Raw genomic sequence first — 57,671 nt, 5'->3', positions numbered from 1 at the left:
AGACACTCATTTTTTCAGGTGATGTAGGTCAAGATGATGATGTTTTAATGCATCCACCACAAAAACCGAAATTGGGCGATTACATTTTTTTAGAATCTACCTATGGAAATCGACTTCATCCTCAAAATGACGTTTTTTTAGATTTGGAAATGATTATCAACAAAACCATTCAACGCGGTGGAAATGTAATCATCCCTAGTTTTGCAGTAGAGCGAGTGCAAACAGTAATGTATTTGATTTGGCAGTTACGTTTGCAAAATCGCATTCCAAACGTGGCTTATATCATTGATACACCTATGGGAATTAAAGTGTTGGATGTTTTTAATGACAATCCGAAATGGCATAAATTGAATCCGCATGAATGTGAAGAAATGTGTAAAATGTTTACCATGATTTCTGATTATGAAGATACTATCAATGCCATTTATGACAAAAGACCTAAAGTGGTGATTGCCGCTAGTGGAATGATTACCGGCGGAAGAGTTTTATCATACTTAGAACGCTACATTGATAAACTGGAAAACACGGTGATGTTGGTCGGTTATCAAGCTGAAGGAACTCGGGGACGAAAAATATTGGAAGGTGCCAAAGAAATCAAATTTTTTGGAAAATATTATCCCGTTGAAGCCGAAGTAGTGTTAGTTGAAGGTCTTTCGGCTCACGGCGACCAAAATGATTTGCTCAATTGGTTAAATGAACTCACTCAAAAACCAAAGAGAATATTTTTAGTACACGGCGAAAATGAAGCAGCCGACACCTTGCGATCTAAGATTTTTGAACAATATGGTTACGATGCTATGGTACCTCTTTTAGGTCAAATGGTTGAGGTTTAATTCAATTAACAGATTTTTTTGAAGTTAGTTACAAAAAGAAGTAACTTTGTAGCATGAGTTTCAAAAAATGCATAAGTTTATTAATGGCTTTTTATCTGCTGATTTCTTCCGGCGGATTGGCTTTTAATGTGCATTATTGTGGAGATACAATTGCTTCCGTTTCTTCTGTTTTTAATACGGAAGAACCTTGTGAGATGAATGTTCATCCGGAAGAAAAATCGTGTTGTACAGTTTCTTCAGACAGCCACGACGGTTGTTGTTCAGACGAAACGATTCAAGCCGAATTGGATGATGTAGTGATTAAACAATTGCATTTTGATTTGGATGATGTTTCGGTTTTACCCGTTTTAGCATTTACTTTTAAAATACAAATCGAGGAGTCAATCGATAATCAAGTTTTGGATTATTATTGCGATGCCAATGCTCCACCACTTTACCAATTGTACTCTCAATACGTTTTTTACGCCTGATTTTAGATTAAACTGAATTTCACTTGGGTGAAAAATTACGTTTAATTTTAAATCATTTTTTAATGAAAAAACAACTTACCGGATTTGTGTTTTTGATGATTTCATCTTTGCTTTTTGCTCAAGAAAAAGTAACCGGAAAAATCACATATGACAACAATCAACCATTACAAGGAGCCAATATTTATTGGCAAAACACTCAAATTGGGACTGTTTCCGATGAAAATGGTAATTTCTCTATTCCATTTTCTAATGAAAATAACATTCTAGTCATCAGTTATGTAGGTTTTAAAACCGTTATGATAACTGTTGACAAACCCCGTTTTATCACTCAAAACCTTGAGTTTGATACCACATTGGATGAGGTTACCTTAACAAAAGTTAGAAACTCTCTTCAAAAAAATTATTTGACACCGGCCAATGTGCAAACTATGACCAGTAAAGAGTTGCTCAAAGCAGCATGTTGTAATTTGTCGGAGAGTTTTGAAACCAATCCGTCTATCGATGTCAATTTTTCGGATGCCGTTTCAGGAAGTCGTCAAATTAGAATGTTGGGTTTAACCAGTCCGTATATTTTAATGACAGAGGAAAATATTCCGGCAATTCGTGGTGCTTCTCAAGCGTACGGACTCTCCTTTGTGCCCGGAACATGGGTAGAAAGTATTCAAATTACCAAAGGAGCCGGTTCTGTAACCAACGGTTTTGAAAGCATTTCAGGTCAGATTAATTATGAAATGATAAAACCGCACAACGATATTCCGTTTTTTTTGAACGCTTATGGTTCAACGGATTCGCGTTTTGAGTTGAATACCCATTTTAATAAAAAAGTTACCGATAAATGGGCAACCAGTTTGTTCCTTCACGGGAATGCCAGAGTGGCTAAAAATGATATGAACGATGATGGGTTTTTGGATAATCCAATCGGTAAACAAATCAACGCCATCAACCGTTGGCAATATACTGATGCGGAAAAAGGGTGGGTGAGTTTTATTAATTTGCGTTACATGAACGATGAAAAACAAACCGGTCAAGTTGATTTTAACCCGGAAAGAGACAGAGGGACAACGAATTTTTGGGGTTCCGAAATCAATACAGAAAAACTCGATATTTCATCAAAAATAGGCCGTGTTTCCACTGAGGTTCCATGGCGAAGTTTTGGGTTTCAAAATGCATTCAATTACCATAAACAAAATTCGTATTTTGGCTTAAATCAATATGATATTACACAAAAGAGTTTTTATTCTAATTTGATTTATAATTCGATTTTAAGCAATACATTACACAAATTTGCAACGGGTTTAAATTTTACTTACGATCAATTTGATGAAGTAGTAAATGTTTCGGACTTTAGTAGAATCGACAATTCAATCGGGGCATTTTTTGAATATACCTATTGTAATGATGATGATTTAAGTTATGTTTTAGGCGGTCGAATTGATTACCACAATCGATTAGGTGTTTTTGTAACACCAAGAGCACATTTGCGTTACAAACCTTTTGAAAAAACCACCTTTCGCATTTCTGCCGGAAGAGGAAAAAGAAGTGCTAATATTTTTGCCGAAAACCAACAACTTTTTGCTTCTTCACGCCAATTTCAAATTTTGGATACACGAGGAGAAATTTACGGTTTAAATCCAGAAATTGCATGGAATTACGGAATTAGTTTCTTGCAGGGATTTAAACTTTTTGGCAAGGAAGCCGAATTTTCAGTCGATTTTTACCGAACCGATTTTCAAAATCAAGTGGTGGTTGATGTCGATAACAGTCCGCAACAAGCACTTTTTTATAATTTGGATGGAAAATCATTTGCCAATAGCTTGCAAGTGGATTTGAATTATGAACTTTCACATCATTTCAAAATACGAACAGCTTATAAATTTTACGATGTTCAAACAACCTATACTATCGGTCAAGTAGAAAGACCTTTACAAGCAAAACATCGATTTTTTACCAACATTGCCTATGAAACCCATGTCAAAGAAAAAGGACAGCAATGGAAATTTGATTTCACTTATAATTGGATAGGAAAACAACGTTTGGCAAGAACACAATCAAATCCTGAAGAATATCGTTTGCAAGAATTTGCTAATCCATTTTCGGTAATGAATGCTCAAATAACCAAAACTTTTTCCAAAACATTTGAAATCTATCTTGGTGCAGAAAACCTTGGGAATTATCAACAAAAAAACCCAATTTTAGGGAGTAATGATCCATTTGGTGCGTATTTTGATAGTTCCATGGTCTATGCTCCGGTTTTTGGGGCAATGTTTTATACAGGATTGCGTTTTAAAATTGAATAGTAACAATATCAAAAATCAATATCAATATCAAAAATCAATTATACAATGAAAAAATTAATTTTAATTCTAATGGTTTCCTTAGTGGGAATTTCAATTCAGGCTCAAGAAAAGAAAAACAAAAATGCAAAACGCGATATAGAAGTTAATGGCAATTGTGAGATGTGTAAAAAACGTATCGAAAAAGCGGCTTTATCGGTAAAAGGAGTTAAGTCTGCTGTTTGGCATGCCGATCATCAAGATTTACATTTAATTATTGATGAATCAAAATGTTCGTTAGAACAAGTTCATGAAGCAGTAGCAAAAGTGGGTCATGATACTAACAAAGTGAAAGCAAAAGACGAAGATTATGAACGTCTTCATCATTGTTGTCAGTTTGAACGAAAACAATAAAAAAAAAAATTCCGATAACGTTATCGGAATTTTTTTTTGGTTTCAATTTTTGTTAACATATTTTAATTTACATTTGACGCATAATTTCACGCATTTGAAAACAATTAAGGACTTATTTACGAAACACAAAGGATTTTTTTCCTTTATGTTGCTTTTTGTCTTTTTGTATTCCGGTACAGTTAGAAGTTATGTGGTTACCGATTTTTCTGCTCTTCCGGTAAAGAAATCAATCCAAGCTCATAAAAATACTCAAGTTGCTCAAAAGCAAGATCACCTGATTGTTTTCAATGCGTTCAATCAATTTGAAAATAACGATTCTGAATCGGATGATTTATATCATGATTTTATTTCTTTTGAAACAGTAACTACTAGCACATCTTATGTTGCTAATGTTACTATTTCTCCCAAATTAAAATTTGCCAAGGCAATTAATCTTCCGCTTTACGATTTGTATTGTAAGTGGAAGTTCCACTTGTCTTAATACACATTTTATTTTATTGTAAGGAGTCTCCTTACCACTTTCACTGTGTATTAATCTATTTCATTTTCAATGAAAACACATTCAATTGGTTTTGATGAACATGCCGTTCTTCATAAACTAGCTCATTATTTACCGGCTCAAAATCCGTTGAAAGATTTTGTGCATCACAATACCTTGCATGCTTTTCAAAAGTTACCTTTTCATAAAGCGTTGCACAAAGCCACTACTATTTTTGGTTACAAAACCTATTTGCCTTTGTCCGATTTTAGAATTCGATTTGCCAAAGGTGAAATAAAAGAAGCTGTTTTAGACCGAATTATTTCCCAACAAAAAGGAGATGAAAAAATGGCTTACTGGAAAGACAAAATGTTGCATCATTCCTATGACGAATCGGTTTCACCCAGAATTGGTAGTTTGCGTTCCAATTGGAAAAAGTACTATGCCATCAATTTGGAAAAATCGACGCATAGCTTATTGTTCCGCATTTTATGCAGTTACCTCGATCAAGGTATTGCTATTTGGAATTTTCCGGTGCATGACAAAGGTTTTTTGTCTTCTATCCGAGAATTGGAAAAGAATACGTTTAAAGGTATTTTATCCTCACCACGAGCCAAAAAGCTATTGCAAGAAAAAGCTTCTATTAGCCAACTTTTAGAAATTGTGGTTGGAAAAGAAGCACTTTTTGAAACCTATTTATTTGACCAACAATTTGGTCATCCAGGTTGGAGTGGGATGGTGGCAACTTTAGAGAGTAACCCTAATTCTTTACTGGATACCAAAAAAATTACGTTAGAAGAACTCATTCAATTAGAACTTTTATTAGAGATTGATACACTCGACACCAAGTTCCATGACATTTGGGCACCATTAGGTTTTAAAGTAGAAAATCAATCTTATTTATTGTTTGAACCTGTAAAGGATAATGAATTATTTGAAGTTTTATCTTTATGGCAACAAGCATTAGAATGGAGTTTTTATGATACTGTTTTGGCTAACCTCAAAAATGTAGAAGAGCATGTTGAAGCAGATGTTCCAAGTTTTCAAGGCCTGTTTTGTATGGATGATAGAGAATGTTCGTTCAGAAGACACATTGAACATTTAGACGATAAAGCTTCAACTTATGGAACAGCCGCTTTTTTTAATTTTGAGTTTTTCTACCAACCGGTAAACGGAAAGTTTTATACCAAATTATGTCCAGCTCCAGTCACACCAAAATTTTTAATAAAAGAAGAACATAGAAAGAAGAAAAATGCAAAAGACTTGCATTATCATAAGCAATCACATTCACTATTTTTAGGATGGATTATCAGTCAAACCCTAGGGTTTTCTTCAGCTTGGAAATTATTTTTGAATATATTCAAACCTTCTTTGTCGCCCGCCACAACTGCTTCTTTTAAACATTTGCATAAAAAATCGAAGTTAGTGATAGAAAATACGGATGCTTCTCAAAAAGAAGGCGATTTACAAGTTGGTTTTACCATAGAAGAAATGACCAATAGAGTAGAAGGACTATTGAAAAGTATCGGTTTGGTATCTAATTTTTCCTCTTTGGTTTATGTAGTGGGGCACGGAGCAACCAGTGTAAACAACACGCATTATGCGGGTTACGATTGTGGAGCATGTTCGGGAAGACCCAGTTCAGTAAATGCTAAAGTGGCGAGTTTTGCTGCCAACCATCCCAAAGTAAGGGAATTGTTGATAGAACGTGGAATTGAAATTCCGGTTGCTACTCAGTTTTTACCGGCTTTGCATGATACAACGCGTGATGAAATTGCTTTTTATGATGAAGATTTGTTAACTGAAACCAACAAAACACTACATGAGCAAAATAAAATCACGTTTGCTAAAGCGTTACAAAACAACGCCAAAGAGCGTTCCAGACGTTTTGATACGATTGACACGAATGCATCACTTGAAAAAGTACATGAAAAAGTTAAGTTACGCTCAGTTTCACTTTTTGAACCTCGTCCGGAGCTAAATCATGCTACGAATGCCATGTGTATCGTTGGAAGAAGAAATTTATCTAAACAATTGTTTCTTGATAGAAGGTCGTTTCTTAACTCTTATGATTATCAAGTAGATCCTTCAGGCGATTATTTAGCCGTGATATTAGGTGCCGTTGCTCCGGTTGGCGGCGGAATCAATTTAGAATATTATTTTTCCAGAGTTGATAATCAAAAGCTAGGTGCCGGCTCTAAATTACCACACAATGTCATGGGATTAATTGGCGTTGCCAACGGAATTGATGGCGATTTACGTCCCGGTTTGCCCAGTCAGATGATAGAAGTGCATGACCCGCTTCGGTTATTAGTAATTGCTGAACATTTCCCTGATAAAGTGTTGTATGCCATCACCAAAAACCCGGCTACATATGAATGGTTTCAAAACGATTGGGTAAAACTGGTAGCGGTGCATCCCGAAACCAAAAAATCCTATGTGTTTAAAAATGAAAAATTTGAGTGGTATGAACCCATTCAAGAACCCCATTTCATTGCTGACGAATTGAAACTGGCAGAATCGACTAAAGAAAATCTTCCGGTGAGTATCCTAACTAATGTTTTATAACCATGAATGAGTTTTTGCAATTTTTTATTTTGTTTCCGTTTTTGGGTTTTATCATCAGTTTGTTTTTACCCGAAGCCAAAGAAAAAACCATTTCTAGGATAGCCTTTGGTACTGTTTTTTTACAGCTAATCGGAATTTCTGCCTTTAGTATTTGGTGGTTGTTTGAGGGAGCTCCCGATTTAAATTTGGTGGAACTTTCCGTTTTGAAAACCGCTCACTATGAGTTTTTTATTGATTTCTATTTTGATAGAGTTTCCGCTGTTTATTTGTTTATCGGAGCATTACTAACGTCAATGATTACCACCTATAGTCGCTATTATTTACATCGTGAAAAAGGATATAAACGATTTTTTAATACCGTTTTATTTTTCTTTTTCGGCTATAATTTGGCTATTCTATCCGGAAACTTTGAAACGTTATTTATAGGTTGGGAAATCATCGGGATTTCTTCCTTTTTATTAATTGCTTTTTACAGAGAACGTTATCTTCCCGTAAAAAATGCGTTTAAAGTGTTCTCGATTTATCGAATTGGCGATGTAGGTTTGTTACTAGCCATGTGGGCCAGTCATCATTTGTTTCATGAAAATATCACTTTTATGAAATTAAATAATTACGAATTGGTGAATGAGCATTTACAAAATCATTCAATTATCGGAATATTTATAGCGTTATGCTTGGCATGTGCTGCTGCTGCAAAATCAGCTCAAATTCCATTCTCGTCATGGTTACCCAGAGCAATGGAAGGACCTACGCCTTCCAGTGCAATCTTTTACGGGTCTTTATCCGTTCATTTGGGGGTTTTTCTGATGTTGCGAACGTTTCCGTTTTGGGAACATCAAACCGCAATTCGAATTGCCATTGGTTTAATGGGATTGACTACCAGTTTAATGGCATCTTTAATGGCTAGAGTTCAGTCTTCTGTAAAAAGTCAAGTGGCGTATAGTTCTATTGGACAAATCGGAATAATTTTTATTGAAATAGCTTTAGGTTTTGAAACATTAGCCTTACTTCACTTTGCCGGAAATGCTTTTTTACGTACGTATCAATTATTAGTTTCTCCCTCTGTAGTTAGTTATTTGATTCGTGATCAGTTTTATCATTTTAAACCTAAAGAAAAAGCCATTGAAGATTCGTATCCCAAAAAGATAGAATACACCTTGTATATCTTAGCTTTAAAAGAATTCAATTTAGAAGGATTTTTGAATTTTGTATTGTGGAGGCCTTTGAAAATTATAGGTAAATCGTTGGATTTTTTAAACATCAAGCGAATTTATTTTTTCTTTATACCACTCTATTTGATTGGATTTTTAACTTATAAATTTAGAGTGGAATTGCCTGGTCAAATAGCCAACGTGCTCCCGGAAATATTCGCGTTTATTGGATTGGTCTTTGTTTTTAAATCGTTTTCTGAACGAAGAAGTCCTTTTTTAGCATGGATTTTAATCGTGATGAATCACTTTTGGATTGCATTAGCGATTGTGTTTAATGATAAAGTGAGTGTGAGCGAAATTATTTATTATTTGGCAGGTGTAGTAATTGCGGGAATTATTGGGTATATAGCTCTTATTCAGTTGAGTAAGCTGGAAAAGAGAATCCTTATAAATCAGTATTTGGGTCATGTGTATGAACATCCAAAATTTGCTTTTTTCTTTTTAGTAGCCACACTTGGCATCACCGGATTTCCCATTACATCAACCTTTATAGGCGAAGATTTGATTTTTAGTCATATCGATAGCCAACAACTTTTTTTGGCCTTTTTTGCGGCATCGAGTTTTGTAGTATCCGGTATAGCCGGCATCCGAATCTATGCTCGATTATTTTTAGGGCCACACGTGAAAACGTATCATGAATTACCTTATCGTTCCTCTTAATTTTTAAAATAAATATGAAATCAACTATAAATAAATATGTTCCTGCTGATGGATTAGCAGGCTTAAAAGAGAATTTTAAAACGGATGCAATATCCGGTTTTATTGTGTTTTTATTAGCATTACCATTAAGTTTGGGTATTGCAAAAGCTTCTGATTTTCCACCCATAATGGGTTTAATTACGGCTATTATTGGTGGGATTATTGTGTCTTTTTTTATGGGTTCTCGTTTGACCATCAAAGGCCCTGCCGCAGGTTTAATTGTAATTGTCGCCGGTGCTGTAGCCGAATTTGGTCAAGGTGACAACCAATTGGGTTGGAAATTAGCTTTGGGTGCCATGGTGGTGGCCGGAATTATTCAGATTTTATTTGGAATATTGAAATTGGGTAAACTAGCCGATTTCTTTCCACTTTCAGCCATTCATGGAATGTTAGCAGCCATAGGAATTATTATCATCGCCAAACAAATTCCGGTTTTATTGAATGATAATCCGGCATTAGCCAAAGGTTTGGGGCCAATTGAATTATTGATGAATATTCCAAAATTTATTTTGAATCTGGATGCAAAAGCTTCTATTATTGGAGTAGTAAGTTTGGCTATTATGATGGGTTGGCCTTATCTCAAAAACAAAACCATCAAAATGATTCCGGCTCCTTTGGTGGTGCTTTTGTTTGCTATTCCCTGTGAGTTATTTATGGATTTTGCTCATACCGAACCACCTTATGCTTTGGTAAAAATTGGTAGTTTGGTTGATAGTTTAAACATTAATGCCAGTTTTGACGGGATTTCACAAACCGGACTGTTTGTAAAATATGTGATTATGTTTGCTTTGGTTGGAACATTAGAATCTTTGCTAACAGTTAAAGCGATAGATTTATTGGATCCATTTAAACGAAAATCAAATATGAATAAAGATTTGATAGCTGTTGGAATTGGAAATACAATTGCTGCTTTTTTAGGTGGTTTACCTATGATTTCAGAGGTAGCACGTTCTTCATCCAATGTAAATAATGGGGCTAAAACCCGATGGGCCAACTTTTTTCATGGTTTTTTTATTTTACTTTTTGTGTTGTTAGCCACACCGATACTAGAAATGATTCCAAACGCAGCATTAGCTGCAATGTTGATTACGGTTGGTATAAAATTGGCTCATCCGAAAGAATTTATTCATACGTTTAAAATTGGGAAAGAGCAATTGGCTATTTTCTTAGTGACCATTTTCTTTACTTTGTTTGAAGATTTATTGATAGGAATTGCTGCCGGTATGGTTTTGAAAATTATTATTCATTTAGTCAATGGAACTCCTGTTTCATCGTTGTTTAAAGCTCCTACTTTAGTTTCTTTTGAAGGCAATAATTATCTAGTAGAAATAAATAAAGCAGCGATTTTTACCAATTTTTTAGGAGTGAAAAGCAAATTAGAAGCTATTCCATACGGATTTAATGTGACCATTGACCTTAAAAAGACAAAACTAGTGGATCATTCTGTGATGGAAAATTTGGAACATTTCAAACATGATTATGAAGCCAATGGGGGTTCAGTTATTATTAAAGGATTAGAAAATCACCAACCACTTTCCAATCATCCATTGTCTTCCAGAAAAAACAAAATCACAGCATAGTATGAAAAATAATAGTTTTTATTGCAAAAGAATTTTGTTTGTTTTTGGTTTATTTATATCAACAAGTTATGCTCAAATTAAAACAAATAATGAAAATATCTGGTTGCATTATGTTGGGAAAAATAAGTTGACTGAAAAACTGTCATTTACATTGGAAGCTACCATGCGTTACGCCAACGGATTTTCTGAAAAACAACAATATTTTGTTCGCCCTTCAATCGACTATCAACTTACCAAAAGTTTTATAGGTAGTATTGGTTACACACATTATACCACTTATGTATATGGAAATCCGTCGTTGAATAGAATAAATACTCCCGAAGACCATTTTTGGGTGCAAGGAACCTATATGCACCAAAAGGGGAAGTTAAAATTCACGCATCGATTGCGAGATGAATTTCGATTTGTGGGTATTGCAACTCAACAAACAAACGGTGCATTCGAAATCACTGACTATGAATACAGAAATCGATTAAGGTATATGGTTTTAGTGAATTTTCCTTTACTAAAAAAAGAGGATACAACAAAGTTATTCAGTATTTTAGGGGATGAAGTATTTATGAATATTGGTTCTAATGCGGGTAAAACATTTCTAAATCAAAACCGAATCATTGGTGGAATAGGCTATAATTTGAATAAAAATCATCAATTACAGCTGTGCTATATTCAGCAGCACATTTGGAATTTTTCGAACACACTCCAAGAAGATAATCCGACTGTTCGATTAAGTTATATTACCAATTTTGATTGGCGAAAATAATTTCTTTAACCTTTTTAAAACAAAAATCCGTCAAGAATTACTTCAAGACGGATTTATTATTTGTTTTTAGTCTTAATACTTAATACTAAAATCTTAATTCTAAATTACATCATCCCCGGCATTCCGCCACCCATTGGCATTCCACCACCGGCGTTTTCTTCTTTAATTTCTACTAAAGCACACTCGGTAGTCAGAATCATTCCGGCAACTGAAGCAGCATTTTCTAATGCTACACGCGTTACTTTTTTCGGGTCGATGATTCCTGCTTTTAGCATATCCACATATTCGTCGGTTTTCGCATTATAACCAAAATCACCTTTACCTTCGGCTACTTTTGCAACCACGACAGAACCTTCTAATCCAGCATTTTCAACGATGGTTCTTAAAGGTGCTTCTACTGCACGAGAAACAATTTGAATTCCGGTTGCTTCATCAGCATTGTCTGCTTTTAAGTTAGCTAAAACAGTTTTTGCTCTTAATAAAGCTACACCGCCACCGGCAACAATACCTTCTTCAACAGCGGCTCTGGTTGCATGTAAAGCATCATCAACACGGTCTTTTTTCTCTTTCATTTCCACTTCAGAAGCAGCACCTACATAAAGAACGGCAACACCTCCGGCTAACTTAGCCAAACGTTCTTGCAATTTCTCACGGTCATAATCCGAAGTTGTGGTTTCCATTTGAGCTTTAATTTGGTTGATACGATTTTTAATCATGTCGCCATTTCCGGCTCCGTTTACAATGGTTGTATTGTCTTTATCAATGGAAACTTTTTCAGCTGTTCCTAACATTTCTAAAGTTGCATTTTCTAACGTATAACCACTTTCTTCAGCAATTACAGTTCCTCCGGTTAAGATGGCAATATCTTCCAACATCGCTTTTCTTCTATCCCCAAAACCTGGAGCTTTGACAGCTGCAATTTTTAAGGCTCCACGTAATTTGTTTACAACTAAAGTAGAAAGAGCTTCTCCATCTACATCTTCAGCAATAATCAATAAGGGTTTTCCGGATTGAGCTACGGGTTCCAAAACTGGTAATAACTCTTTTAAAGAAGAAACTTTTTTATCGTATAATAAAATGAATGGATTTTCTAATTCCACATTCATTTTTTCAGGATTGGTTACAAAGTAAGGTGATAAATAACCTCTGTCAAATTGCATTCCTTCTACTACATCCACATACGTATCGGTACCTTTTGCTTCTTCAACCGTAATTACACCTTCTTTGCCTACTTTTCCAAAAGCGGTGGCAATTAACTCACCAATAACTTCGTCATTATTGGCAGAAATCGAAGCTACTTGTTTGATTTTTTCAGTAGAACTGCCTACTTCTTTGGCTTGCTTGCCTAAATCGGTAACAATTGCTTCAACAGATTTGTCTATACCTCTTTTTAAATCCATCGGATTAGCTCCGGCAGCAACGTTTTTCAAACCTTCTTTCACGATAGCTTGTGCTAAAACAGTTGCGGTAGTGGTTCCGTCTCCGGCTAAATCATTGGTTTTTGAAGCCACTTCTTTGACCATTTGAGCCCCCATGTTTTCTAATGGATCTTTTAATTCAACTTCTTTGGCAACCGTTACACCATCTTTGGTTACGGTTGGTCCACCAAATGATTTGCTGATCGTTACATTGCGTCCTTTTGGACCTAAAGTTACTTTTACTGCGTTTGCTAATGCGTCAACGCCACGTTTTAAACCATCGCGTGCTTCGATGTCGAATTTAATATCTTTTGCCATTTTGTTTAAAGTTTAAATAATTTTAATTTTCAGTTAATCATTATACGATAGCTAAAATATCGTCTTCTCTCATGATGAGGTAATCTTTGCCGTCTAATTTTAATTCGGTTCCGGCATATTTTCCATATAAAACCGTGTCACCTACTTTAACGGTCATGGTGTGGTCTTTTTTTCCGTTTCCAACGGCAACAACAGTACCTCTCTGTGGTTTTTCTTTTGCAGTGTCCGGAATAATAATTCCTGAAGCTGTTGTAGTTTCAGCAGCTGCCGGTTCTACTAAAACGCGGTCTGAAAGGGGTTTAATGTTTACTGACATAATTATTTTGTTTTATTAAATTAAGTTTGACGGTTTTGATTAGTCAGAAATTATGCCAATTGGTAAAAACTGACATTTTTTCAGCATGATTGTTTTCAAAAAAAAATCCCGAAAAAGTTCGGGATTATATCAATGGATTATAATATAAATTATTCTGCTGCCGGAGTAGTTTCGGCAGGAGTTGGACTAGCTGTTGGAGCTGTCGTTTCAGCTGGAGCAGAAATTTCTGTTTTGGCCGGAACATTACTTTTATCAATTTTAATACTTTCATTATTGTCATTGAAAGCTAAGCTTGAAAACATAATCAAAGCAATCAAAATAATACCCAATGTCCAAGTACTTTTATCTAAAAAGTCAGTGGTTTTTTGAACTCCACCAATTTGTTGTGAGTTTCCAAAAGTAGAGGATAAACCACCTCCTTTAGGATTTTGAACCATGATTACTACAATAAGTAAAAAACAAACAATTGTTATAAGTACTAAAAAAACTGAAAATCCCATGCTATTGATTATTTTGTTGTAAAATTTTAATGTCTTTAATTCGGTCTGCAAAGAAAATACTTTTTTCCGGATATTTCAAAATTAATATTTCATATGCTTGAATTGCTTTACTATATTTTTTCTGTTCTAAGTAAACCCGAGCTAAGGTTTCAGTCATTAAATGTGTGGTATCGCTTGTCTCTATTGGTTTTGAAGGCAAATCTACTAATTCCTTGGCCGGTGTTATTTTTGGATTCGCTTCGATAAACTTATCAATTATTTCTAATTTTTTTAGTTTACTACTGCTGTTTTCATGTTTTTTTTCCTCTTTTTGAACTGAATTTTGAATTGAAAGTGTTTCTTTTTTCACTTCAATTCGTTCAATAGGTTTAAAACTTGCCAATTGTAACCACTCTTGAAAGGAGTGTTTTTCATTTTGAGAAAACGTAATTGGTTTTCCAATATCCAGTTTTTCTTTTATCTCGGGAATTACTTCTTCACTTAAAGATTCAAAACTGTTTTCATCAATGGATGTTACTTCTTTAGTTGTAGCTTCTTCAATAAGGTCTTCAGAATTTTCAGTAGAGATGATTGTTTCTTCAACTTCATTTTCTGCCAAATTTATGGGATTGGGTTCAATTTTTTCTTCTTCAATAATAGGTTCTACCTCAATTAGTGTTGGAGTAATTTCTGAGACGGTAATTTCTTCCTTAACTTCTTCAAGAATTGAATTGTTCTCCAATTTTACAAAATCAATCTCAGCTGATTCAAATTCAACCGTTGGTTTAACCGAGATTGAAGTTATTTCAGGAGTATCAATTTCATCTGTTTTTTCTGAGACTAGTTCTTCTACATGATGAATCTCACTATCAACAACGTCAATATCCATGAGTAAAGCTAACTTTTTCTCATAAATGTCTTTTTCAATGATTGTAAATTCATCCGATGTAATGAAATCAAATAGAACACTTCTGTCTGCTGTGTGAGCAGCCGTTTGCTTTAATGCAAAATTGTATTTATAGCTGTCTTGATTATACAATCCTTTGAGGTACAATGCCCGAGCACTTTGAAAATAAGGAAAACTTTCCACAACAGTTTCCAAAGCCTTGGCTTGCTTTTCATTTACCGCGTTGGGGTTATTGAGTAAGAATGTATATTCGGATAAGTTCAATTCAATTAGGTGTTGTTGGTTGTCTGACAAATTTATAAAAATTTAACAAGGTAACCTTACTAAATTTTTTAATCTACCATTTTGCTAAAGAGGCATTAAAAATATCCTGCGTGATTCTTTCAAAAAGCTCCAATTTTGCGGCAGCTAACGTGGGACCAATCAATTGCTGTTCGGCCGGATAATCATAGAAAAATGAAAAAGATTTTTCAAAATCATCATCTTCTTTTTTAGTATTTGTAAAACGCACATTAACGGTCATGGTTACCCTGTTTTGAGCCGTTCTTTGGTCGGCAGTTGCAGTCATGGGTGAAATTCGGAATCCGGTTATTTCTCCTTCATAAATTAAGTCGGCACCGCTTGTGGTTAAATTCAAATTGGTTTGATTGACAATTAATTCCTGAAGTGCAATAGTGAAATCACGTTCAAGACCGGGTTCAATTAATTCTGCATTATTTTGAAAATAATTGACTTGAAAGGTTTCTGCATCAATCTTTCCTGTTCCGGTAAAGTTATAGTATTTACAACTGTTTACAGTTATTATTGTTGTTAGGAACAGAAAGTACTTTAATTTTTTTTTCATAATTCTACAAATCAAATTGTTTAATTTTTCGATATAAAGTGCGTTCCGAAATACCTAATTCATCTGCCGCAGCTTTGCGTTTTCCTTTGTTGCGATCTAAAGCTTTTTTAATGAGTTCAATTTCTTTGGCATCCAAGCGTAAGGTTTCTTCTTCTTCCACCGCTTCGGCAAATAGATAGTTTTGATCGTCATCTTCGTCTTCAAATTCCTCTTGTTGTGCATTATTTTGAGGAGGAATTACACTCATTCGGGGTTCTTCAAAAGTAATTTCTGTATCTTCTTTCTGACCGTAAATTTTTTGAATTAAATTTTTATTTGCCTCTTGTACTTTGGCACTGCCATTTTGCATTAATTCTAAAGTAAGTTTTTTCAAATCATTCAAATCACTTTTCATATCAAAAAGCACTTTGTATAAAATTTCTCTTTCATTACTAAAATCGCTTTCCGACTTTTTATCTTTGATAACCGCCGGAAGATTAGAGCCTTCTTGCGGTAAATAAGCATATAATGTTTGGTAAGAAATAGTTCTATTGGTTTCTAAAACTGAAATTTGTTCTGCAATATTACGCAACTGACGAATATTTCCGCTCCAGCGATATTTTAACAATAAATCAACCGCATTATCATCTAATCTGATGGGCGGCATTTTGTATTTCTGACTAAAATCGGATGCGAATTTTCTGAACAATAAATGAATGTCATCTTTTCGTTCGCGTAAAGGGGGTAAGTTAATATCGACTGTGCTTAAACGATAATATAAGTCTTCACGGAATTTTCCTTTTTCAATGGCGTCAAACATATTCACGTTGGTAGCCGCCACAATACGAACATTGGTTTTTTGCACCTGCGACGAACCTACTTTTATAAATTCACCATTTTCCAACACACGAAGTAAACGAACTTGGGTAGTTAACGGTAATTCACCCACTTCATCCAAAAATATGGTTCCGCCATCGGCTACTTCAAAATAACCATCACGAGCTCCGGTTGCTCCGGTAAACGAACCTTTTTCGTGACCAAATAATTCGCTGTCAATGGTTCCCTCCGGAATGGCTCCACAGTTTACTGCAATATATTTTCCATGCTTTCTATGTGAAAGTGAGTGAATAATTTTTGGAATACTTTCTTTTCCCACGCCACTTTCACCGGTAACTAAAACCGAAATATCAGTAGGAGCCACCTGAATGGCTTTTTCTATTGCACGATTGAGTTTCGGATCATTTCCGATGATTTCAAATCGTTGTTTTATGTTTTGAACGGATTCCATGTTTTAATTTTTTGCCACAGATTAAAGGATTTTCACTGATTTTTAAAGTACAAATCTTTTGTGTTGTAAAGATTTTGTTTGAAAATTTACTAACAAACCTATTTCCGAATTTGCTAGTTTCATGTAATTTAATATTTGTGCCTTGTGTTCATTTGAAAATTCTTTTACTGCTTTTACTTCTAATATAATATCTTCGTTTACAATAAAATCGGCATAAAATTTATGAGGTAAAATTTTACCTTTGTAATTTATTAAAAATTCTTTTTCTCGTTCAAAAGGGATGTTATTTTCTGTTAATTCAATTTCAATGGCATTTTTGTAAATAATTTCCAGTAATCCTGGGCCAAGATTTTTGTGGACTTCCATACAGATTCCAATAATTTTATATGTTTCTTCTTCTCTGTAAAGTTGCATTTTTATAATCTGTGTAAATCTTTTAATCTGTGGCTATTTAATTCATCATCTCAGAATAACCAACTGCTTCTCCAATCAAAGTGGCAGCGGTACAATCGTTTATTTTTACCATTACAAAATCACCTACTTTATAGTTTTCTTTTGGAAAAACCACCACCGTATTTTGGGAGTTTCTTCCGCTCCAATGTTCGTTGGAACGTTTCGATTCTTTTTCAATCAACACTTCCACTTCTTGTCCAACAAATCGTTTGGTTCTTTCTAAACCTAATTTTTGTTGTAAATCGATGATTTCGTTTAAACGTCTTTTTTTCACTTCTTCCGGCACGTCATCTTCCATTTTTCGGGCGGCTAAAGTTCCGGGTCGTTCCGAATAGGCAAACATAAATCCAAAATCATATTTCACATATTCCATTAAGCTTAACGTATCTTGATGATCTTTTTCAGTTTCAGTAGGGAAACCAGAAATCATATCCTGTGAAAGCGAAATATCCGGAATGATTTCATATATTTTATCCACTAAGGCCATGTATTCTTCACGGGTGTGCTGACGGTTCATTTCTTTCAAAATTCTTGTGCTTCCACTTTGCACCGGTAAATGAATGTAGTTGCAAATGTTATGGTACTTTGCCATAATTTCAATCACTTCCACATGCATATCTTGCGGATTGGAAGTAGAAAAACGGAAACGCATTTTCGGAAACTGCACCGCACACATTTCCAACAACTGAGCAAAATCAACAGCAGTGGCTTTTTGCATTTCAGTCGTTTTGTCAAAATCTTTTTTCAAACCGCCGCCATACCATAAGTAACTGTCAACATTTTGACCTAAAAGCGTTACTTCTTTAAAACCTCTTTCGTACAAATCTTTGATTTCTTCTAAGATACTTTGCGGCTCTCTACTTCTTTCGCGACCACGTGTGAACGGGACCACGCAAAATGTACACATATTGTCGCAACCACGGGTGATGGAAACAAACGCATTCACGCCATTACTGTTCAATCGAACCGGAGAAATATCGCCATACGTTTCCTCTTTGGATAAAATCACGTTGATGGCATCTCTGCCTTCTTCCACTTCTTTCAATAGATTTGGAATGTCTTTGTAGGCATCGGGTCCTACGACCATATCTACAATTTTTTCTTCTTCCAAAAACTGGCTTTTCAAACGCTCCGCCATACAACCCAAAACACCCACTTTCATGGTTGGATTGATTTTTTTGACGGCATTGTATTTTTCCAAACGTTTGCGAACCGTTTGCTCGGCTTTGTCACGAATGGAACACGTGTTGACCAAAACCAAATCGGCTTCCTCCAAATTTTGGGTGGTGTTATAACCTTGTTCATGCAAAATGGAAGCTACGATTTCACTATCCGAAAAATTCATCTGACAGCCATAACTTTCTATAAAAAGCTTTTTGGTGTTTCCTTCTTTTTGTTCTAAAACCAAGCTGGTTCCTTGCTTGTTTTCTTCTATAATCTTCTCCATAATCGATTTTATCTGAAATCAGTCTGCAAAGATAATACTAAAATTGAAAATATGACAAGATGGCAGATGTTGTTTAACAAAATATTACCTCAAAAAACAGATTTGCCAACGGTTTTTATTTTCCAAAAATCAATAATTAAAAAAAAACCATACTTTTGTTGCCAAACAAATACGCACATGGCAAAGAATTTAGTTATCGTTGAGTCACCGGCAAAAGCAAAAACCATCGAAAAATTTCTTGGAAGTGATTATCAGGTAGAGTCCAGTTATGGGCATATTGCTGACCTTCCATCTAAAGAAATCGGGGTTGATGTAGAACATGATTTTAAACCTAAATATGAAGTTTCTGCAGATAAAAAAGCTTTGGTGAGCAAACTCAAAACGTTAGCTAAAAATGCCGAAATGGTTTGGTTGGCAAGTGATGAAGACCGAGAGGGAGAAGCCATTTCTTGGCATTTGGCGGAAGAATTAAAATTAGACTCAAAAAAAACCAAACGAATTGTTTTTCATGAAATCACCAAGTCCGCCATTCAAAAAGCAATTGAAAATCCACGCGGAATTGACTATAATTTAGTAAATGCACAACAAGCCCGCAGAGTTTTAGACCGATTGGTAGGGTATGAATTATCCCCCGTTTTGTGGAAAAAAGTAAAAGGAGGTTTGTCTGCCGGACGTGTACAATCGGTTTCAGTGCGATTGATTGTAGAAAGAGAGAGAGAAATTCAGGAATTTAAAGCTCAAGCTACCTATTCTGTAACCGCTGAATTTGCGAACGAAGCCGGAAAAACATTCAAAGCTAAACTTCCTAAGAATTTTTCAACTAAAAAAGAAGCAGAAGATTTTCTTCAAAAAAATATAGGTTCTATATATAAGGTGTCAGATTTAGAAACGAAGCCAACCAAAAAATCTCCGGCTGCACCGTTTACAACATCTACATTGCAACAAGAAGCGGCTCGAAAATTATATCTTCCGGTTGGAATTACCATGCAAATTGCACAGCGTTTGTATGAAGCCGGATATATTACTTACATGAGAACAGATAGCGTTAATCTTTCACAAGAAGCGATGGCTGCCGCTCAAGCTGAAATTACACGTTCGTATGGCAAAGAATTCAGTAAACCAAGAAATTTTACCAGCAAAGCCAAAGGAGCACAAGAGGCACACGAGGCGATTCGTCCAACAGATATGTCGAAACACACCTTAAATATAGAGAGAGATCAAGCCCGTTTATATGATTTGATTTGGAAAAGAACATTGGCTTCGCAAATGAGTGATGCGGAATTAGAGCGAACTAATGTGAAAATTGAAGCCGACAATCATAATGAACATTTTGCTGCAACCGGAGAAGTGATCAAATTTGAGGGTTTTCTAAAAGTTTATTTAGAAGGAAATGATGACGATGATGAAGAACAAGAAGGAATGTTACCGGCCATGAACGTCAACGAACGTTTGGTTAACAATTATATTACTGCAACTGAACGTTTTTCAAGACCGGCAAGTCGATATACAGAAGCTTCTTTAGTTAAGAAATTAGAAGAGTTAGGAATTGGAAGACCTTCAACATACGCACCGACAATTTCAACTATCATTAACAGAAATTATGTTGAAAAAGGAAGTTTTGAAGGACAAGAAAGAAAATACAATCAATTAACCTTAAAAGGAAGTGATATTAAATCAGTGGTGTTAACTGAAAATGCCGGTTCTGACAAAGGAAAATTGGTGCCAACCGACATTGGTATAATTGTAAATGACTTTCTGGTGAAGAATTTTTCAACCATCTTAGATTATAATTTCACCGCTAAAGTGGAACAAGATTTTGATGAAATTGCCGAAGGAAACGAAGATTGGACAAAAATGATGCGTGATTTCTACAATCATTTTCATCCGATTGTAAAAAATGTAGAAGAAAATGCCGATAGAGAAAGTGGAGAACGTATTTTAGGAATAGACCCAAAATCAGGAAAACCGGTTTCGGTTCGATTAGGGAAGTTTGGCCCTATGGCACAAATTGGTGACATTGATGATGAGAATAAACAATTTGCCAGTTTAGGTACAGATCAGAATATTGGTACAATTACCTTGGAAGAAGCTTTAAACTTGTTTTTATTGCCAAAAAATTTAGGTACATATAAAGGTGAAGAAGTAGAAGTGAACAATGGTCGATTCGGACCTTATGTTCGTTTTGGAAAAACTTTTGTTTCCCTTCCAAAAGGGGAAGATCCATTGGATGTAACTATGGAAAGAGCAAAAGAACTTATTGATGAAAAAAACCAGGCCGATGCTCCAATTGGTGAATATGAAGGTTTTCCAATTCAAAAAGGAGTTGGTCGATTTGGACCTTTTATTAAGTGGAATGGTATGTTTATCAATGTGAGTAAAAAATACAATTTTGATAAATTATCACAAGCTGATTTGAATGAATTGATTGAAGACAAACAACAAAAAGAGATTGATAAAGTCATTCACGATTGGAAGGCAGAAGGGATTAAGGTTGAAAAAGCAAGATGGGGACGTTCGATAATTACCAAAGGAAAAATTAAAATTGAATTGAGCAAAGACATTGATGCTGAAAAATTAACCCTCACTCAAGTGCAGGAATTGATTGAAAAAAAAGCTCCCGCAAAAAAAACAACCGCAAAAAAAGCACCTGCTAAGAAAACAGCCGCAAAAAAAGCAACAGTTAAAAAGAAATAATTTATGGCATTTGATTTTTTAGAACCTGTTGACGTTTCGGTATTAGACTTTGTTAAAAATTTGAATTCTCAAACAATTGGAAAAAAAACGGTTTTTCATACTCAAGATGATTTTCCCGATTTAAACAAAATTAAAATTGCAATTATTGGTGTTTTAGATAATCGTGGAGGTAATTCAGGTCAAGAAGTTAATCTAAAATTTATCCGCAATGAATTTTATGCTCTATATCCGGGCAATTGGCATGCTACTATTGCTGATTTAGGGGATATTCCACAAGGCAATACGCAAGAAGATACCTATTATGCTGTAGCCAAGATTGTTGCTGAATTAATTAAGAAGCAAATTGTTCCAATCGCACTGGGTGGCTCTCAAGATTTGACTTATGCCATGTACCGCAGTTACGACAGTTTAGATCAAATGGTTAATTTAGTTACTTTAGACAATAGATTTGATTTTGGAAAAGATGAATCCAAAAATACAGCAGATTCCTATCTGTCTAAAATAATTATTAATGAGCCAACAAATCTTTTTAATTATAGTAATTTAGGTTTTCAAACTTATTATAATTCGCAAGAAGAGATAGATTTAATTGAAAAATTGTATTTTGATGCCTATCGTTTGGGAGAAGTAAGTTCTAATCTTTCCTTGGCTGAACCCGTTTTTAGAGATTCCGATATCGTTTCCGTAGATTTAACATCCATAAAATCAGCAGATTCAGGAAATTTTGTTACTTTTACACCAAATGGTTTTAATGGTAAAGATATTTGTGCTTTATCACGGTATGCCGGACTAAGTGATAAAGTTTCTTCATTTGGTATTTTCAATCATAATAATTTAGCTAATGAAAGCGTTTTAATTGCTCAAATCATTTGGTATTTTTTAGAGGGATATAATTTCAGGTCGTTGGAATATCCTAATTTAAATCAGAATTTGTTTTTAAAATATATTGTTCCGGTAGATGATATTGAATTGATATTTTTTAAAAGCCCAAAAACAGAAAGATGGTGGATAGAAATACCATTTATTTCAAATGTTAATAATAAATTAAAAAAAAATACGTTATTGCCCTGTACACATGAAGATTATTTGCGAGCTTGCGATCAAGAAATCCCGGAAAGATGGTGGAAAGCACAACGAAAGAATCTTATATAATTAAAGATAAAATCTTACAAAAACAACAAAAAGATGTATTTCATCGACAAAATATGTATTTTATCGATGTTTTTCTTTTAAGATTTGAAGATTATTTTTAGTTTTGACACAGAAAATAAATTTTACAATAAATAATTGCATTTTTAAAAAATTATAAATAGGTTTACGGCCTTAAAAATTCGAGTACATGATAACCCAAATTTATATGAAGAAGTTCATCGCGTTTTCAACGATTTTAGTAACACTGGTTAGCTGTGGTTCAAGCGACAAAGGAGAGCTTGTAGGAGTTAAAGGTAAGAAATGGCATCCTGAGAAGCCTTATGGTATGACATTGATTCCTGGCGGAGCATTTATTATGGGTAAATCAGATGATGATTTAGCTAATGTGCATGATGCACCAACTAAAACGGTAACTGTACGTTCATTTTATATGGATGAAACGGAAATCACTAATAGTGAATACCGTCAGTTTGTGGAGTGGGTTAAAGATTCAACTATTTACATGAAGTTAGCGATTTTAGCTGATGAAATGGGTCAAACGTCAACTGGTGGAGGCGGTAAAAAAGGAGGAGCCAGTATTGGTGACTATGCTTTTGCTGATGCTGATCCTGAAAAAATGACACCGTATGATAAATATATGTATGAAAATTACTATAGCGTAGGAACAGAGGATGATATGTTTGCAGGAAGAAAATTGAATAGAAAAGTAAAACTTATCAAAGAAACTTCTAAATACCCGGACGAATATTATGTTGAAGTAATGGATTCAATGTATTTGCCAGCTGCTGAATCATACAATGGTTTGAGAACAATTGATGTGAATAAATTAGAATTCAGCTATACTTGGATGGATATTCAAGCGGCTGCAAAAGCTAAAACAGGAAAAAGATCTGACTTTATTAAAAAAGAAAAAGTGAAAGTATATCCGGATACAACGTCTTGGATTAAAGATTTTGCTTATTCATACAATGAGCCAATGCACAATGACTATTTTTGGCACCAAGCCTACAGTGATTATCCTGTAGTAGGTGTTTCTTGGAAACAAGCAAAAGCTTTTTGTGCTTGGAGAACATTAAACAAAAATACGTACAGAAAGAAAAAGAAACAGGAATTTATTAATACGTTCCGTTTACCAACTGAAGCTGAGTGGGAATATGCAGCAAGAGGTGGTCTTGAATCAGCAACATACCCATGGGGAAGTTTATATGCTAAAAATGACAGAGGTTGTTATTTAGCAAACTTCAAACCAAATCGTGGGGATTATGCAGCGGATGAGGCTCTTTACACGGTTGAAGCAAAATCTTATGAGCCAAACAATTACAACTTGTACAACATGGCCGGTAATGTTTCGGAATGGACAGATTCATCTTATGATGCGGCGGCTTATGAATATGTTTCTACAATGAACCCAACGGTAGGTGATTTGAAAAACAAACGCAAAGTAATTCGCGGTGGTTCATGGAAAGATGTAGCCTACTTCCTGCAAGTAAGTACTAGAGACTATGAATATGCAGATTCTGCAAGAAGCTACATTGGATTTAGAACTGTTCAGGATTACATGGGAACTCAATCAACCGGAAACAGAAAAACCGGAAAAGCAAAATAAACCAACAAATTAAAATTTAAACCAACTTTATATTAATTAACTTAACTAACTAAAATTTTTTATTATGGCACTTTTAAGTAAAAAAACAATGAACTTTGCTTATGGAATGGGAGCTGCGGTTGTAATCGTAGGAGCATTATTCAAAATTATTCACTTTGAGATCGGATTTTTAACAGGAAACGTGATGTTAACCATTGGTCTTGTTACTGAAGCTATCATTTTCGCATTATCAGCATTCGAACCAGTTGATCACGAATTAGATTGGTCTTTAGTTTATCCAGAACTAGCTGGAGGTGAAGCCAAAGAAAAAGGTAAAAAAGAAGAAGCTAAAGATGCGCAAGGTTTATTGTCTCAAAAATTAGATGCAATGTTAAAAGAAGCTAAAGTTGATGGTGAGTTAATGACGAGCTTAGGGAACAGCATCAAAAACTTTGAATCAGCAGCAAAAGGTATTGCTCCAACAGTTGATTCAATTGCAGGCCAAAAGAAATACAGCGAAGAATTATCAATGGCAGCTGCTCAAATGGAATCTTTAAACAGTTTATACAAAGTACAATTAGAAAGTGCATCCAGAAATGCAGAAGCTAACAAAGAAATTGCTGATAATGCCGCTAAATTAAAAGAGCAAATGCAAGCAATGACGGCGAATATTGCTTCCTTAAACAACGTTTATGGTGGAATGTTGTCTGCAATGGGAAATAGAGGATAATTAGTTTTATCAATTTAACAAACAATTTTAAAAAAACTAATTAGAAATGGCAGGAGGAAAATTAACCCCTAGACAGAAGATGATTAACCTGATGTACTTGGTTTTCATCGCGATGTTGGCACTTAACATGTCAAAAGAAGTATTATCAGCGTTCGGATTAATGACTGAAAAATTAGCGTTGTCAAATGAAGATGCTAAAGGGCGTATTGATAATGATATTAAAGCAATGGAGAAACAAATGGAATCGCAACCTGAAAAGTATGGTCCATTGGTATCTAAAGCAAAAGAGGTTGAAAAATTATCGAATGATTTTTACGCTTATATTGAAAAGTTAAAATCAGAAATGATGGCAACTGTTGAAGACCCTAAAGATTATGAAGTTCAAGACAAAGCAGATTTTTTGGATGAGAAATTCTTTATTGGTGATAAGTTAAAACCTGAGGGTCAAGCTTTTTATGACAAGATTAATGGTTATAGATCTGGCATAGCAAAAATTTTGGGAAGTGATCCAAAATATAAAGGTGTTATTGAATCTGTTAATAAATCATTTAGCACAGAGCCTGTAGTTAACAGAGATGGTATCAAAGTTGACTGGATGGATTATCACTACAAAGGTTATCCAATGGTAGCTTCAATGACTAAACTTTCAGCATTACAGTCAGATATTAGAAAAGCACAAACAGATGTTTTGAATTCTATGGTTGCAGAAAAACTAAAAGTTGAAGCGTCTTTAACAAATTTTGAAGCAATTGTTGTTCCAGACAAAACTGCATTTTTTGCTGGTGAAATGTTTAAAGGTAAAATCATCTTAGGTAAAAAGGATAAAACTTTAAAAGCAAATTCAGTAGTTGTTAATGGAAGAGAAATTCCTGCATCAGCTATGCAAGAAGGACAAACCATTTTAGAATTCGGAGCCGGAAATGTTGGAGAACAAAAAATATCAGGAAAAATGACTTTTACTGATTTTGATGGTAAATCTTTTGATATTCCAGTAGAATCTTCATATTCTGTTATTCCTAAACCAAATTCAGCTACAATTTCTGCAGACAAAATGAATGTGGTTTATAGAGGTGTTGCTAATCCAATGACTATTTCATTTGCCGGAGTACCTGATAATTTAGTTATTCCAACTGCTCCAGGTTTAAGCAAAGGTTCTAAACCAGGTCAATACAATATGAATCCAGGTCAAGGGACAGAAGTGACAATAAGTGTTACAGGTAAGTTGCCAGACGGAACAACCGTATCAGATAAAAAATTATTTAGAATTAAAAACGTACCTGCACCATTTGGTGCTATAGGTAAAGAGATGGGAACTTTGAAGGGAAGTAAATCTCGACTTGAAGCATCTCAAATTACAGCAGAATTACCTGATTTCTTGTACGATCTTCAATTTAAAGTTACTCAGTTTACTTTTAAAGTACCTGGTCAAGCAGCAGTAATTGTAAATGGTGATAGAGTGAATGCTCAGTGTAAAGCGGCTTTAGCAAGAGCTAGTCGTGGTGATGTTGTTACTATCTCAGATATTAAAACTGTAATTCCTGGAACCAATATTGTTACAGGAAGAACTTCTCCTGTAATTTACGAAATACAATAATTTAAGAAACCAATCGTTATCTTACTATAACCTACAAAAGAATAAAGATGAAGTTAAATACAGTAATAGCATGTTTGTCAATCTTATTTGTTGCACAAATAGGGCATGCACAGTCAAATCTGTTGAATGCGAAAACGCCTGATGAAATTGGGAAAAAGACTGCCGCTCAAATGGAGGCGGACAATGATAAACCTCTTCAATATGGTTACGTTCATGACAGAGACGTATTGATGGGTAAGATGGTATGGGAAATCATCGATTTAGATGAAAGAATTAATTTTCCATTGTATTTCCCGGTAGATACCGCTAATATTGGTAAAGACAGAAGATCTTTGTTTGATGTGTTATTAAAAGAAATAAAAAATGGTAGAATAACAGAAGTTTACTATGATGATTATTTTAACTCAAAAAAATCATTAAAAGACATGTCTTCTTCTTTTACCTATATTGATACAACAAATGCAGGAAGAGATGAAATCAATAACTACTATGACGATTATAAGTCCGGCAGAAAAGTATTAGATCCACAGTTTATCGATAAACGTGAGTTAACATCATATGACGTTTCTGGATACAAAATTAAAGGTTATTGGTATTTTGACAAGCGTCAAGGTGAGATGAAATATCGTCTTTTAGGAATTTGTCCGGTTTCTCCTGAAGCTCGTGAAATTGGTGCTGAAAATCCTGATGTAATTGAATTATTTTGGGTTTATTTTCCATCCACAAGAGATGTTTTGCATGAATGGACAGCATTCAATGACAAGAACTCAGCTATGCCGATTACTTTTGACCATTTGTTAAATTCACGTCGCTTTAGTGGTGTAATTTATAAAGAAGAAAACGTGTACGGTGATAGGCAAATTCAGGAATACATGAAAGATAATGCTCTTAACCAACTTTTAGAATCTGAAAGAGTGAAAGAGAAAATCAGAAACTTTGAACAAGATATGTGGAATTATTAATCCATATAAATTAATAACAAAAAACTCTTACTTCACGGTAAGAGTTTTTTATTTTTGTACTATGATTGACTATTTAATTGTTGGTTCCGGTTTAGCCGGAATAGCCTTTACCGAAAACGCCCTTCAAAATCACAAATCGATTGCGGTTTTTGATAATCATTCGCAGAATTCATCTTCCATCGCAGGTGGTCTTTACAATCCGGTAATATTAAAGCGTTTCAGTGAGGTGTGGAAATCGCAGGAGCAAATTGATTTGGTTAATCATTTTTATGCAAATTTGGAGGTTAAACTAAAGAATAAGTTTGATTATAAAATACCAATCTTTAGAAAGTTTTATTCCGTTGAAGAACAAAATAATTGGTTTGTAGCTTCGGATAAACCAAATCTTGCTCCTTTTTTAGCTACAAAAATCAATTATAATCGTTACAATGGTATTCATTCTCCTTTTGGTTTTGGTAAAGTTATGCAATCCGGTTATGTGGATACAGCTTCTTTATTAAAAGAATACCAAAAGTATTTGATAAAAAATAACTTGTTCAATGCTGAGACTTTTGAGTATGATCAATTAATAATTCAAAGTGATTCGATAATCTACAAAGGGAATGAATACAAAAATGTAATATTTGCCGAAGGATTTGGTGTACATGACAATCCTTTTTTCTCTCAATTACCACTGGATGGTACGAAAGGTGAATTGCTAATTATCAAAGCACCAAGCTTAGATTTAGATGTTATCATTAAATCTTCTGTATTTATTTTACCATTAGGAAACGACTTATTTAAAGTAGGTGCTACTTATAATTGGGAAGATAAATCAGCAACTCCTACGGAACAAGGGAAACAAGAATTAATCACCAATTTGAAATCAATGCTCACTATAGATTTTGAAATAATTGAACATTTGGCAGGTGTCAGACCTACGGTTAAAGACCGACGTCCCATGGTGGGAACACATCCTAAATACAAGAATCTTCATGTTTTAAATGGACTGGGAACCAGAGGAGTCATGCTTGCACCAGCAATGGCTAAAGTATTGTTTGAACATATTGAACATAAAATTCCTTTAGAAAAAGAAATTGATATCAAACGTTTTAAAAAAATTAATTGGGATTAATGCTTGTGTTCTTTCCAATTTTTATCAAAATGAACAAACATATTAATCCAAATGTTTCTGGATAATCGTAAAATAATGGGAAAAGTAAAAATTAAAGTCGCCACAATAGCAATAAAGGAATGAATTAAACCTAATCCAATAAAAACATTTGAAATGATAAATGCCGCCACAGCAAATGCAATGCTCAAAGCATAACTTACATACATAGCTCCATAAAAAAAAGAAGGTTCCATTTTGTAGCGGGTACCACAATGACTACAAGTGTCATGCATTTCAAATATTTTACCCAATTTGTATGGGTTTTTTTCCACATACATGCTTTCTTCTTGGCATTTAGGACAACTTCCTGTTAAAATGCTATTGAGTTTGGATCCTTTTTTTAACATTTGCAAAAATTTTATACAAAGGTATCTTTTTCATAGATTAACCAATGTAACATTAGTCACAAAATTATGCTGAACATACACAATTTGTCGGTTTCCTTTGGAGGAACATTTTTATTTGAAGAAGTCACTTTCCGTTTAGGAGCCGGTGATAGAGTGGGATTGGTTGGAAAAAATGGAGCCGGTAAATCTACCATGCTTAAAATTCTGGCTGGTGATTTCAAACCTGATTCAGGTAGTATTGCTACTGAAAAAGAAGTTAAAATGGGTTTTCTTCGTCAAGACATCGATTTTGAGCAGGGAAGAACTGTTTTGGAAGAAGCCTATCAAGCCTTTGAAGAAATCAAAAAAACCGAAAAAAGAATTGACGAAATCAATCACCAATTAGCCACCAGAACGGATTATGAAAGTCAGACTTATTCAGAACTAATCGATGAATTAAGCGATGTAAATCATCACTATGAAGTTTTAGGAGGCTATAATTACGTGGGTGATACAGAAAAAATTCTTTTAGGTTTAGGATTTAAAAGAGAAGATTTCAACAACCAAACCGAAACTTTTTCCGGCGGATGGCGAATGCGGATTGAATTAGCCAAATTATTATTACAATCCAATGATATTTTGCTACTTGATGAACCAACCAACCACCTCGATATCGAAAGTATCATTTGGTTAGAAGGGTTTTTACGTAATTTTCCGGGTGTAGTTGTAATTGTTTCACATGATAAAATGTTTTTGGATAATGTCACCAACCGAACCATTGAAATTTCTCTTGGAAAGGCCTACGACTTTAATAAACCGTATTCACAATATTTAGTCTTAAGAGAAGAAATTCGAGAAAAGCAATTGGCTACCCAAAAAAACCAAGCCAAAAAAATTGAAGAAACCGAAAAATTAATCGAGAAGTTTAGAGCCAAAGCTTCCAAAGCTTCGATGGCTCAATCATTAATTAAAAAACTCGATAAAGTAGAACGGATAGAAGTGGATGAAGATGATAATTCCGTCATGAATATTTCATTTCCGGTTTCACAAACACCCGGGCGTGTGGTCATCGAAGCTGAAAATGTAACCAAAGCGTATGGCGATAAAACCATCTTAAAAGATATTTCACTTTTAGTTGAACGAGGAAGTAAAATTGCTTTCGTGGGGCAAAACGGACAAGGAAAATCAACCTTTATTAAAGCGATTGTGAACGAATTCAAATTCGATGGTACTATTAAACTCGGTCACAATGTACAACTCGGTTATTTCGCCCAAAATCAAGCGGAATACCTTGATGGAGAAATAACACTACTCGAAACAATGATAAATGCAGCCACCGACACAAATCGTTCCAAAGTACGTGACATGTTAGGCTCCTTTTTGTTTAGTGGTGATGACGTTGAAAAAAAAGTAAAAGTACTTTCCGGTGGTGAACGAAACCGATTAGCATTGTGTAAGTTGTTGCTACAACCTATCAATGTTTTACTCATGGATGAGCCCACCAATCACCTCGATATTAAGTCTAAAAATGTTTTAAAAGCGGCTCTTCAAAAATACGAAGGTACATTGCTTTTGGTGTCTCACGACCGTGATTTTTTGCAAGGAATGGCCAATGTAGTCTATGAATTTAAAGACCAAAAAATCCGTGAATATTTAGGAGATATCAATTTCTTTTTAGAACAACGCAATGCCATGAACATGCGTGAAATAGAGAAAAAAGAGGTGGTAGTCAATACCAATGCAAACAAAGAATCAAAATCAGTTTCCTATGAAGACCAAAAGAAAGCAAAATCACTTCAAAACCGTTTAAGCAAAATCGAAAGTCAAATCAAGCAGCTCGAAATCGATATACAAAACGACGACAAAGCTTTGGCTTCCAACTATGACAAACACATCGAAGATGCTAATTTCTTTGTAGCCTACAATAAGAAAAAACAAGAATTAGATAATTTATTAGAAGATTGGGAAGCTGTTCAAATAGAGATTGACTCAATGCAATAGAATGATTCGTAAAAACTTACATTTGATTATTTCGGTACTGGTTGTTTTTCCAGCTGCACTTTTTTACGGATTATTTCCTGATAAAACCTTGCCTGTTTTGTTAGATTTTGAAGTTCATTCTACAGATTTAAAAAGTGTTTTTCGGGCAATTATGGGCTTGTATATTGCTTTTAGCTTATTTTGGATAGTCGGTATTTTTAATTCAAATTTTTGGAAAGCCAGTACACTCTCTAACGGAATATTCATGTCCGGCATAGCAATTGGTCGAATCGTAAGTTTATTTTTTGACGGTAAGGCTTCGGATTTGTTTTTCTTTGGCTTTTTTGGAGAAGCAGTTTTAGGTCTTTTTGCATTCTATCAATATGTTAAATACAACCATTCTACTTAAACGGATTTCGTTCCTTCCATTCCGTTTTTGGTTCTAAATAACAAAATAGTTGTTCCATTTTTCGGTTAATCAATCCATTTGAATGTTGAATATAACCCACCATTTGTTCCGGCTTTGCTCCTACAGAACTCTTGATTTCCAATGCCGTTCGGGCAAAAATGATAGCAGCAAAACCTTTATTAATAGAATACGCAATCATATCATACAACATATTCAAATACAGCATTTTTTCGCGTTGAATTGTTTCATCATAGCCTAAAAAATAGGTGTCCATCTGATTGCCATTTTTTATCAAAGTGTTAAAACCAATCAGTTTTCCATTTTCAAAATAGCCATAAAACAAAAACTGATCTTTCAATGCTGATTTCATGACAGCAAAATGATTCTTAGCCAAAAAGAAAGTATTAAACGGTGCATTTTGAGCTACATGATGGTATAAGTCGTAAATGGTGTGTTCCAAGGAAACGATTTCCTCAAAACTCATTTTTCGCTTTTCAATGCCTTCTGCTTTTTTCCGACAACGTTTGTATTGGTCACGGTATTTTTTGGATAGTGCGGCTACATAATCATCAAAAGAATGCCAATCTTTCGAAACAGTAAACACCATATTGGGTTGAGTAGAAAATTGATAGAATGAGGCGAATTCTTTATTAGGAAATGCTTTGACTACTTCTTTATCAAAATCTTTATAACTGGTCAAATGTACTTTTTTACCTTCTTGTTTTAAGGTTGCTTTTATTTCTGAAGCTGCCAAGTGTAATAATTCAATACCTTTTGAAATTTCGATTTCTTCAGTAAATAAAAATGCATTTTGACCCGTGAGCATGTTGTTGCCAATAAACAAAACATGTGAGCAAAAGTTTTTAAATATAAAATTTCTTACCGCTGTTTTAATACATTTATCCCTTTCTCCAAAGGACTCCAATTTATTCAAATCCAGAAATTGAGCCAAAGCAATCCCAATGAGTTGGTTTTTTTTATACAAAGCGATAAAAAAACAATCCATATTGGTTGGTTTAGATTGCTCTAAAACAGCTAAATATTCTTTCGACAGAAAGATGTTTGAAGTAGCTAATACATTCCAATCACTTGGTAAATGATTTGTAGAGCGAACTATTTTGAATGAATGGGATGATTCCAAATACAGTGAGTCAATTAATTTAAGGCATAAAGTTAAAGTTTGAAAAAGAATTATAATGTTTTTTAACTTTATATAAATAAAAAAAATGAAAACATATACGAAAGAAACAATTCAAGTCCAACTTGAACAGTTAAATGAATGGACATTTAATCACAATTCGATTCATAAACAATTTCAATTCAAAAATTTTTCGGAGGCTTTGTCATTTATTGTATAAATAGGAATATTGGCCGAAAAGCAAAATCACCATCCGGAAATCACAAATGTTTACAATAAAGTCTCTTTACGTTTAACTACGCACGATAGTAACGGAGTTACTGAAAAAGATATAAAATTAGCAACTAGTATTGATAGGATTTAAACCCAACCACAAACGATAGCTCCCATTATGGTCATAACCACAATCCAATATCCGCTATGGATAAAAATATATTTCCATGATTTTCGCTCAAAAAGACCGTTTATGCCCACTAATGGTAAAGCTAAAAATAATCCTGACATGAATCCATGCAATGCACCATGTTTAAATGTGCGAAATTTATCGCCATAGTCATCCATAAAAGCAGCATAGGAAGGTTCTGCAGTTTCAATAAAGTCCGGACCTCCTATCATTCCCAGAGCACCAAATTGGTGAATACATAAAATTTGCATGATCATGGCTAAAAAAATAGAAAACACAAAGGTCAATCCAAAAATTTTCACCATGCTACCTTGTTTCAAATCTTCTTCGGTGAATCCGTTTTCTTTCATCCAAGCTTTTCCAAATAGCGGACCGTACCAGACAAATCCAACCAATAGGGTGGATAGTGCTGCAACCAAAATTGCGTAAAAATTCATTTCCATGTCTTAATAAGTTATTGATTAGTAATTCAAAAATAGAACTTTATTAATTAACTTGTTACGGAAATGATAAAATATTCTAATAATAAGTATCAAAAAGTTAAACTTCCTGCCAATTCTTTCAAGCTGATTTCACTTTGTTTAGTAAGTAATTCTGCTGTGGTTAATCGGATCACCGCATTGCCATAATTTTCCTGAGCAGTTCTAAATTCAATGGGTGCAACCGAACCGATTTTGAACTTCTCTAAGGTAATTTCCATATTTTGTTTAGCAATAGCTTCGTTTTTCTTTTCCAATTCTAATAATGAAAGATTTGATAAGTAGGACTGATAGAGTGAAGCAACTTGTGATTGAATCAATTGAGTTTGTCTTTCAATTTGTAACTGTGTGTTTTCTAATTGAATTTTAGCTACTTTTTCATTTCGGTTTTGATTGAATCCATCAAATAGATTCAACGAAGCGGTAAAACCATAATTGAAATTTCGCCCGGTTGATTCTGTGACGAAGCCAAAAGGAGATTGCGAACGTATTAAGTTGTAACCTCCGGAAAGACTTATAATTGGATAACGATTCGCTTTTACTTGTTTCAATTCATATTCCTGAATTTTTTTGTTGATGTATTGTAGTTGTAGTTGAGGATTTTGCTTTTCTGCGGAAGAAAGAAGTTCCGGCAATATCAAAGTATTGTCTATCGAAATAACGTCTGCTACTTTAAAATCAGTATCTAACGGGCGAACCAACAGTTCGTTTAGCATTACTTTTGAAACACCGTATTGTTCCAACAATTGAATTTTTGTTGATTGATCAGCATTCAAATCTACTTCGGCATTTAACACTTCTAATTTGGAGGCCTTTCCGATGGTAAAACGATTTTTGGCCGTTTTTAACCTAAATTCAGATACAGAAATGATACTGTCTATCATTTTAAGTTGCTGTTGTTGAGTAGCTAATGTAAAATACGTTTGATAAACGGCACTCACTCGACTCAACACCGAAAGTTTTAACTCAGTAGCTCCTAAATTTTGCAATTCTTTTAATTGATTGTGACGAGCAAACATTCGAAAGCCATCAAAAATAGTCCACTCTACGCCAACGCCATAATTGATGTTGATGTTGCGGGCACCGTCTATTTCAATTTCATTACCACTGGCTTGTGTTTGCGTTTGATTTAAAATAGTGTTATTATTTGTGACGGTTCCATTGATACGAGGTAACATGCCGGCATTTCCAATCGTCACATTTTCCTCATCAATTTTTAAATCATTTTTGGCTATCCGAATATCAAAATTGTTTTCCAAAGTTAGAGCAACCGCTTCTTCCAGTGTCAGAATTGGTTGATTTTGGCTCCAAAGCGGGATTCCAATGAAGGGTAAAAGGTAGAATAGAAATAGTTTTTTCATAATTATTTTAAACAGATTCTTTATCGTATTGGTCTAAACTATCAAATTCCGGATGGTGTTTTTTCTCTTTTGACCACATTAAATAAATTGCAGGAATTACATAAAGGGTTAAAATTAAAGAAAATAAGGTTCCGCCTACAATTACTATACCCATACCCATTCTACTTTGAGATGCGGCTCCAATCGACACGGCGATAGGCATGGCTCCCAAAGCAAGTGTTAAACTGGTCATTAAGATGGGACGCAATCGGGATTCAGCTGCTTCCATCACAGCATCGTATTTAGATTTCCCTTGTTCCCGAAGTTGGTTGGCAAATTCTACAATTAAAATTCCGTTTTTTGTTACTAATCCAATCAACATTACGGTTCCAATTTGACTGAAAATATTCCAGGTTTGACCAAATAACCAAAGTGAAAATAAAGCTCCGGCAACCGCCATCGGAACCGTTAAAATGATAATAAACGGGTCTACAAAACTTTCAAACTGACCTGCTAAAATGAGGAAAATCAATAGTAAGGCCAATCCAAATGCGAACATCGTATTTGAGCTACTTTCGGCAAAATCCCTGGATTCTCCTCCCAAATCGGTTGTAAAAGTATCGTCTAACACTTTTTCTTTTATACGTTCCATGGCATCTATTCCGTCACCAATACTTTTCCCGGGTGCTAATCCGGCAGAAACGGTAGCCGACATGTATCGATTATTGTGAAACAATTGTGGAGGGCTGCTTTGTTCTTCGATTGTGACCACGTTATCTAATTGGATAAGTTGTCCGTTACTGCTTCGCACAAATATAGAAGCCAAGTCCATGGGTTGATCACGGTCTTTTTTATCAAATTGTCCCAATACTTGGTATTGTTTTCCATTCATTAAAAAATAGCCAAAACGTTGCCCGCTCAAAGAAAGCTGAATGGTTTGGGCAACATCTAAAACGGATACACCTAATGATTCCGCTTTTTCTCGATTGATGGTGATATAAATTTCAGGTTTGTTGAATTTTAAATTAACATCAGTGATTGAAAAAGTAGGGTCCTTTGATGCTTCTTCCATGAATAATGGAATTTTTTCTTCTAGTAATTTAAAGTTTTTCGCTTGAATAATAAATTGAATGGGCAAACCTCCCCGACGATTGACAGAAATAGTAGGCTGTTCCGATACCGATGTTTTGGCATCGTTGTATTTTTTTGCCAACCCGGTTAGTGTCTGTGCTATTTCTTTTTGCGAACGTTCTCTTTCGGAAGGGTCAACTAATGATAAACGAGCAAACCCACGGTTAACGGAGCCAGCACTAAAACCGGGTGAAGTGACAATTAAACTTACCTTTTTTTCCGGAACGGAATCAGTAATTAATTGTGATAATTCTTGCATGAACCGATCCATGTAGTCGTATGTTGCTCCTTCCGGACCAGTTACATTCATTAAAATCATACTACGATCATCATAAGGAGCTGTTTCTTTTTGAAGAATGTTATAAAAAAGAACAGATAATCCCAAACAACCAATTAAGATTGGAAAACTTAACCATTTTTTTGCCATGAACTTTTCTAACGAACGAGCATATCCTTTATTTAAATTTTCATAAAAAGGTTCGGTCATTTCATAGAATTTAGAACGCTTTTGTTTTCCGCCTTTCATTAAATAAGCATTCAACATGGGGGTTAAACTCAGCGAAACAAAGGCCGAAATGAGCACTGCCGCACCAATGACTATTCCAAACTCACGGAAAAGCCGACCTACAAAACCTTCTAAAAAGATAATGGGGAGAAAAACAGCGGCTAAGGTGATGGAGATGGATATGACAGCAAAAAAGATTTCATTTGACCCTTTGATGGCCGCTTCGATGGGAGACATGCCTTCTTCGACCTTTTTAAAGATGTTTTCAGTAACCACAATTCCGTCATCTACCACCAAACCGGTTGCTAATACGATTGCCAATAAAGTCAAAACATTGATGGAAAACCCGCAAATGTACATGATAAAAAATGTCGCAATCAAGGATACCGGTATATCAATCAAAGGACGGAATGCAATCGCCCAATCCCTAAAAAACAAGTAAATGACCAAGGTTACTAAAAGTAAGGCAATGATTAAAGTTTCAGCTACTTCCAAAATTGCTTTTTTAATGAAAATGGTAGTGTCAATTGCTACATTTAATTCAAATTCTTTTGGTAAATCCTTTTTTAATTGTTCATACTGTTTGTAGAATTCTTCGGATATATCAAGATAATTCGTGCCGGGTTGAGGTGTAACAGCCAATCCAATCATAGTTTGCCCGGAATCACTTAAGCGGGTTTCCAGATTTTCAGCTTCCAAACTGGCTTTTGCTACATCGCTTAATCGAACAATTTTATCGCCATCCGATTTAATAATAATGTTGTTAAAATCTTCCTCAGTAGTAAGATTTCCTACTGTTTTTACTGTTAACTCGGTATTGTTCCCTGTTAATTTTCCCGAAGGAAGTTCAACATTTTGTTGATTCAAAGCATTTAAAATATCAGAGGCCGTACAACCATAAGCCGACAATTTTATAGGGTCAATCCACAAACGCATGGCATATTTACGTTCTCCCCAAATGCGAACACTACTAACACCGGGTATCGTTTGAAGTCGTTGTAAAATGACATTTTCAGCATAATCCGTGAGTTCCAACACATTTTTGTTGTCACTTTTCATGGTCATGGTTAAAATCGGGTCCGAGTCGGCATCGGCTTTTGAAACAACGGGTGGAGCGGTTAAATCTTTTGGTAAACTTCTTACTGCCTGCGAAACTTTATCTCGCACATCATTGGCTGCTTCTTCCAGATTTTTTTCCAGATTAAACTCAATGGAAATCACACTCGTTCCTTGAGCACTTGTGGAAGAAATAGTACGAATTCCATCAATAGAATTAATGGCTTTCTCTAAAGGCTCTGTAATTTGTGATTCAATGATATCTGCATTGGCACCGGTGTAGCTCGTTTGTACCGTAATTTGAGCCGGATCAATGGAAGGAAATTCACGAACACCCAAATAGGTAAAACCAATGATGCCAAATAGCACAATCAACAGGTTCATCACGATGGCTAAAACCGGTCGTTTTATACTTAGGGTTGATAAACTCATGTGATTTAGTTTTGGATTAATTTCAGTTGTACCGGTGCTCCCTCTTTAATGGCCATAATACCGGAGGTAATTAAGGTATCACCCACTTTTAGACCGGAAGTAACCAAAATTTCTTTTTCAGTTCTATTTGCGGTTTCTATGATAACTTCTTTGGCTTTGCCATTTTCAGTAATGAATACCTTTTTGCCGTTTTGTATGGGAATGATTGATTCGGTTGGAATTAATATTGCATCATTTTGTTCTTCCAATGGTAAAATAATATTTGCAAATGTTCCCGGGAGAAGTTTGCCGTCTTTATTTTCAGCGATGGCTCTAATTTGGAGCGTACGGGTAGTTTGCTCGACAGCAGGTTCTAAAGCATATATTTTGGCATTGAAAATTTCTTTATTTCCAGCTGTTGTAAAAGTGATGATAGCATTATTCTTCATTAATGAAGCATATTTTTCGGGTATAGAAAAAGTGATTTTCACTTGATTGGTGTTGACCAATTTAGCAATTAAAGTGGTTGGAGTCACATACGTTCCGGGAGAAATGGAACGCAATCCAACTTTACCTGAAAAAGGAGCTACAATCGATGTTTTGGCTATTTGTGCTTGAATTAATTGGGTTTGCGATTTTGCGGATTCAAATTCAGCATTCGCTACATCATATTCTTCTTGACTGATGGCTTCTTTTTGTAACAGTAACTTGGCTCTTCTTTCATTTTCTGATGCCAATGTTTGTCTGGTTTTGGCTTGAGCTAATTGTGCACGGAGTTCGATATCGTTTACTTTAATTAGTTGTTTTCCTTTGGATACATAACTACCTTCTTCAAAATAGATGCCTTGCACAATACCGGCAACTTCGCTCCTCAATTCAATTTGTTCATTGGCATCAATACTACCGGAGAGTGTGAGTTCATTAGCGAATTTTTTGGGTTTCAACACTATTCCGTTTACGATTGACATGGCTTTTGGAGATCCACTTTTTTGATTAGTTTTTTCATCTTGGCTTTTATTGCTCATGATTCGGTATGCAATAAGGGCTATTAAACCCCCGACCAAAAGAAAAATAACAATGTTTTTTACTTTCATAATTTAAAAGAATAGTTGAAATCGTATATATTGAGATTTACAAATGTACCTTTTCAAGAGCAAACAGTTTTTGTGGTTAGTTTTTATTTAACATTTGTATATACGAATTTAACATTTTTAGTTTTATGAGTTAAACATTTTTGATTTTTAATTTAAAATCACAAATCGTTGGGGGAAGGAAATACTCACAATATTGTAAGAAAAAATACTTTAAAATATAAAAAAACAAGCATTTCATCGATAATATTTGCATTTAAGCGAATAACAGCACTATATTTACAGAGTCAAACCCCAAATTTAATTAAAAATGAAAAATATTACATTAACACTTCTTGTACTTTGCTTCTCATTTTTGGGATATGCTGAAGTATCAAAATCTGAGAAAGATGCTCTTATAAAATTAAATCAAGCTACAAATGGTAGTCAGTGGAAAGTTAAATGGGATTTAACTACAGATGTCTCAACTTGGCATGGTGTAAAAGTAAAAGATAATAAAGTAGTTGGTTTAGCCTTGTTAAATAACAATTTAGAAGGGCAAATTCCTACTGAAATTGCACAATTACAATACTTGGAAACCTTGAATTTATTTAAAAACAAGCTTTCCGGTAATATTCCTGCTTCGATAGGTGATTTAAAAAATCTAGAATCATTAAATATTTCTTTTAATAAGTTAACTGGTTCAATACCAGCCTCGCTTGGTAAAGCTACTTCTTTGAAAGTAGTAGAGTTGTACATGAATTTTTTAACCGGTTCATTACCACAAGAGATAGGTCAATTAACACAATTGGAGAATTTATCACTTTTTAATAATTCTCTCGAGGGTGAATTACCAAGTTCATTATATACTTTAAAAAACTTGAAAGTATTAATGTTAAACAGTAACAACTTTTCAGGTAAATTGAGTTACGAAATTGAAAATTTAAAAGCTCTTGAAAACTTGAGTTTGTTTGAAAACAATTTTATTGGTCAAGTTCCTTTTGAAATAGAGAAATTGGACAATTTAAAAGAAATGAATATATCTTACAACAAGTTCAATGGATTGATTTCGTATGCTTTGGCTAAGAAAGATACTTTCCAAATGACGATGTTAAACGATAAAGGTGTGGCGGTACGCTTACCGTTAATTACCGACAATACTGGAGTAGTAGGTACTCCGGATTAATTTTCCAAAAAACAAATACCAACCCCAACAAAAAACTTGCCGCCCCAAACGACAAGTTTTTTTTTTATTTGTCAATTTGAAAATGTGTCAATTTGAAAATGTGTCAATTTGAAAATGTGTCAATTCGAAAATATGTCAATTTGACAATTAAATTTAGACTTTCAATTATGGATAATGAATGAATGATAAGAATAATTCTTCCAATGGGAATTGATTATCAGAATGAAAACCGTGTAAATCTATTTTCGTAAAGCGAATAAAATCAGAGTTAATCTACTTAATCCATTTACATCCGTGTTCTATTGTAGAAATGAGTCAAATTGAAAAACTACCAAAAGAAGGCATATAAAAAGGCCAATACAATCATCACCGCAAAAGCACTTATGTTGAATGTTGAACTGGTTTTAAACGTTTCTTTTCGCAATTCAAATCCCTTGCTGTCATCAGCTCCTTTTTGCTGAAACCAACTGATGAGTGCGATAATTACCATTGTAAGTAAAGTGGTGTAGCCCATTTGGTCTAAAAAAGGTACACTTGGAAAAATACCATCCATTGGTGTTCCTGTTGCCCATCCTTTTGGGCCTACTTTGAAAAACATCGCAATAGGAATAGAAAGTAATGCTCCCCAAATCGCTGCTTTGTTAGTTGCTTTTTTCCAAAACAGACCTAATACAAATATGGCTAAAATTCCCGGACTTACCACACCTGTGTATTCTTGAATGAATTGAAAAGCCTGATTGATGCCTCCCAATAGTGGAGCAACAATTGCACCAATAGTTAAAGCTACTGCCGCCGTTATTCGGCCAACTTTTACTGTGTTTTTGTCATCGGATTTTTTGTTGATGTATTGTTTGTAAATATCCATCGTAAAAATAGTAGAAGTTGAGTTCAGCATGGAAGCCAAAGACGATACAATTGCTGCTGTTAACGCCACAAAAGCCAATCCTTTTAATCCGGTGGGTAAAAATTGAATTAACCATGGATAGGCTTTGTCAGCCGCAGCATCACTCGGAATATTGATTAAGCCTTCTGCCCCTAAACGAGCTAACATTTCAGGATCATTTACAATCACGTAGGCAGCAATTCCCGGAATTACAACAATAAACGGGATTAATAATTTTAGAAAAGCAGCTAATAAAATTCCTTTTTGAGCTTCTTTCAACGATTTCGCCGCCAACGCCCGTTGTATGATATATTGATTGAATCCCCAATAGTATAAATTAGCCACCCAAAGTCCGCCAATTAAAACGCCAATGCCGGGAAGATTAAGGTATTCCGGATTAGATTCATCTAATATCATTGCAAATTTGGAAGGTGCTTTGTCATAAATAATACCTAAACCTTCCATCATGCCTTCACCATTAGAAACTGTATTTAAAGCTAAATAAGTGGTGGCTAATCCTCCAACGACAAGGAAAATCACTTGAATGGAATCCGTCCAGGCAATCGACGCTAATCCACCATAAAGGGAATAAGCAGCAGCAAATAAGGATAACCCTATGATGGCCCACATCATGTCTACACCCATTACGGTGTTCATCGCTAACGCTCCTAAATAAAGAACAGAAGTGATGTTAACAAATACATACAAGGCCACCCAAAAAACCGCCAATATGGTTTTTAGATTGGTAGAGAATCGCTTTTCTACAAATTCCGGAATGGTATAAATCCCTTTTTCGATAAAAATAGGAAGGAAGTATTTCCCCACAATGATGAGCGTAATGGCTGCCATCCATTCATAAGAAGAAATAGCCAATCCCACTGCAAAACCGGAACCCGACATCCCAATAAATTGTTCGGCTGAAATATTTGCGGCAATCAACGATGTTCCAATTGCCCACCAAGGCAGTGATTTACTGGCTAAAAAGTAATCTTCGGCATTTTTTTGATGTCCTTTTTTATCACGTGACATCCAAAGACCAACCCCTAAAATTAAAAGGGCATAGCTAATAAAAAGTATATAATCTAAGGTATCAAAGCCGGTATTCATGTAAAAAAAGGTTAAGTTATTGTTTTAATTTATAATGCAAGGTAGGTAAATCACGTAAAACAGCAGCACTTTTTTCAGGTGAAATGTCTCGTTGAGCTTCTCCCAACATTTCATAGCCTACCATGAACTTTTTCACCGTAGCACTTCGTAATAATGGGGGATAAAAATGCATGTGAAAATGCCATTCCGGATGAGCCAAACGGTCAGTTGGTGCTTGATGAATACCGGAAGAGTAAGGAAAAGAGGTTTCAAAAAGATTGTCGTATTTAACCGTAATCGTTTTGATGCAATCCGCAAAAGCCAAGGTTTCCTCTTTGCTCATAGCGATGATGGTTCCAAAATGGCGTTTGCTGATAATCAAGGTTTCATATGGCCATGTAGCCCAAAAAGGAACAACTACCGCAAAATGTTCATTTTCATATACCAATCGTTGTTTGGTTTTTAATTCCTCTTCCAAATAATCTTTTAAAAGACTACTATTGTTTTGTTGATAATAATGTTCCAGGTTTTTTTGCGTTTTTTCAACTTGAGTCGGTAACGAAGATTGAGCCCAAATTTGTCCGTGCGGATGCGGATTGCTACAGCCCATCACCGCACCTTTGTTTTCAAAAATTTGAACATAATTGATAAAATCATGATTACCCAATTCAATATATTGTTCTTTCCAAGTTTGAATCACTTTTTCAATGGCGTCTATTTCCATTTCCGGTAAAGTCAAATGATGTTTAGGTGAAAAACAAACCACCTTATTGATTCCGCGTTCCGGTTTGAGTTTGAAAAGAGTAGAGGTTGAGGGTTCAATTACCACTTCCTCTTTTAACAAAGCCGAAAAATCATTTTCAAAAACATAGCAATCCGTGTACTCCGGATTTTTTGTACCGTTAGAACGTTCGTTTCCCGGGCATAAATAACAGGTTGGGTCGTATTCAGGAAGCGTTTCAATGGAATTGCTTTCTTTTTGCCCTTGCCACGGCCGTTTGGTTCGGTGTGGAGAAACTAAAATCCATTCATCCAAAAGTGGATTGTAACGACGATGCGGGTGTTCGTTGGAGTTGAAAGATTGCATAAGTTAGTTAGCTTTGTACTTTTTATTCACTTTAGATGTTCCTTTCGAAATTTTTACTTTGTACTGATTCAACTGAATTCCGAATTGCTCGAAATACGCTTTCGAAATTTTTTCAAATAATTTTTCTTCACATCCTTTTTCTACCAGATTAATTGAACAACCGCCAAAACCGCCTCCCATCATCCGGGATCCAATGACTTGTTTTTCGTTTTTGACAAAATCTACTAAAAAATCGACTTCTTCACAACTTACTTCGTATGCGTTGGACAAGCCTTCGTGGGTTTCAAACATTAACTTGCCGAGTGATTCAAAATGATTGCGGTCTAACGCATAAACCGCTTCATTTACCCTTTTGATTTCATTAATCACAAAAAGGCAACGTTTATAAATCGTTTCGCCTAATTCTTCTTTCAATTCATTTAATTGATATGCAGTGACGTCTCTGAATGTTTTTAAAGAAGAAAATTTATTTTGTAATATAGCTAATCCTTGTTCTACTTCTTCTCTTCTGGTATTATAGCCGGAGGTAAGATGCGTGTGTTTTACATTACTGTCAAATAAAAGTAAAGAATAGTATTTAAAATCAGCGGTATGATACTCGTGTTCTAAGGTGGTGCAATCCAATTTAATAACTTTATTTTTTTTGCCAAACACGCTGGCAAATTGATCCATAATGCCGCATTTTACCCCTACAAAAGTGTGTTCAGCTTGTTGGCCGATTAAGGCAATTTCTTCACGGGATAAACCCAAATGGAACAATTTATTCAACACATACCCAAATCCACATTCTAAAGCGGCCGATGAGGAAAGTCCCGCTCCCATTGGTATTGTACTGCTAAAAACCACATTCAGACCTTTGAATGTAAATCCTCTTACTTTTAGTTGATGCAAAACACCTAACATATAATTAACCCACATTTTATCTACGGGTTTTATTTCATTTTGCCAATTGAATCGATAAGTTTCGTTTAAATCCTGTGCAACCAAAGTAAATTCATCGGATTCAGATGTTGAAACAGCAAAGCAAATGTATTTGTTAATGGCTGCCGGTAATACAAACCCGTCATTATAATCAACATGTTCGCCAATCAAATTGATTCTTCCCGGTGAGAGAAATATTGACTCGGGCTCATGATGGAAAACGGTTTTAAAATGAGTGGTTGTAGCGGAAATTAATTTTTTCTTCATATTATTTCAATACTAAAGTAGCGGCTTTTAATGACGAATGTTGAGCTTTAAGTTGGAGTGGTTTTTTTAATTGTTTGGTGCGTAGTAAAATGGTTGCAATGCCGGCTTCGGCTGCAATTGGGTTTTGCCCTATCAATTCTGCTTGTGCTCCTTCTAAACTGAAACTAATCTCATGATTGGCATCCGGTACTAAAGTGCCGTTGTCATCTACAATTTTGGCGTATACAAAAACAACATCTTGATGGTTCGGATTTATTTTTACATTCGATTCGTCTATAACTAACTGAATGGCTGTAGCCGATTCGGGAGATTTTACCCAATGCTCCGTTACTTTTTTACCGTTTATTATACCTTCGGCACGCAAATTTCCTTTTTGAAACGAAGGAATTGTAAATACAAACGGCGGATGAGGTAATTTTTCAGAAAAAGTGTTTCGTAAAGGCTTTTGTTTTGCAATTAGGACCTCATTTAAATACAAAGCTACTTCCTCACAATTACTAAAAACAGTGACATCAAGACTCGATTTTTCATTCCAATAATTGGCAATGTATACCATCGGACCGGAGACTAAATTGTTTTTTAATTTTACCGAAGGCGAACGTTGACTTTGGTAAAAATAATGAGCAAACTTAGGAATTCTGAAAATATCACTTATGCCGGAACTTTCTATATCATCGGCATAACCACGGTTGTAATCAAACATCAACCAATTGGCTTGACCGATGGTATGTTTTCCTTTTAAGTTAGAATTGAACGCTTCCTGGTAATTAAACGCTTGTTGCAATAATCGTTTTTCACCAAAACTACGCAACTGTCGGCTGGTGCGTTCTTCTTCCTTTAAATTGGCAAAAGTGGTTTGATTGAATCCGGCATTTTGAGCATAATATTCCCAATCGCCATATTCAGCAATGAATATTTTTCGGTTATTGTTTTCGTAATTATTCCAATAATCAGGGGCTTTACTGTGTTGGCGAGCAGGGATAAACAAATCATAATTCGGATTGTCTATCCATCCGGCGGTGTAAATAGGTACGTAGGGTAATTCAGTTCGTAAAATTTCATTGGCTTTTTGCATGTAAGCTGCTTTCATATCGCTTTCATTCAGAGAAACTTCCCAAAAAATAATGCTCGGGTGATTTCTATCTCTTCTGGAAAAATCACGAATTTCTTGGTAGGAGTTTTCGATGAATTTTTCATCGCCTACAAATTGCCAGCCCGAAATACAATTCATTACCAAAAGACCTACTTCGTCACAAGCGTTTAAAAAAGCCTCCGTTTGCGGATAATGCGATAACCGGACAAAATCAAAACCGGCATTTTTTATTTTCACCGCATCGCGGTAATTGGCTTCATCTGATAGGGCATAGCCAATGTAGGGATACTCTTGATGGCGATTGGTTCCGTTAATGAATAATTTCTCGTCATTCAAATAAAATCCATCGTTTTTTAATGCTGCTTTTCGAATGCCGGTTTTAAGGGTTTGACGGTCCAATACGCTTTTTTCTGAAAGTACTTTGACTTCCACGTCATACAAATTCGGTTGTTCAATTCCCCAAAGTTCAGGATGCTTAATTTCAAGGAGAGTTACGATGGATTCCTCTGCATTCGAACCAATAACCACTTCTTTTGAGGTAAAAGTTGATGTATGGTTTGGGTTGGAAAAAGTAATGTCTAGTTTTACGTTCTTAGGTTCATTACTTTCGTTTTTTACGTGCACTTTGATAAAACCGGATGCTTTTTCAGGACTAATTTCATCAAAATGAACCAAAATACCACCACCGTTCACTTGATTGGTATGAACAGCATCGGTGATGTAAACCGTATTCGTTTTAATAAGGTAAACATTGCGGTAAATTCCTCCATAATAGTTAAAATCCAATGTTTTTAAGGTTTTCCCGGGTGGAATTTGCGGATTGTCTTCATTGTTGACTTTCACTATGATGGTGTTATCCTTTTCTTTCACCCAATCGGTTGCATCTATAGTAAATGGTAAATATCCCCCTTGGTGATGGATGACCAATTTTCCATTGATCCAAACCCAAGCTTCGTGCATAACCCCTTCAAAATTGAGAAATATTTTTTCGTTTTCAATTTTCTCAACATCAAATTGCTTTTGGTACCAGCAATCGCCTTGCCATTGGTTGTTCACCACCAGAGGTTCGATTTGTGCGGTGTGCGGAATAGTGATTTTTTCCCAATGTAAGGAAGTGGAATCTTTTGTAAAGGTCCAATCGGAACCAAAATTTATTTTCATTCGATTTGAATTTACTGTTTCTTTTCCACACGAAAATAATAGAAAAGAAAAAATGAATAGGACTATGGTTGTTGATTTCATTATTTAATTTTTAAAAGCATCCAAAGCAGGTGAGGGTTGTCCGTTGGGTAACCACGCACTCAAGCTGTAACCACTCCAACTTTTTTCGCCTTGGGGTTCCCAATATAAAACACCCAACCCTTTGTTGTCAGGTAATGCACGAACGGCTTTGATGGTCGCTTCCAATAATGCTTTGGTGTTTTCAACTTTATCGTATTCGCCACCCACTTCTACGACCATTACTTCTTTTTGGTAGCGAGTGATAAGGTCTTTCAGGTTGGATTCCAAATTGGCAATGGTTTCTGTATAATCTTTTTTGACCCAAAACGGATAATACGACAATCCAATGACATCATATTGTACTTTTTGTGCTGTTGCATTGTCAAAAAACGTTCTGAATTTCTGAATGTTATCGCCTTCGTCAACATGAACAATCACTTTTATTTGTTTATCAACGGCTTTAACGGCATCGTATCCTTTGTTCAATAAAATACCCAATTGTTTCCAATTGTCTGTACTTCCATCGGGCCAAAGCATGCCACCCGGAATTTCATTGCCAATTTGAACCCATTCGGAAGTGACTCCGGCTTTTTTTAAGGTGGTCATTACATCAAAGGTATGGTCATAAAAAGCTTGAGCCAATTGGTCAAACGATAGGTTTTTCCAGGCTTCCGGTTTATTTTGTTTACTGGGGTCAGCCCAAGAATCACTGTAATGAAAATTAATCATCATGCGGAAACCCATTTTTTGAGCTCTTACGGCAAAAGCAACGGTTTCCTCTTTACTACAATGCCCACTTCTCGGGTCATCAGAAGGATTAACAAAAACACGCAAACGAACGGTGTTCATTCCTCGGTCTTTCAAGAGTTGTAGGACATCTTTTTTGGTGCCGTCAGTATCATAAAATTGATAACCTGTGGCTTCCATTTGCGGAACCCAACTCACATCGGCTCCTTTCGCAAATTCTTGTGCCCACGCGACAGTTGAAAACAAGACTATCAATATCCCATTAAAAAATAGCTTTCTCATTATTCACTTTTATTAAAAACCGACATGACCGGCAAAGCTTTGTTATTAAAATCCCATAATGCTTGGTTTTCCCAGCTCGAACCATTGGTGGATTGGTCACCTCTAAAGGCAATCCATTCCCCTCCCCAATACGCAAATCCCAAACCGTATTCAGATTGTTGCACCGTGTTTTTAATGGCTTGCAAAAAGTTTTTCTGTCCTTCCGGAGTAGCAGGATAGGCGGTTATCAATTGGTTTTCTAAACCTACAATATTGTTAGTCCAATCTTCCCAACCCAAGGTAAAGGGATAAGCTGTTTCTGCAATCAATACCTTTTTGTTGTGGGTTTGACCCAGACTTTGAATGGTTGACTGTACGTCAGAAAGGTTTTTGCCATGCCAAATAGGGTAGTACGAAAGTCCGATGTAATCATAGTTCACGGCACTCATTTTATTGAAAAACCAAGTTGCTCCGGCACCAATACCGGCGTATTGCAACATAATTTTTGTAGTGGTTGATTTGGCTCGTATGGCTGAACTAGCCGCATTCAACAGTTCTAAACATTGACTTTCATTGTTAATTAAATGTCCGTTGGGCCATAATAAACCACTATTAATTTCATTCCCAATTTGAATAATGTCCGGTTGTATTTCGGTCATGATGGTTTCGGTATAAGTCACCATTTCATTTTTTAGGTTCGCAAATGATAATCCATTCCATAATGCAGGTGTGGTTTGGTGTCCGGGATCCGCCCATGTATCAGAATAATGAACAGTTAACCATACTTTTAAACCGGCTTGCTTGACACGTTGGGCAAAAGCTTTTACTTGTGCAAATCCGGATTGTCCATCAATCGGATCTTTCCATAAACGAATTCGGATGGTATTGCAACCGGCATTTTTTAAGGTTGTTAAAGCATTTTCAGGTTGATTATTGGCATTAAAATAAACGGTGCCTTCACTCTCAATTAAAGGTAAAAAGGACATGTCTGCGGCACGAATGTAGTTGTCAACCGGAACGATTGGACCATCATCATCATTGGTTGGGTTAGAATCATCGGAACAATTCACCAGTAAAAAAAGAAGGGGTAATAGATAAATTATTTTTTTCATAGCATAAAAATTATAACGTTTCAAAAACAAACAAAGTTTGGTGTTCGTATTGTTCCCCTTTTTTTAACAAAGTGGAAGGGAAATGAGCATGGTTTGGACTATCAGGAAAATGTTGTGTTTCAAAACAAATTCCACTTTTTGTGTGGTAAGCAGCCTCTTCTTTACCGGGAAGTTGGCCAAAACAATTTCCACCCACATAAATGTGTACCGCAGGTTGATTGGTAAAAACACTCATTTTCAATTGATTTTTTGGGCTGTAAAGGGAAGCCGCAATTCTGTTTTTTTCCTGCAACACGAAAGTATTGTCTATTGATACCGGACAATTTTTCTCCTCCGAAAAGTCAAAAGGACAATTGGCAACATTCATCAGCAAGCCGGTTGGGATATTTTCCTCATCGACTTCCAACATTTTAGTGGAATTGACAAAGAGCTTTTGATGTTCAATCGATTCAGTATGACCATCCAAATTAAAGTAGGAATGTTGAGTGAGGTTCACGATGGTATCTTCTGTACTAAAAGAATTGAATTTAATAACTAATGTATTTGTTGTGGTGAGCAAGTAAGTAACTTCCGTTATTAAAATTCCCGGAAAATGTTCTTCGCCATTGGGAGAGGTGTATTCCAATGTGATGGAGGGTGAATCACCCTTTTCTATTTTCTTCACTGTCCAAAGTTGTTGCCCAAATCCTTTATTACCTCCATGTAAATGATGGTTACCATGATTTTTAATCAATGAAATCGGTCTTCCGTTCAGGTCAAAAGAGCCGTGTTTTATTCTTCCTGCAAAACGACCAACTACACAACCAAAATAAGGAGCACTTGGCAATTGATAGGATGCCAAATAGTCTTCCGGTCTATCAAATCCTAATACTACATCAACGAGTTGCTGATTGGCGGTAGGAACTTTTAAGGATACAATGGTGGCTCCATAGTCCATCACGGACAATTCCATCCCATTTTTATTAGTCAGCGTATGCAAGAAAATTTCTTCTCCACTGGATAAAAAACCGAATGATTTTGTTGTTTCAGCGGTTGCAAAAGAAGAAATGTGTTTTTTTTCGGACATTTTTTTATTAATCTTTTATCAAATGTAGAAAATATATTTTTTCTTCCATACCGGTACCTACCGGTTTTTGTGTATCTTCCCACCGGTTTTTAAAATGAGGTTATGAAAATCATTCAAGTAGACAACCAATCGGGTTTGCCTAAATACAAACAAATTGTGCAATCAGTTGAATTGGCAATAGCTGAAAAACGGCTGCTTAAAGGAGATCGTTTGCCTTCTGTGAACAAAGTCAGTTTAGAGTTTTCGCTTTCACGAGATACAGTGTTATTGGCCTATGATGAATTGAAAAAGCGAGGAATTGTTTTTGCTATTTTAGGCAAAGGTTATTATGTAAAAAGTGTTGAATTTAGCTATGAACAACGTTTTTTTGTGTTATTTGATGAATTAAATGCATTTAAAGAAGATTTATACATGTCTTTTTTAGAAGCAGTGAATGACAAAGCTCAAATTGATATTTTCTTTCATCATTTTAACGTAAGTATGTTTAAAAAATTAATCAATGAAAGTAATGGAAACTATTCTAAATACATCATCATGCCCACTAATTTAAGCGGTGCGGCAGAAATTATAAAAACACTGCCACATAATGATGTCTATATTTTAGATCAAACCAATTTAGAATTAGCGGACTATCCATCGGTACATCAAAATTTTGTAAAAGATATTTTTAATGCTTTAGAAGAAGCCAGACCGCGTTTAATGATTTACAGTCAACTTATTTTAATCTTTCCCGGGTTTAAAGAACCGTTGGGAATGGTTGAAGGGTTTACACAATTTTGTCACCGGTATGCTTTTTCACATCAAGTGATAACCGATTTTGACTATCAAAAAATAGAGCAAGGTAGTGTGTATATTATTCCGAACGACCGTCACTTGGTGCAGGTTATTGAACAGTCTAAAACACTGCAATTTCAACTGGGTCAAGATTTCGGCATCATTTCCTATAACGATACACCGCTTAAAAAGGTAGTTGAAAACGGCATCACCACTATTTCAACAGATTTTAAGTTGATGGGTAAACAACTGGGAGAGATGGTGTTAAAGAATCAAAAAATAAAAATCGAAAACCCCAGTCGGTTGATTTGGCGTAAATCACTTTAGTCAACAACTTTGTAGAACAAATTCGACAAAAATAATAGATAGCATACTGCTTTATATTGTTCTATTCTTCCTACTTTTGAATAGTAAATAGGAGTTAATCTGCTGTTTATATTTCAAAAACAACTATTCACAGGCTTGTAAAATTGGGGTGATACAATGTCAGGATTTAATCATAAACTGAGGGAAGTTATACAAACTTCTCAAAAAGACTTTATTAAGGCTAAAAATAGAAAAACAATACATTATTCCTTGTTAGGAGCTTTGTTACTCATTCAGATTTTTTTGGGGATTACTATTTATAATGAATGGATTAACCAAAATAAGTTAAATGCACTAAAGGCGGATAAAGAAAAGGCATTGGTTTTGCGAACAATGAGCGACCAAACGAGAAATGATTATTTGGATGCACAATGGCAACTGCAGACCTATTTTATAAAACGTGAGGCTGCTGCGTTAGATAAATATTTTGATTTGATGGGTAAAGTGATTACCCAAATGGACACCCTCCGAGAAATAACTTTTGAACACAACCGGTGGCAAAAGTTAATGCAAGTTAAACAAAAGAAAGAGAAAGAAATTATTGGACTTAAAGAGGCATTAGATTCTTTAATAACTCAATATAGTGCCGACAGTAAATTTTTCTCAGATCAGCAATTGTCATTTAAGGCGTATCCGGAACAAGAGGTGCTGCAAGACATTGAAGTGGAAACACGGATCATTTCAGATTCTACTACACGTAAAAATTTATTTTCAAGATTGATGGCTGCTTTTTCCGGGAAAGTAGAAATTCAAAAAGAAATTGTAGAAAATACGGTTAAAATGAAGTACGGAAGAAAAACGACTTCCGGTTCTGTGCAAGAACAGATGAAACAATTGTTGCAACAGGCAGAAGCTTATTACCGTAATCAATTCAGTCAATTACAAAACAGTTATTTTGGGTTAAGATCTGAAGATACCGCTTTATTGGGCTTGAATGAAGCGTTGGTTAAAGAAAGTAATGAGATGATGGAAAAGTACAACACCATTTCTACTAAAATTTACAACGAAAGTCATCGGGAAGAAGCGGCTCAACAAAGAACCAATCAAACCATCAGAATTGTCAGTTTGATGAGTTTAATAATAGGATTAATGTTACTTACAGTTTTTTTGATTTTGGTAACACGATTGGCTTTTGAGAAGGAGAAACAATTGGTTTATGCCCAACGGGAAGTTCAACAACATTTGGTTTTTAAATCTAAAATCATCGGCATGTTAAGTCATGAAGTACGTTCGCCGCTCAGTTTAATAGCGATTTATACCAAAAGATTAAACCAAAGGTTTACAGATTCTGAAACCAAGGAAGTTTTTCATTCGTTGAATTATACAACCAATTCTTTGTTAATGATGGTTAACCAAGTATTGGATTTTTCAAAAGCAGAGCAGCAACAACTTCAACTTAATAAATCTGCTTTCAATTTGAATGATGCTTTAAAAACGTTACTAATAACCTTGCAAAACTTGACAAACGAAAAAGGGAATCAGTTTTTATGCACTTCAAACCTCCCGGAAAATGTCATGGTGTCGGCTGATTTGGTTAAAATACAACAATTGTTTTTTAACTTAGTTGGAAATGCCAATCGATTTACAACGGCAGGAACTATCCATGCAACCATTACCTTAATGGCCCAAGGGAAAAAACATTTTCGATTGTTGGTGGAAATAAAAGATAATGGAAAAGGAATACCGACCCAAGACTTGAATATCATAACCGAAGCAATTGTACAAGGAAGAGAAACAGTACGTTTGAATGAAATAAGTACCGGTTTAGGGTTACTTTTATGCAAGGAAATTATTAACTTGTATAAAGGAAACTTTTCCATTGCTAGTCAAGAAGACAAAGGTACTGTGGTGGCTTTTTCATTAACGTTAGATAAAAAGAATGAGTGAAATGGATGAAGTAATTAAAAGAACTTGTCGATTCATCATTGCAGATGACCATATGGTTGTTCGGCAGGGGATGTCTTTGTTAGTAAAGGAAACCTTTCCAAATGCTATCATTTTTCAAGCCGATAATTTCACTAAAATAAAAGGAATTCTAATTGAAGAGAAAATAGATGTTCTAATTTTAGATGTTAGTTTTCCGGAGGGTAACAGTATATCGTTACTACAGGAGGTTAAACAAATACAACCGGATTGTAAAATTATGATTTTTTCAGCGTTGGAAGAAGAAGTGCACGCACTACATTTTTACAACGCCGGTGTTCATGCTTATTTAAATAAATTAAGTGAAGAAGAAATCATTCAAAAAGCATTGGTAACGTTAGTCACGCAAGGTCGTTTTGTGAGTGAACTTTCCAAGGAGTTAATATTAAATTCCATAACAACGGGTAAAAGTATAAATCCCATTCAAAGTTTATCCGAAAGAGAATTAGAAGTGGCACGTTTAATGGTAAAAGGATTCGGTAATTTAGAGATTTCAAATGCTTTACAATTGCAAAAGACTACCATTAGTACTTATAAAAAACGCATTTTTGAAAAACTGCAAGTGGACCATTTAGCCGGACTCATTGAGTTATTTTCTCATTACCTTGATTAGTTGATGTAGAAGAATTTCTACATCAAGTGTCAATAAGTACTACACAATAAGAAAAAGGTATTCCATAATTTTGTATCAGAAAAGTTGTGAAAACTACGACACCTTTTTGCTCCTGGTTAGTAAAATCTGTTGGTTAGAATTGTAATGCGTTTTTATCATATTACAAGTATTTAGTTGAATTTGGAATACACCCCCACGTTGGGGTGTTTTTCATTTTATACCTAACCGTTGAAGAGTTAACGGCCAATGGATTAGCTTATTTAGCGGGGTTTTTGTTGTAAAAAGAATAAAAATATCAGCATTCTACTTGCTATTTATAATAATCGTTGTATATTTGCACTCGAAACATCGCGGGATAGAGCAGTAGGCAGCTCGTCGGGCTCATAACCCGAAGGTCACAGGTTCGAGTCCTGTTCCCGCTACTAAGTAACCCTTTCACCAATGAGAGGGTTTTTTCCTTTAATAACCCTCGAAGGGTTCCAAACCCTTTCATCATTTCCAAATTCTTCGTTATTTTGTACAAAACCAACTCTCATGAACAGACGTGACAAAATAGAATCTTTACCCATTTATCAAAAAGCAGAGGAAATACTTAAACTCATCAACGGACTGTTGGTGAATTTACCCGAAGAAGATGAATATTTAAATCATACTAAATACATGATGCGGGATGATATATCCCTTATCTGTGCCAAGATAGCCGGAGCAGAAGGTGGAGATGAATATACCATTCGGATGCAAAACGCAGCCATCATTCGTGAACATGCGATGCATTTGTATGTACAAGTGGGCAGCCTTCGCTTTCATGAAAATTTTAAAGACAAAGAATTTGTCACCCTTATTCGAAGCGAAATCGACCAATTCAGACAACTTTTTATTGAATGGGTAGCAGGCTTTGACAAAAGTAATCACTACTGGGACGAATGGGAATTATTCAACCCGCCCGGAGCCATCCCACCGGACCCAAACGCTTATCAAGACCCCATCAACCTCGACGATTTTTTTGAGGATTTCGGTGAGGATGAGGAAGAGGAGTAGTACTTTAACCTCACTAACCCTCGAAGGGTTCCCAACCCTACGAAAATACCACTCATAACAATGAAACCAAGAAAAGCGATACGAGAAGAATCACTTTAACAAATACATTTATCATTTTCCTTCTATTTTATAGTTTATCACCTCATTTATAAATTAACGATTCAAAATGCAATGCATCAATAGACTAGTTGAATAGTGAAAGTAGCAAAGCACTTCACGTCTGTTAGTTCAGCATGCACTAACTTTATCCGTTTTACTTCACCGCCATACCATAACCCAACAAGCCGGCGGCAATCCCTAAATGAACCACCAACCAAATCTTTTGCCAATTGGGTCGTAAATTCCAGGCGATTTGGTCGTCAAAGGGGTCAAAAATCAACCCTATTGCCAAACACATCGCACCTTCTACCGCATCACCATTGACCAAAACATGGTAAAGCCCTAAAAGGATAAACAAGCCATAACCGATTCGGGCATAGACCACCGGAATTGATTTTACTTTTTCCTCTTTCATCTTTTGATTATTTTAATTTAAATACTTCTACACCAATGGCATAACCATACGGTTGCTTGTTCGCATCGTGGTAAATGCGTATTTTGTTACACGCTCTTCCCAAATCGGTTTTTTGCCAAGTTTTTCCACCATCCAATGTTTCATAACCACTGTTCATGGTGCCTACAAATCCATGATTTTCGGTAAGAAATCCAATTCCAAATTGCCGTGCTCCTGCATCCTCAACTAAGTCTAACTCTACCCATGATTCTCCTCCGTCAGTGGTTTTTAATACCCGTTGCTGTTTAACAGTCGGGTCGAGGTGATACGATTGTAAAGTGGCATAACCCACTTTTTCTGTTGGAAAGGAAACTTTCCAAGTGGTTTCATAAGGTCGATTGGACTGATAGACTTTTCGCCACGTTTTGCCTCCGTCACTTGTTTTTAATAATAAGGCATTGGATTGAGCAATATCAGCAGAAGTAGCGGCACATACAATACCGTTGTTTTTATCAAACATTTTGATGTCAAACAACATCTTACAATTATCATTCATGCTTTGTGAGACCCAGGTGTCTCCTCCATCATGTGAAACCATCAAATTAGCCGGACTACCCACTCTGCCTACCGCAAAAATATGGTACTTATAATCGGTTTTGCCATGATTGATAAAGGGTTCTTTCACCACATCAATAGCACATAATCCCTTTACATAAGGGCCTTTATAGTCAACCGCCGTCCATGTTTTACCACCATCTTTTGTGCGATACAAAGGAATAGTATCTGTTACTTTCGGGAAATAATCGGTGCCAACGGTGCCTATAAATCCGTTCTGTTCATCTAAAAAAGCAAGGGTGCGAAAGAAAGAACCTTTCTTTTCATATCTTTTTTCCCATGTGGCTCCACTGTCAGTAGTGTGATAAAGAGCACCTGACCCATTTATGTACCAACCGGTTTTTTCGTCAATAAAGTATATGTCATCTTGCTTTCCCGGATAGGGCTCTGTCGTTAATTTGGTCCATTTTTTAGGCGATGGTGCTGCCACAGGTTGTCCGGCAATTACTTGGTTACCCCATTCAAGGGCATTGCGGGTAACCTCCGTATTGAATGCTTCAAACAATTCACCATACCGTTGTTGGTTAAATTTGTCATACGCTTCTTTCATCGTGCCGGATTTGGCATAATAATGATCGGTTTGCGGAAAAACAGCTAACGTTGCCGTACCGGGGCGATAATAGTTCACCGTTCGAACAATCTGCTCGTGGTCGGCTTTGGAAAAGGCTTGAAAGTCAGATTCACCAAATTGTACCAATACGTTAGCAGTGGTTTTTTTCCAATGCTCTAAATGAGGCATGTCTTGAATTTGTCGCCAATATTCCATGTTGCGACCATATATTTTATCGACCCCGTTATACATCCATTGGGATGTTAACACCGCTTCTTTTTTCGGGTCTTTTGCCAATTCAGCTAAGGATTCTTTTTCTACAAAAAAGCGATAATTCAATTCATATTGATCTCTGATGGATTGTTCATATTCCAAAGGTTCCATGCCGGCCAATTCATTTTGCACCCGATACATTTCCAATTGGTATTCAAACCATGATTTTGCCGTTGTACCATACACAATAACTCCGGCTACGGGGTGGTTAGCACTTAAAGCCGGTGCAACGATGCCTCCCATGGAATGCCCTACAATAATGATTTTGGTAGTATCGACATACGGTAAGGAACGTAACTTTTGCAGCCCTACTTCAAAGTTTTCTATTTCATCTTTTAAGTCACACGACTCACAGGGTGGGGTGTTTTGACTGTCGCCTAAACCGCTTTTTTCTATGCGTAAGGTAACATAACCGCCAGCCACATACGCGTCGATAATCCGTTTGTAGGGATGATAATCGGGGAGGTTGTCTATCGAACTGCACGTATATCCGGGAATGAACAACATGGCGGGGAGTTTACCTTCTTTTTTGGGTCGGTTAATGATGACCCGCAATTGTCCTTGTTTGTAAGCAGCTTGGTCATAAATGACCTCAGAAACGGCGGAGGTCTCCAATGGTTTCCCACTGAATTTACCTTTTAATTGCAATGTTTTACCATTGCGAAGAACGGAAAGCACAACCTTATCACCGGCTCTTTTTGTGCTCATGAGGTTTACCAATGCAGGATAATCGGGGAGTGGTTCACCATTGAGCGATTGCAGAATGTCGCCTTCTTTTAAGTGAAGCTGAACAGCGGTGCCTTCTATTACTTTTGCAATTTGTAAACCGTTTGCCGTGGGCTCTATTTGTGCTCCCAAAGCGGCTTTTCTAATAAGGGATTGAGCCACTAGAGCTTCAAAGCAAAGTAGGAGTACACCTAACCAAATCTTTTTCATAACAACTTTTTTTACAAAGTTCTATAAAGGAGTTAGGGAAAGGGTTGTCAAAAATTGCTTATTTCATTAAATGAGCCGGAGCAGTACCAAAATAGTTTTTAAAAGCCTTACTGAAAGTAGGGGTATCCGCAAACCCCATTTGAATCGCAACAACAGCTATTTTTTCTCCACCCAAGAGGCGTTCTTTGGCCGTTTGCAACCTTTTTTGAAGAATATATTGATAAGGAGTCACGCTGAAAGTATGTTTGAACAACCGAATGTAAGCATATTTGGAGATGCAGGCTACCTGTATCAATTCCTCTAAGCC

General features: G+C 35.5%; 47 protein-coding genes, 1 tRNA gene and 1 pseudogene (2 of these 49 cut by a window edge). 25 read left to right on the top strand and 24 right to left on the bottom strand.

Annotation, left to right across the window (positions count from 1 at the left end; translation table 11 throughout):
- The 9 genes from EQG68_RS09860 to EQG68_RS09820 form a co-directional block, all read left to right on the top strand.
- A protein-coding gene (locus EQG68_RS09860; RefSeq protein ID WP_129464721.1) for an MBL fold metallo-hydrolase RNA specificity domain-containing protein crosses the window boundary here: on the top strand, positions 1-833 show its 3' portion. Its footprint begins 523 nt before the window's first position; only the last 833 of its 1,356 coding nucleotides appear in the window; its start codon lies off the left edge, out of view; its stop codon occupies positions 831-833.
- 53 nt (positions 834-886) lie between these two features.
- A complete protein-coding gene (locus EQG68_RS09855; protein WP_129464720.1) occupies positions 887-1,303 on the top strand; it encodes an HYC_CC_PP family protein in 417 nt (138 codons plus the stop codon).
- Positions 1,304-1,365: 62 nt separating this feature from the next.
- A complete protein-coding gene (locus EQG68_RS09850) occupies positions 1,366-3,600 on the top strand; it encodes a TonB-dependent receptor (protein ID WP_129464719.1) in 2,235 nt (744 codons plus the stop codon).
- A 45-nt stretch (positions 3,601-3,645) separates the two neighbouring features.
- Positions 3,646-3,990: a heavy-metal-associated domain-containing protein gene (locus EQG68_RS09845; RefSeq protein WP_129464718.1), complete on the top strand. Its 345-nt coding sequence runs from the start codon at positions 3,646-3,648 to the stop codon at positions 3,988-3,990.
- Positions 3,991-4,084: 94 nt separating this feature from the next.
- Complete coding sequence (locus EQG68_RS09840; protein ID WP_129464717.1) at positions 4,085-4,471, top strand: hypothetical protein; 387 nt, start codon at positions 4,085-4,087, stop codon at positions 4,469-4,471.
- Positions 4,472-4,540: 69 nt separating this feature from the next.
- Entirely contained in the window at positions 4,541-7,036 is a 2,496-nt protein-coding gene (locus EQG68_RS09835) for a YbcC family protein (protein WP_129464716.1), read from the top strand.
- 2 nt (positions 7,037-7,038) lie between these two features.
- Entirely contained in the window at positions 7,039-8,907 is a 1,869-nt protein-coding gene (locus EQG68_RS09830; RefSeq protein ID WP_129464715.1) for a proton-conducting transporter transmembrane domain-containing protein, read from the top strand.
- Between the two features lie 14 nt (positions 8,908-8,921).
- Positions 8,922-10,526 carry a SulP family inorganic anion transporter gene (locus EQG68_RS09825; protein WP_129464714.1) on the top strand — a complete coding sequence of 535 codons (1,605 nt, stop codon included), beginning with the start codon at positions 8,922-8,924 and terminating at the stop codon, positions 10,524-10,526.
- A 1-nt stretch (position 10,527) separates the two neighbouring features.
- Complete coding sequence (locus EQG68_RS09820) at positions 10,528-11,286, top strand: DUF2490 domain-containing protein (protein ID WP_129464713.1); 759 nt, start codon at positions 10,528-10,530, stop codon at positions 11,284-11,286.
- A gap of 104 nt (positions 11,287-11,390) precedes the next feature.
- On the opposite strand, the gene groL is transcribed toward EQG68_RS09820, so the two are convergent.
- The 8 genes from groL to miaB all read right to left on the bottom strand — a co-directional run bounded on the left by groL (position 11,391) and on the right by miaB (position 18,735).
- On the bottom strand, positions 11,391-13,022 hold the full coding sequence (gene groL, locus EQG68_RS09815; protein WP_129464712.1) for a chaperonin GroEL: 1,632 nt from the start codon (positions 13,020-13,022) through the stop codon (positions 11,391-11,393).
- 40 nt (positions 13,023-13,062) lie between these two features.
- The gene (locus EQG68_RS09810) at positions 13,063-13,338 is read right to left on the bottom strand and encodes a co-chaperone GroES (protein WP_129464711.1); all 276 of its coding nucleotides are present in this window, start codon (positions 13,336-13,338) and stop codon (positions 13,063-13,065) included.
- 149 nt (positions 13,339-13,487) lie between these two features.
- Complete coding sequence (gene secG / locus EQG68_RS09805) at positions 13,488-13,838, bottom strand: preprotein translocase subunit SecG (RefSeq protein WP_129464710.1); 351 nt, start codon at positions 13,836-13,838, stop codon at positions 13,488-13,490.
- A 1-nt stretch (position 13,839) separates the two neighbouring features.
- The gene (locus EQG68_RS09800) at positions 13,840-15,018 is read right to left on the bottom strand and encodes a tetratricopeptide repeat protein (RefSeq protein WP_246011711.1); all 1,179 of its coding nucleotides are present in this window, start codon (positions 15,016-15,018) and stop codon (positions 13,840-13,842) included.
- A gap of 43 nt (positions 15,019-15,061) precedes the next feature.
- On the bottom strand, positions 15,062-15,568 hold the full coding sequence (locus EQG68_RS09795; RefSeq protein ID WP_129464709.1) for an LptE family protein: 507 nt from the start codon (positions 15,566-15,568) through the stop codon (positions 15,062-15,064).
- A gap of 4 nt (positions 15,569-15,572) precedes the next feature.
- Complete coding sequence (locus tag EQG68_RS09790) at positions 15,573-16,835, bottom strand: sigma-54 interaction domain-containing protein (protein ID WP_129464708.1); 1,263 nt, start codon at positions 16,833-16,835, stop codon at positions 15,573-15,575.
- Between the two features lie 42 nt (positions 16,836-16,877).
- Positions 16,878-17,249, bottom strand: coding sequence for a GxxExxY protein (locus tag EQG68_RS09785; protein WP_129464707.1), 372 nt, complete (start codon positions 17,247-17,249; stop codon positions 16,878-16,880).
- A 37-nt stretch (positions 17,250-17,286) separates the two neighbouring features.
- Positions 17,287-18,735 carry a tRNA (N6-isopentenyl adenosine(37)-C2)-methylthiotransferase MiaB gene (gene miaB / locus EQG68_RS09780; RefSeq protein ID WP_129464706.1) on the bottom strand — a complete coding sequence of 483 codons (1,449 nt, stop codon included), beginning with the start codon at positions 18,733-18,735 and terminating at the stop codon, positions 17,287-17,289.
- 177 nt (positions 18,736-18,912) lie between these two features.
- Between miaB and topA the strand changes: the two genes are divergently transcribed.
- From topA to EQG68_RS09745, 7 genes are all read left to right on the top strand, one after another.
- Entirely contained in the window at positions 18,913-21,429 is a 2,517-nt protein-coding gene (topA, locus tag EQG68_RS09775; RefSeq protein ID WP_129464705.1) for a type I DNA topoisomerase, read from the top strand.
- A 3-nt stretch (positions 21,430-21,432) separates the two neighbouring features.
- A complete protein-coding gene (locus EQG68_RS09770; RefSeq protein ID WP_129464704.1) occupies positions 21,433-22,581 on the top strand; it encodes a formimidoylglutamase in 1,149 nt (382 codons plus the stop codon).
- Between the two features lie 205 nt (positions 22,582-22,786).
- Positions 22,787-24,187: a T9SS ring complex lipoprotein PorK/GldK gene (porK, locus tag EQG68_RS09765; RefSeq protein ID WP_129464703.1), complete on the top strand. Its 1,401-nt coding sequence runs from the start codon at positions 22,787-22,789 to the stop codon at positions 24,185-24,187.
- A gap of 64 nt (positions 24,188-24,251) precedes the next feature.
- Positions 24,252-24,896 (top strand): type IX secretion system motor protein PorL/GldL, encoded by a 645-nt coding sequence (gene porL, locus EQG68_RS09760; protein WP_129464702.1) that lies wholly within the window; start codon positions 24,252-24,254, stop codon positions 24,894-24,896.
- A 46-nt stretch (positions 24,897-24,942) separates the two neighbouring features.
- Positions 24,943-26,490: a type IX secretion system motor protein PorM/GldM gene (porM, locus tag EQG68_RS09755; RefSeq protein WP_129464701.1), complete on the top strand. Its 1,548-nt coding sequence runs from the start codon at positions 24,943-24,945 to the stop codon at positions 26,488-26,490.
- A 47-nt stretch (positions 26,491-26,537) separates the two neighbouring features.
- Entirely contained in the window at positions 26,538-27,452 is a 915-nt protein-coding gene (gene porN, locus EQG68_RS09750) for a type IX secretion system ring subunit PorN/GldN (protein WP_129464700.1), read from the top strand.
- A 61-nt stretch (positions 27,453-27,513) separates the two neighbouring features.
- The gene (locus tag EQG68_RS09745; RefSeq protein ID WP_129464699.1) at positions 27,514-28,566 is read left to right on the top strand and encodes an NAD(P)/FAD-dependent oxidoreductase; all 1,053 of its coding nucleotides are present in this window, start codon (positions 27,514-27,516) and stop codon (positions 28,564-28,566) included.
- Here the strand turns inward: EQG68_RS09745 and EQG68_RS09740 are convergent.
- Complete coding sequence (locus tag EQG68_RS09740; protein WP_129464698.1) at positions 28,563-28,952, bottom strand: DUF983 domain-containing protein; 390 nt, start codon at positions 28,950-28,952, stop codon at positions 28,563-28,565. The genes EQG68_RS09745 and EQG68_RS09740 overlap by 4 nt on opposite strands.
- A 66-nt stretch (positions 28,953-29,018) precedes the next feature.
- Between EQG68_RS09740 and abc-f the strand changes: the two genes are divergently transcribed.
- Both abc-f and EQG68_RS09730 read left to right on the top strand, forming a co-directional pair.
- Positions 29,019-30,932: a ribosomal protection-like ABC-F family protein gene (abc-f, locus tag EQG68_RS09735; protein WP_129464697.1), complete on the top strand. Its 1,914-nt coding sequence runs from the start codon at positions 29,019-29,021 to the stop codon at positions 30,930-30,932.
- Between the two features lies 1 nt (position 30,933).
- Positions 30,934-31,320, top strand: coding sequence for a DUF4345 domain-containing protein (locus tag EQG68_RS09730; RefSeq protein ID WP_129464696.1), 387 nt, complete (start codon positions 30,934-30,936; stop codon positions 31,318-31,320).
- Here EQG68_RS09730 and EQG68_RS09725 read toward each other — a convergent pair.
- Positions 31,313-32,461: a peptidogalycan biosysnthesis protein gene (locus EQG68_RS09725; RefSeq protein WP_129464695.1), complete on the bottom strand. Its 1,149-nt coding sequence runs from the start codon at positions 32,459-32,461 to the stop codon at positions 31,313-31,315. The genes EQG68_RS09730 and EQG68_RS09725 overlap by 8 nt on opposite strands.
- 85 nt (positions 32,462-32,546) lie before the next feature.
- Between EQG68_RS09725 and EQG68_RS09720 the strand changes: the two are divergent.
- Positions 32,547-32,822, top strand: a pseudogene (locus tag EQG68_RS09720) (4a-hydroxytetrahydrobiopterin dehydratase).
- Here the strand turns inward: EQG68_RS09720 and EQG68_RS09715 are convergent.
- The 4 genes from EQG68_RS09715 to EQG68_RS09700 all read right to left on the bottom strand — a co-directional run bounded on the left by EQG68_RS09715 (position 32,819) and on the right by EQG68_RS09700 (position 38,877).
- Complete coding sequence (locus EQG68_RS09715; RefSeq protein WP_129464694.1) at positions 32,819-33,304, bottom strand: DUF1761 domain-containing protein; 486 nt, start codon at positions 33,302-33,304, stop codon at positions 32,819-32,821. The pseudogene EQG68_RS09720 and the gene EQG68_RS09715 overlap by 4 nt on opposite strands.
- An 89-nt stretch (positions 33,305-33,393) precedes the next feature.
- Positions 33,394-34,701: a TolC family protein gene (locus EQG68_RS09710; protein WP_129464693.1), complete on the bottom strand. Its 1,308-nt coding sequence runs from the start codon at positions 34,699-34,701 to the stop codon at positions 33,394-33,396.
- Positions 34,702-34,708: 7 nt separating this feature from the next.
- On the bottom strand, positions 34,709-37,804 hold the full coding sequence (locus EQG68_RS09705) for an efflux RND transporter permease subunit (protein WP_129464692.1): 3,096 nt from the start codon (positions 37,802-37,804) through the stop codon (positions 34,709-34,711).
- A gap of 5 nt (positions 37,805-37,809) precedes the next feature.
- Complete coding sequence (locus tag EQG68_RS09700; protein ID WP_129464691.1) at positions 37,810-38,877, bottom strand: efflux RND transporter periplasmic adaptor subunit; 1,068 nt, start codon at positions 38,875-38,877, stop codon at positions 37,810-37,812.
- 307 nt (positions 38,878-39,184) lie between these two features.
- Between EQG68_RS09700 and EQG68_RS09695 the strand changes: the two genes are divergently transcribed.
- Positions 39,185-40,039, top strand: coding sequence for a leucine-rich repeat domain-containing protein (locus tag EQG68_RS09695; RefSeq protein ID WP_129464690.1), 855 nt, complete (start codon positions 39,185-39,187; stop codon positions 40,037-40,039).
- A 328-nt stretch (positions 40,040-40,367) separates the two neighbouring features.
- On the opposite strand, the gene EQG68_RS09690 is transcribed toward EQG68_RS09695, so the two are convergent.
- The 7 genes from EQG68_RS09690 to EQG68_RS09660 form a co-directional block, all read right to left on the bottom strand.
- The gene (locus EQG68_RS09690) at positions 40,368-42,029 is read right to left on the bottom strand and encodes a sodium/sugar symporter (RefSeq protein ID WP_129464689.1); all 1,662 of its coding nucleotides are present in this window, start codon (positions 42,027-42,029) and stop codon (positions 40,368-40,370) included.
- Between the two features lie 16 nt (positions 42,030-42,045).
- Positions 42,046-43,095 (bottom strand): UDP-glucose--hexose-1-phosphate uridylyltransferase, encoded by a 1,050-nt coding sequence (locus EQG68_RS09685; protein ID WP_129464688.1) that lies wholly within the window; start codon positions 43,093-43,095, stop codon positions 42,046-42,048.
- 3 nt (positions 43,096-43,098) lie between these two features.
- Positions 43,099-44,283, bottom strand: coding sequence for a galactokinase (galK, locus tag EQG68_RS09680; protein ID WP_129464687.1), 1,185 nt, complete (start codon positions 44,281-44,283; stop codon positions 43,099-43,101).
- A 1-nt stretch (position 44,284) separates the two neighbouring features.
- On the bottom strand, positions 44,285-46,537 hold the full coding sequence (locus tag EQG68_RS09675; protein WP_222845211.1) for a glycoside hydrolase family 2 protein: 2,253 nt from the start codon (positions 46,535-46,537) through the stop codon (positions 44,285-44,287).
- 84 nt (positions 46,538-46,621) lie between these two features.
- Positions 46,622-47,626 (bottom strand): glycoside hydrolase family 53 protein, encoded by a 1,005-nt coding sequence (locus EQG68_RS09670; RefSeq protein ID WP_129464685.1) that lies wholly within the window; start codon positions 47,624-47,626, stop codon positions 46,622-46,624.
- Positions 47,626-48,717 carry a glycoside hydrolase family 53 protein gene (locus tag EQG68_RS09665; protein ID WP_129464684.1) on the bottom strand — a complete coding sequence of 364 codons (1,092 nt, stop codon included), beginning with the start codon at positions 48,715-48,717 and terminating at the stop codon, positions 47,626-47,628. Before EQG68_RS09665 ends, EQG68_RS09670 begins: the two co-directional genes overlap by 1 nt.
- 10 nt (positions 48,718-48,727) lie before the next feature.
- On the bottom strand, positions 48,728-49,783 hold the full coding sequence (locus EQG68_RS09660; protein WP_129464683.1) for an aldose epimerase family protein: 1,056 nt from the start codon (positions 49,781-49,783) through the stop codon (positions 48,728-48,730).
- Between the two features lie 102 nt (positions 49,784-49,885).
- Here EQG68_RS09660 and EQG68_RS09655 point away from each other — a divergent pair, with 102 nt between their 5' ends.
- The 5 genes from EQG68_RS09655 (at position 49,886) to EQG68_RS09635 (ending at position 54,497) form a co-directional block, all read left to right on the top strand.
- On the top strand, positions 49,886-50,884 hold the full coding sequence (locus EQG68_RS09655) for a GntR family transcriptional regulator (RefSeq protein WP_129464682.1): 999 nt from the start codon (positions 49,886-49,888) through the stop codon (positions 50,882-50,884).
- 156 nt (positions 50,885-51,040) lie between these two features.
- On the top strand, positions 51,041-52,810 hold the full coding sequence (locus tag EQG68_RS09650) for a sensor histidine kinase (RefSeq protein ID WP_129464681.1): 1,770 nt from the start codon (positions 51,041-51,043) through the stop codon (positions 52,808-52,810).
- 1 nt (position 52,811) lies between these two features.
- Positions 52,812-53,459: a response regulator transcription factor gene (locus EQG68_RS09645; RefSeq protein WP_164975427.1), complete on the top strand. Its 648-nt coding sequence runs from the start codon at positions 52,812-52,814 to the stop codon at positions 53,457-53,459.
- A gap of 349 nt (positions 53,460-53,808) precedes the next feature.
- Positions 53,809-53,881, top strand: a tRNA-Met gene (locus EQG68_RS09640).
- A 112-nt stretch (positions 53,882-53,993) separates the two neighbouring features.
- A complete protein-coding gene (locus EQG68_RS09635) occupies positions 53,994-54,497 on the top strand; it encodes a hypothetical protein (RefSeq protein ID WP_129464679.1) in 504 nt (167 codons plus the stop codon).
- Positions 54,498-54,750: 253 nt separating this feature from the next.
- Here the strand turns inward: EQG68_RS09635 and EQG68_RS09630 are convergent, their stop codons facing one another.
- The 3 genes in view from EQG68_RS09630 to EQG68_RS09620 are tightly spaced (at most 58 nt apart) and all read right to left on the bottom strand, a layout consistent with a single transcriptional unit that may run on beyond the window.
- On the bottom strand, positions 54,751-55,011 hold the full coding sequence (locus EQG68_RS09630) for a hypothetical protein (RefSeq protein ID WP_129464678.1): 261 nt from the start codon (positions 55,009-55,011) through the stop codon (positions 54,751-54,753).
- A gap of 7 nt (positions 55,012-55,018) precedes the next feature.
- Positions 55,019-57,364 carry an alpha/beta fold hydrolase gene (locus tag EQG68_RS09625; protein WP_129464677.1) on the bottom strand — a complete coding sequence of 782 codons (2,346 nt, stop codon included), beginning with the start codon at positions 57,362-57,364 and terminating at the stop codon, positions 55,019-55,021.
- Positions 57,365-57,422: 58 nt separating this feature from the next.
- A protein-coding gene (locus EQG68_RS09620; protein ID WP_129464676.1) for a helix-turn-helix transcriptional regulator crosses the window boundary here: on the bottom strand, positions 57,423-57,671 show its final stretch. The gene runs 588 nt beyond the window's last position; the window shows 249 of its 837 coding nt (coding positions 589-837); its start codon lies off the right edge, out of view — the gene reads right to left on this strand; it ends in the stop codon at positions 57,423-57,425.

Origin of the sequence: Flavobacterium piscinae, assembly GCF_004122145.1 — a bacterium.
In the GTDB taxonomy this organism is placed as follows: domain Bacteria; phylum Bacteroidota; class Bacteroidia; order Flavobacteriales; family Flavobacteriaceae; genus Flavobacterium; species Flavobacterium piscinae.
The sequence above is the reverse complement of the archived record's forward strand: the minus strand, read 5'-3'. Positions and strand labels throughout refer to the sequence as shown.

Coding starts and splice junctions, on each gene's coding strand:
- EQG68_RS09670 (WP_129464685.1), bottom strand. CDS start 47,626: ATGAGAAAGCTATTTTTTAATGGGATATTGATAGTCTTGTTTTCAACT.
- EQG68_RS09660 (WP_129464683.1), bottom strand. CDS start 49,783: ATGTCCGAAAAAAAACACATTTCTTCTTTTGCAACCGCTGAAACAACA.
- EQG68_RS09855 (WP_129464720.1), top strand. CDS start 887: ATGAGTTTCAAAAAATGCATAAGTTTATTAATGGCTTTTTATCTGCTG.
- EQG68_RS09715 (WP_129464694.1), bottom strand. CDS start 33,304: ATGGAAATGAATTTTTACGCAATTTTGGTTGCAGCACTATCCACCCTA.
- EQG68_RS09645 (WP_164975427.1), top strand. CDS start 52,812: ATGGATGAAGTAATTAAAAGAACTTGTCGATTCATCATTGCAGATGAC.
- EQG68_RS09820 (WP_129464713.1), top strand. CDS start 10,528: ATGAAAAATAATAGTTTTTATTGCAAAAGAATTTTGTTTGTTTTTGGT.
- EQG68_RS09785 (WP_129464707.1), bottom strand. CDS start 17,249: ATGCAACTTTACAGAGAAGAAGAAACATATAAAATTATTGGAATCTGT.
- EQG68_RS09850 (WP_129464719.1), top strand. CDS start 1,366: ATGAAAAAACAACTTACCGGATTTGTGTTTTTGATGATTTCATCTTTG.
- porN (WP_129464700.1), top strand. CDS start 26,538: ATGAAGTTAAATACAGTAATAGCATGTTTGTCAATCTTATTTGTTGCA.
- EQG68_RS09845 (WP_129464718.1), top strand. CDS start 3,646: ATGAAAAAATTAATTTTAATTCTAATGGTTTCCTTAGTGGGAATTTCA.
- EQG68_RS09650 (WP_129464681.1), top strand. CDS start 51,041: ATGTCAGGATTTAATCATAAACTGAGGGAAGTTATACAAACTTCTCAA.
- EQG68_RS09810 (WP_129464711.1), bottom strand. CDS start 13,338: ATGTCAGTAAACATTAAACCCCTTTCAGACCGCGTTTTAGTAGAACCG.
- porK (WP_129464703.1), top strand. CDS start 22,787: ATGAAGAAGTTCATCGCGTTTTCAACGATTTTAGTAACACTGGTTAGC.
- EQG68_RS09635 (WP_129464679.1), top strand. CDS start 53,994: ATGAACAGACGTGACAAAATAGAATCTTTACCCATTTATCAAAAAGCA.
- EQG68_RS09655 (WP_129464682.1), top strand. CDS start 49,886: ATGAAAATCATTCAAGTAGACAACCAATCGGGTTTGCCTAAATACAAA.
- topA (WP_129464705.1), top strand. CDS start 18,913: ATGGCAAAGAATTTAGTTATCGTTGAGTCACCGGCAAAAGCAAAAACC.
- EQG68_RS09690 (WP_129464689.1), bottom strand. CDS start 42,029: ATGAATACCGGCTTTGATACCTTAGATTATATACTTTTTATTAGCTAT.
- groL (WP_129464712.1), bottom strand. CDS start 13,022: ATGGCAAAAGATATTAAATTCGACATCGAAGCACGCGATGGTTTAAAA.
- EQG68_RS09695 (WP_129464690.1), top strand. CDS start 39,185: ATGAAAAATATTACATTAACACTTCTTGTACTTTGCTTCTCATTTTTG.
- EQG68_RS09770 (WP_129464704.1), top strand. CDS start 21,433: ATGGCATTTGATTTTTTAGAACCTGTTGACGTTTCGGTATTAGACTTT.
- EQG68_RS09705 (WP_129464692.1), bottom strand. CDS start 37,804: ATGAGTTTATCAACCCTAAGTATAAAACGACCGGTTTTAGCCATCGTG.
- EQG68_RS09710 (WP_129464693.1), bottom strand. CDS start 34,701: ATGAAAAAACTATTTCTATTCTACCTTTTACCCTTCATTGGAATCCCG.
- EQG68_RS09790 (WP_129464708.1), bottom strand. CDS start 16,835: ATGGAATCCGTTCAAAACATAAAACAACGATTTGAAATCATCGGAAAT.
- EQG68_RS09700 (WP_129464691.1), bottom strand. CDS start 38,877: ATGAAAGTAAAAAACATTGTTATTTTTCTTTTGGTCGGGGGTTTAATA.
- secG (WP_129464710.1), bottom strand. CDS start 13,838: ATGGGATTTTCAGTTTTTTTAGTACTTATAACAATTGTTTGTTTTTTA.
- EQG68_RS09675 (WP_222845211.1), bottom strand. CDS start 46,537: ATGAAAATAAATTTTGGTTCCGATTGGACCTTTACAAAAGATTCCACT.
- EQG68_RS09740 (WP_129464698.1), bottom strand. CDS start 28,952: ATGTTAAAAAAAGGATCCAAACTCAATAGCATTTTAACAGGAAGTTGT.
- EQG68_RS09625 (WP_129464677.1), bottom strand. CDS start 57,364: ATGAAAAAGATTTGGTTAGGTGTACTCCTACTTTGCTTTGAAGCTCTA.
- EQG68_RS09795 (WP_129464709.1), bottom strand. CDS start 15,568: ATGAAAAAAAAATTAAAGTACTTTCTGTTCCTAACAACAATAATAACT.
- EQG68_RS09835 (WP_129464716.1), top strand. CDS start 4,541: ATGAAAACACATTCAATTGGTTTTGATGAACATGCCGTTCTTCATAAA.
- porL (WP_129464702.1), top strand. CDS start 24,252: ATGGCACTTTTAAGTAAAAAAACAATGAACTTTGCTTATGGAATGGGA.
- abc-f (WP_129464697.1), top strand. CDS start 29,019: ATGCTGAACATACACAATTTGTCGGTTTCCTTTGGAGGAACATTTTTA.
- EQG68_RS09730 (WP_129464696.1), top strand. CDS start 30,934: ATGATTCGTAAAAACTTACATTTGATTATTTCGGTACTGGTTGTTTTT.
- galK (WP_129464687.1), bottom strand. CDS start 44,283: ATGAAGAAAAAATTAATTTCCGCTACAACCACTCATTTTAAAACCGTT.
- EQG68_RS09825 (WP_129464714.1), top strand. CDS start 8,922: ATGAAATCAACTATAAATAAATATGTTCCTGCTGATGGATTAGCAGGC.
- miaB (WP_129464706.1), bottom strand. CDS start 18,735: ATGGAGAAGATTATAGAAGAAAACAAGCAAGGAACCAGCTTGGTTTTA.
- EQG68_RS09685 (WP_129464688.1), bottom strand. CDS start 43,095: ATGCAATCTTTCAACTCCAACGAACACCCGCATCGTCGTTACAATCCA.
- porM (WP_129464701.1), top strand. CDS start 24,943: ATGGCAGGAGGAAAATTAACCCCTAGACAGAAGATGATTAACCTGATG.
- EQG68_RS09830 (WP_129464715.1), top strand. CDS start 7,039: ATGAATGAGTTTTTGCAATTTTTTATTTTGTTTCCGTTTTTGGGTTTT.
- EQG68_RS09630 (WP_129464678.1), bottom strand. CDS start 55,011: ATGAAAGAGGAAAAAGTAAAATCAATTCCGGTGGTCTATGCCCGAATC.
- EQG68_RS09665 (WP_129464684.1), bottom strand. CDS start 48,717: ATGAAAAAAATAATTTATCTATTACCCCTTCTTTTTTTACTGGTGAAT.
- EQG68_RS09745 (WP_129464699.1), top strand. CDS start 27,514: ATGATTGACTATTTAATTGTTGGTTCCGGTTTAGCCGGAATAGCCTTT.